The organism is Pseudomonas sp. zjy_15, from assembly GCF_043101865.1.
GTDB classification, from domain to species: domain Bacteria; phylum Pseudomonadota; class Gammaproteobacteria; order Pseudomonadales; family Pseudomonadaceae; genus Aquipseudomonas; species Aquipseudomonas putida_Y.
This window is the reverse complement of sequence record NZ_JBICII010000034.1, coordinates 168,543-226,213: the sequence shown is the minus strand read 5'-3', so window position 1 is coordinate 226,213 and position 57,671 is coordinate 168,543. Positions and strand designations below refer to the sequence as shown.

Genomic DNA, 57,671 nt, shown 5'->3' with positions numbered 1-57,671 from the left:
GGACAGTACTGGATACCGGGGTGATTACCACCGACGGTACACAAAAGCTTTACACCTTGACTGGCAACTGGAGCCAGGCGGTGACCGAGCGCAGTACCTTGAGCAACGAAACCACCTACAACCGTGCCCGTTACGACATCAGTACGCTGACGGGCTACGACGAACTGGCGAACGTCTTTACCTGGACTTACGCCTGGAGCGAGCGGGCTGATCTGTATAGCCGTTTTGGTGCCCGGCGCTATGAGCCCGAAGAGGACCTTACCGCGACCGCTTCCAACAGCTACACCCCGGCAGTCGGCATCAAATACCAGCTTGCCGAGGGCTTTAGCGCCGACGCCCATGTTGGCGTCAACCAAGTGTCAGGTGACGATGGCGGCCGACGCGGGGAGGGTGGGGTTGCGTTGCTGTACACCGGCCCGCGTGCCGTTGCCAGCCTCAGCGCCGAGCGCAGCACGGTGGCAAGCGCCGAAGGCGGTTTCGCTGAGCTGGACCAGGTGCGTGGTGTGTGGAGCTATGCGCTGACCGAGTTGTCCCGGGTGGGCGCGGACGCCGCGTGGCAAGACAGCAAGGGGCAGTCGCCCAACACGCTGCAGACTTACAGCGTATGGGCCAGCCGCCAGTTTTCGCCTTACTGGGACCTGCGCCTGTCGCTGATGTACAAGGAGCGGCAGCAGGACCATGTACCGGATGCAACCGCTACGATCGTTGGTTTGACGTTGACGTACAGGTACCCCGACATCTGAACTTCAGGCAGGTGGCCCTATGAAGTCTGACTACGAGCTCTCCCTCAGAGATTACATCGCCATTATCAAGGACAGAGCCCTGGTGTTAGGGGTGAGTGCCGCAGTCATTCTCGCCGCGACCGTGGCCGTCGCGTTGATGGTGCCGCCGATCTACCAGTCGACCGGCACCATTCTGGTTGAGTCACAGCAGATTTCGCCCGAGCTGGTGTCGACCAACAACACCAGTTTTGCCGATGAACGCATCGAGGTGATCCGTCAACGGGTGATGACCCGCGAAAACCTGTTGCGCATCATTGGCAAGTACGACCTGTTCGCCGACAAGCGCTTCAGCGAAAGCGACAAGATCGACCAGATGCGCAACGCGATCGTGGTCGAAACCCTTACCACCTACGTGCGCGGTCGTGGTGAAGCGACCGTGGCGTTCAATGTGTCGTTCGAGCACAAGCAGGCACAAGTGGCCAAGGAAGTCGCCGACGAACTGGTGACGCTGTTCCTCAACGAAAACCTCAAGCAGCGCACCGAGCGGGCCAATGAAACCACCGAGTTCCTCACCCAGGAAGCCAACAAGCTGGGCGCCGAGCTGGCCAGCCTGGAGAACCAGCTGGCCGATTTCAAGCAGGCCCACGCCAATGCCTTGCCCGAGCACCAGACCCTGCGCATGAACATGTTGTCGCGTGCGGAGCTGGAGTTCCGTGAGGTCGACCGTGACTACAAGGCTGCCCAGGAAGAGCTGCGCTACCTGGAACTGGAGCTGTCTGCGGCCAATGCGGGCCTTGCCACCAAGGTTGCCGAAGGCACCCGGTCAACCCGTGCTGACCCGCCCGAGGACCTGCCAAGCCTGAAAGCCGAATACGCGCGGCTGATGACCCGCTACAAGGACGCCCACCCGGATGTGGTGGCGGTCAAACGCAAGATCCAGGCGCTCGAAGCCAGCGGTGGCCGCACTGCTGCAGCTTCTACGGTCAGCCTCGACGTGGCCCGTGTCCGCGCCAAAATGAGCGCCGCCCAGGTACGTATTGCCTCGCTGGCAGAGCAAAAGCGCGAGCTGACCCGGAAAATGGAAGGCTACGAAGCGGAGATCCTCGAGGCACCGCAGGTCGAGCGCGGCCTGGTGACTTTGATGCGTGACCACGACAACGCACGCAAGAAATACGAAGAGATTCGTGCCAAGGAAATGGGCGCAAAGATTACCGAAAGCCTCGAGCAGGAAAACAAGGCTGAACGCTTCGTACTGCTCGAGCCCCCCCTGTTGCCTGAGAAGCCGATCAAGCCTAACCGCAAGAAGATCGCTGCGCTGGGCCTGGTGTTGGCACCGGCCGGTGGCAGTGCGCTGGTGATGCTGCTGGAGATGCTCAATCAGCGTGTGCGCGGCGTTGGTGCCCTGGAAAGCCTGCTGGGCAAGCGGGTGCTGATGGCACTGCCCTATATCGATACCCGGGCCGACGTGGCCCGACGCAGGCGCTGGCGCAATCGCCTGATCCTGGCGGCACTGGCGCTGGCAGCTATCATGATAGGGCTGGTGCACGTGTTCTACATGCCACTGGATGTGCTGTTGTACAAAGTCATGTCTCGGTTTGTATAGGGAAAGCAGTGATGGACAGGATCAAGCCGGCTGTTGGCAACAATATTCATCAGGTTACCCCGGGTACCCCCCAGGCACTGTCTCCCGCCCCCGGTACGGCGCTGGCAGAAGTGCCGGGGCAGTTCGATTACGTGAACACCAAAGTGGTACCACTGCGTCCAGACCACCTGGAGCGTAACCGCATCGTCGCGTACAACAAGAACTCCAACATGAACGGGCCGATCGACCTGTTGCGTACGCAGGTGCTCAGGGCCATGGACGAGAACGGCTGGCGTACCTTGGCCATCACCTCGCCAACGCCGGAAGCGGGCAAGACAATGTTGGCGATCAACCTGGCCATGAGCATTGCCCACCACACCACCAAGACTGCGTTACTGGTGGACTTCGACCTGCGCCGGCCCAAGGTCGGCAGCTACCTGGGCCTGCCCATGGAGCAGGCACTGAACGAGCTTCTGGCGGACAAGGCCGAGTTGCAGGACTGCCTGGTCAACCCCACCTTGCCGCGCTTTGTGGTGCTGCCGACGCGGGTACCCGTGCCCCTGTCGACCGAGATGCTGTCCTCGCCCAAGGTAAACAACCTGATTGGCGAGTTGCGCAACCGCTACGAGTCGCGCATCTGCATTTTCGATTTGCCACCGCTGCTCAGCTCGGACGATGCGATCACCGTCATGCCCAAGTTCGACTGTGTGTTGCTGGTGGTGGCCAACGGGATGAACAACAAGAAGGAAATCGAGGATTGCCTGCATCACCTGGCCACGGTGAACCTGATCGGGACAGTGTTGAACAAGGCTGACGAACAGCCGCGTACCTATTACTGAGCCTTCTGGCCGTCCGCCTGTAGGTGCGGCCTTGTGCTGCGCCTACAGGGAACGAGCCCACTCAGCGCTCCCAGGGATACTGCAACTCCCACTGCCACGCATGCCGCACAATCTCCTCCAGCGAAGCGAACGCCGGGCGCCAGCCCAGCACGTGCATGGCTTTGCTCGCATCCGCCACCAGCCGTGGCGGGTCGCCGGCGCGGCGCGGTGCGTCAAGGGCATTGATCTGCCGCCCGGTCACTGCCCGGGCCGTATCGATCACCTCCTGCACCGAAAAGCCCAGGCCATTGCCCAGGTTGAACGCGGCACGCTCGCCACCGGCCCGTAAATAATCCACCGCCAGTGCATGGGCCGCCGCCAGGTCTGCAACATGCACGTAGTCGCGAATGCAGGTGCCATCCGGTGTGTCGTAGTCACGACCGAACACTGTCACCGCCTCGCGCCGGCCAGATGCAGCCTGCAGGATCAAGGGGATCAGATGGGTTTCCGGGTCGTGACGTTCCCCGAGCTGACCTTCCGGGTCAGCGCCCGCTGCATTGAAATAGCGTAGGCATACCGACTTCAAACCATAGGCCCGGTCGAAGTCCTCAAGAATCTGCTCGACCATCCATTTGCTCAATCCGTACGGGTTGATCGGCACCTTGGTGTGCGCTTCATCGATCGGCACGTACTGCGGGTTGCCGTAAACGGCGGCGCTCGAAGAAAACACCAGGTGCCTGATGCCGGCATTGACCATGGCCTGCAGCAGGGCAAGGGTGGCTGCGACGTTGTTCTGGTAGTACTTGCCGGGCGCGCTGACCGACTCGCCCACTTGAATGAACGAGGCGAAGTGAAACACAGCATCGAAGCGGCACACGCCAAACAGCACGTCCAGTGCGGCTTCGTCGGCGATGTCGAGCCTGGCCCACTGGATACCGGGGCCAGGTGAGACCAGGTCCGCGACCAGTACTTCATGGCCGGCGGCGAGCAGGTGCTTGACCATGTGCGAACCAATGTAGCCCGCACCACCCACAACCAGATATTTCATCCCCACCTCCTGGAATCTGCTGTTTACAGACGCAGTGAACACTCCCTGACACGTGCAGGTGGGATGATCATCTACAGGTGACCTGAGCGTAGATGGCCCTATGCTCTATTTCAAGAATAGCCAGTTGGACATGTAGGTGCCGTCGAAGGTAATGGTGTATTGCCCCTCCTTGTAGGCCACCGGCAGCGGTTTCAACTGCACCTGTGCATCGCGGGCGAACAGTTTCAGGCCGGCGGGTGCCTTGATGTTCAGGCTGCCTTCAAGGGGCTCCACATTGAACGGCGTCTTGTCATCGGCCTTGGGCATCGCACGGGTGCCCAGAGACAGCAGAAGCTCGCGCGACTGACCCAGTGGCTTGCCGTCCAGGCTCTGGACCACCACGCTGGCGTAAGGCGTTTTCGTATGTATCTGAATGGCACCCAGGTTGATCGGGCGGCCGCCCAGCCAGCCGCTGGCGGCCTGGGTCAATGGCGTGTCGATGGTGTAGATGCCTTGTTGCCAGTTGCGCCTGAGTTCGCCAGTGTCGGTCACCGACTCGGTGGCATCGGCGGCCAGCAGCGCTTGCCCCGGGTCGTGCAGCACCTGCGCGTCTGCCGGGATGGGTGCGGGTTTCAGCCAAGGCAATTCCGGCGTGTGTGGCAGGGCGATCTGCAACTGGCCCTTTTCCATGGCCGTGCGCAGCAGCGGTGAGTTACGCGGGGTGATCTCCTGGTTGTACAGGGTGGCAGGTGTCGGTGCGAACACGTAGCGAGTGGTGGCTGGTTTTACGTCCGCACGGCGATAGAGCAGGGCAGCGGCGGGCAGGGTGGCGATCATCGCCGGGTCGTTGTACGCGTGCCAGTTGTCCGCCGTGCGCCAACCCGGGTTGAACGCCTGTTGGCTGTAGGCGTATTGCAGCATGGCGTCCCAGCCTTGGTGGCTGGCGGTGCCGGCGATGTAAATCGGCAGCGAGTGACGGTCAGGCAGCGGGAAGGGCTCGGCGTTCCACTCGGTGACGGTCAGCGGTTTGCCGACGATCTGGGCGGCAGCAATCCAGTCGATCATGCCGTCGCTGGTCAGTGGGTTCTTCTCCAGTTGGCCTGTGTCGCCGTAGCTGTGGGCGTCGATGACATCGCCAACGCTCAGTGCCGGCAGTGCGCTAAGCCCATTGCCGCCCCAGGTGCTGGTGGTAGCAATGGGGACTTTCACGCCCACGCTGCGCAAGTGGGCGATCATGTCGGCATTGAAGCGTTGTTCCAGTTCGTTGAGCAACAGCTTCGACGGCCCATGCTCCCAGGCCCGCCAGGTCAGGTCGGCGGGCAGGTCAAACTGTTTGGCAAAGGCCTTGGCCGCCGTCATGTAGCGCGCGCTGTGGCGCGGTACATCCTTGTTCGGCATCAGGGCGTTGCCGTAATGCTGGGTCAGGTCATTCTCGTTGGTGATCAGCACGGCGGCGATGGCCGGGTCGTCCTTGTAGGCCAGGCCCGTGTATTCGTTCACATGGGTCAGGTACTGCTCGGCGAAGCGTTTCATCGCTTGCCGCATGCTGTCGTTCACGTAGGCGTAGCCCTTCAGGTCGACGCGGCCGTCCTTTTCAGGCAGCTCCCTGATGTCTTCAATATTGTCGTTGGCGGTAAACCCACGCTGCACATGCATGTCCAGCCAGATGTAGATGCCTTCGTCCTTGAGTGACTTGATCCACAGGTCGAGCTTGCGCAGCGATTCGGCGCTGAGTTGCTGGGTATCGCGCACCAAGGTGCCGTCGCCAAATACGTTGGGGCTGACCCAGGGCGAGTCGTGGTGATGCAGGCGCACCAGGTTGAAACCCAGTGCCGAAAGGCGTTTGGCTTGTTGGCGGATTTCGTCGTCGGGGCTTTTGAACAGCGAGTAGGCCGACAGGTTGGTGCCCCAGAAGCGTATCGGGGTGTTGTCGGCGAACATCAACTGGTCGCCGACCGCCTTGACGAAGCCACGCTTGCCGGCGGGTTTTTCTGCTGCGTTGAGGAACGACAGGTCCACCGGCGAGGTGCGCCAGTCCAGCTGGTCATCAGGCCAGTTGGCAGGGTCTGCCAGGCCGAAGCGCTCGCTGGGGGTAGGGCCGAGTTCGATGTCGCCAGTCACGTTGAGCACGGCCTTGAGCTGTTGGCGGCCGGCGCTGATCGGGTCCTTGTAGAGGAATGCGCGCAGCTCGGACGGGTTGCCGCGCTCGAAATAGACCTTGGCCAGTGGCGGGTCGAAACGCATTTCGATGCGTCGCCCCTGGTCGGCCTTGCCCCACGTCCAGCCGCGGTTGTCGGGCAGCAACTGCGGGGCTCCCATGTCGCCGGCGATTTGCGCCGGGTCGAACTGGAACACCATGCCGCCTCCCATGACACCGCTCTGGCGGCTGTGGGCGTCGAGGTCGAAGGCCCAGCTCAGGGTTTGCGCTTGTTCCTTACGGATGTCAGCCTGCAGGTCGAAGTCCAGTTCCTTGTTCTTGCCCTGCAGCGTGTAGTGGTAAGGGCCATTGACCTTGAAGTCGGTATGGAAACCGGTCCAGCTCCAGTTGGCAGCCCAGAAATCGAATTTGGCCTTCATGACCGGGCCACCGCCGTGTGTCACGGTAGGCAAGCCATTTTGCTCATCGACACTGACCTGCCAGTCTGAAGCCCAGCTGGCCAGCGGCAGCAGGGCCAGGCCGGCTATGGCCGAAAGGTGCACATAATGACGCAGGGACAGCCTGTTCATGCACTTTACCTGAGTTGTAGGTCGGGTTCTGCCAGTTCCATGACCTGGCTGTTGTGCAGCCGGCGAACCATCTGGATGTAGGCCACGCCCAGGCCAGCAATAGACCAGTACACCACCGGGATGAAGGTGATGCTGCTGACCGTGAAGATGATGACCAGAATGCCGATCAGCGTTGCCAGCAACACCCGGCCGAGCTGTCGTCGCTCGTCGTCCTTGTCGGCGAAGCTGAGCATGGCTCTACGGATACCCAGCAGCACCACGGCAAAGAACGCCACGAACAGGCCTAGCCCGATCAGGCCGACCCGCAGCGCGAGGTTGATGTAGGTGTTGACAATGTCGATGATGCCATCGCCCTGGATCATCGCCTGCATTTCGGGTGTGTTGCGGAAGTCGAAGGAGCCGAACAACGGATTGCGCTGGATGACGATCCAGGAGTTGTCCATCAGCCGTTCGCGGTAGGTGATGTTCTCTTTCTCGAGGTTGCCGATGAACGGCAGCAGGTCCAGCACCTTGTCGCCACCGGGCACCACGGTCAGCAAGGGCAACGCCAGCATGCCAGCCGCACCTAGTAGCGCCAGGCGCTTGAAGGCACCTTTGCCCAAGGCGATGAACACCACCACGATGACCAAGGTGCCGACCCACGGGCCGCGTGACAATGGCGCGAACAGCCCGGCGGCCAACAGCAGGGCACCCATGGCCCTGTGCAGTGGGCGTTGCACATAGCCCTGCACGAACAGGAACAGGCCGATGGCCACGCTCATCACGTAACCCAATACAATCGCCTGGCCGGTGGTGACGCTCGCCCGCAACGCACCGCCACGGCTGAGGTAGCCGGACATGCTCCAGGGTACGCCCATGGCGTCGACCAGGGCGCTGTACAGCAGCCAGTGGCGCACATACTCGGCCACGGCGATCAGTGCCATGACGAAAGAGGCGAGCACGAAGGCCAGCAGGGTGTCCTTGAAGTCGCTGATCTGGCGCAGGCCACGGCTGGCCACGTAATACGGCAGGAGTACGTCGACATACAGGTACAGCGCCTGGCGCAGCGTGTCGGTAAGGGTGGTTTCGCGCAAATAGAGCACGCTCATCAGCAGCAGGCCGGCCGCCAGCAATTTATCGGCCCAGGTGCGGCCAAAGCGCAGGGTGTCACTTTGCCGGCGCAGGTGCAGCGCGGCCGGCAGCAGCACGCAGAGGGTCAACAGGCGAATATGGTTCAGGTCGACCAGATAGTTGACCACGCCAAACCCGGGCACCTGTACCGAGGCTGGCGGTATCAGGAACAGCAGCATGTAGAACAGCGCCAAGGGGTTGTGCTCGCGGCGCCCGGCTAGCCACAGGACGACCGCGCCCACACCCAGGTACAGCCAGAAGCTGTGCGAGAAAAAAGCCAGCAGCGTCAGCAGGAACCACAGATTGCGCCGGCGCTTGTAGTCGCTGAGCGGAATCAGGTCGGTGGCAGGCCGCCGCGCCATCAGGAAGACCACGCTCGCCAAAAACAGGATGACGATCAACGCACGAAAATGTTCAGGCATTGGCTATGTACACCTTTCCCTTGGTGGGCAACGGCTAGCATCATGGCTAATTGAAACTATAGTGACTTTTAGCCAATCAGTCAGAGATTGAAGTCATGCCGTCGATTGATGTGTCAGCCGCCGCGAGCCTGCGCAAGCGGGCCCTGAGAGCCGGGTCGTGGAACCTGGTCTCGCAGGTGGCTTCACAGGTGATGCGCCTGGGCGGCAATCTGATCATGGCCCGCTTGCTGCTGCCGGAAATGTTCGGGGTGATGGTCATTGCCACCACTGTTTCGATACTGCTGCATTTGCTTTCCGATGTCGGCCTGCGCCAGAACATCATCCAGAGCCACCGTGGTGACGATCCGGATTTTCTCAATACCGCCTGGACCGTGCAGATCATCCGCGGTTTCCTGCTGTTTGCCCTTACCCTGCTGCTGGCCCTGGGGGCTTGGTTGGCGCAACTGGCCGAGCTGTGGCCGGCCGACTCCACCTATGCCGCTCCCGTACTGCCGATGGTGCTGGCAGTAACCGGCTTGTCGGCGGCCATCTGGGGTTTCCAGTCCACCAAGATAGATGTGGCGGTACGAACTTTCCAACAAAAGCGCGTGGTGCTCGTCGACCTTGGCTCGCAGGTGGCCGGCCTGGTGGTCATGCTGGTGCTGGGCTTGCTGACCCATTCGATCTGGGCGCTGGTGTTATCAGGCCTGGTTTCGGCGGTGGTCTGGACCGTGCTGGGGCATACCGCCCTGGAGGGGCCCACCAACCACCTGCGCTGGGACCGTTCGGCGCTGACCGAACTGATCGTGTTTGGCCGCTGGATCCTGTTGTCGTCGATGGTCGGCGTGCTGGCGATGTACGGCGACCGCATGTGGTTTGGTGCCAGCATGTCGGCGGCGCAGCTGGGTGTGTATTCGATCGCCGTGCTGATCCTGGGTGCGGTGCAGACCGCGCTCATGAAAATTGTCGGCGCGGTGGCGCTGCCTGCTTTCAGCGAAGCGGCCCGGGCCGACGACAAGCAGCGCCTGAAAGCGCTGTATTTCCGCTTTCGGCTGCTGGTCGACCTGCTGGTGCTGTTCATTTGTGGTGGGTTCCTGACCGCCAGCCCATTGCTGATTGGCTGGATGTATGACGATCGCTACCGCGAAGCAGGGCCGATGCTGGCGATTCTTTCGCTATCGTTCATCGTATTGCGCTATACCTTGGCTCATCAGGTGTGGATTGCCTTGGGCCTGACCAAGTACCAGGCCATGGACAACATCATCCGCCTGGTCTCGTTGTGGGGACTGTTGCCGCTGCTGCTGGCGATTGGCGGGGTGGAGTGGGCTATCTGGGGGGTTGCCCTGCATGCTGTGCCAACGCTGGTGCTGGTTGTGTACGTGAACTGCAAACTGGATATCTTCAGCCTCAAACGTGAGCTGGTGGTACTGCCGATGTTGCTGGTCGGGGCGCTGTGCGGGGCACTGCTGACGGCCTTTTTCAACTGGCTGTAGCGCAGTTTGCCGGGTGTAACTTTCATGGCTACAGGTCACGGGATCATGGGGAAGCTCACTTTTTGTACTGCGCAGTTGGGTCGTAGAGGCTTTCTCCAGAGCTGTGTCTTGCTCGGCGTGGGGGGCGCAGTGTTCGGCGCCTCGGCGGCCGTTGCTGGCAAGACCGTCGAAAAGCCCGGGTTCGTGGTAATCAACGGCTGGGTATTACCGTCCCGTTACTTCCGGAACGCGTCAGCATGATCAAGGACTTTCAGCAGCAGAAGGCGCTGCGCGACCACTACGATTTCGGCATCATCGGGGCCGGCCCGGCGGGTATAACCCTGGGCTTGCGCCTGGCAGCCGCCGGCTGGAGCGTAATGATCGCCGAAGGCGGGGGCCGCGAATATGCGGCGTACTCGCAAGACTTGTACGCGTGCTCATCCACCGGCCTGGAGCTGTATGCCGAGGAATCCCGCCTGCGTTACCTGGGAGGCACCTCCAATCACTGGGCTGGCCGGTGCCGGCCATTCACGCCTTCGGATTTTGCCGTTGCCCCGCCAGGCGACTTGCCGGGTTGGCCAATTCCCTACTCGGAGATCGAAGGCTTTCTGCCGGCAGCGATGGAGATTGTCGACCTGGTGCCTGGCGCGGAATTTCGCGCGATGAATACCGGCCTCGATGGCGGTGACTTCGAGGCGGACTGCTTTCTGCTCAGCACACCGACCCGTTTTGCGCAAAAGTACGCTACAGCACTGGAACAGACCCCAGGTCTGGACGTATTCATCCACTGTAATTGCGTTGACCTGGAGTTCGACAAGGCTTCCGGCCACTTGGCTGCGGTGGTTTTGTCCGACTATGAGCGCAATCGTCAACGCCTGGTGGCAAGCAACTTCATTCTGGCCGCAGGCGCCATCGAGAATGCTCGGCAACTGTTGAACAGCGAGACCCTGGTGGCCGCAGGCGTGGTGAGCAAGGAAGGGCTGGTCGGCGGGTGTTTCATGGAACACCTGAACATCGAAATGGGCACTTTCATCCTCAAGTCCGGGCAGAGCCCGGAACCGCGCCAGTACTACACCACCGATGCTTTCGTCGACGAGTACAAGGCCGGTAAAGGCAATGTCACCGCCTCCTTGCTGGCTGATGTGCGAACCTATGGCCGCACTGCCGAGGTCAAGTATTTTCTCGAGAGCCTGGCCTGCGACATGGGGTTTGCCAGCAAGGTCGCCTTCGTCGCCAAGTTCAGCTGCCCCGGTGACGGCGTGATCGGCACCATGATCGAGCAGTTCCCCAATCTGCACAGCCGCATCTCGCTGCTGGACGAGAAGGATGCGCTGGGCGTGGCCAAGGTCAATGTCAATTGGGTGCTTAGCGCCGAAGACCGGCACACCATCAAGTGCATTGGCAGCGAACTGGCCAAGCAGTTCGCCGACATGGACCTGGGTTTCGTCAAGCTCAACGATTTCGTCTACGACACCTCGATACCGCTGAGAATGGCACCCCATGCCCATCACATGGGCACCACGCGTATGGCCGCCTCGCCGCAGTTCGGTGTGGTCGATGCCAACTGCAAGGTGTTCGGTACCGAAAACCTGTATGTCGCCGGCAGCAGCATTTTTGCCAAGGGCGGCGCTTCCAACCCGACCATGCCGCTGTTGCAATTTGCCTTGCGGCTGGCCGATCACCTCGATAACAAGATGAAAGCGGCCGGCAGCGCCGCAGCGTGATGCAGGTTGTACACGGGTGAGAGCGATGCGGTCAGCACCTAGAAGAACGAGACCGGAACGCCTCAGGACACTCCAGATTGTTCAGATCGCGAGGCCAGGCAGTATGAAGGGATGGATACGCAAGGCAGTGGCGCATTACGCCCATGCAACCGGGCGAGGTGGCAAGTTCTACAGGAGGTTCTGCAACCCCTCTGGTCTTGAATGGGGGGCCTATCTGGCCCGATGGGGCAACTTTCATTCGGTCGGCAGCAATTTCTACGTCAATACAGGCTGCAAGTTTCTCGACCCGTCGCTGGTACGTATCGGTAACAGCGTGGGCTTGTCCGACTGCACGTTGATCGGTCACGACGGGGTGGTATTGCTGATCGAGCATCGCTTTGGCAAGCACCTGGATTCGGTCGGCTTCATCGACATCAAGGACAACTGCTTCATCGGCCATGGTGCGATCGTGATGCCTCGCGTGACCATCGGGCCTGAATCCATCGTGGCCGCAGGGGCGGTGGTGACCAAGGACGTGCCGCCAGGCACTGTCTATGGTGGTAACCCGGCTGTGTTCATCTGTACCACCGAGCAGCTGATCCAACGGGTCGAGGCACGTTGCGAAGCCTACCCATGGATCGATCTGGTGAAGGAGCGCAACGGTGCCTACGACCCGGAAGTGGAACCGCTGCTGATGGCGCAAAGACGTCAGTATTTCTTCGGGGACAGCTGAAATGGCTAGCAAACCTGTGGATGTCATGGTGGTCAACTTCAATACCGCTGGACTGCTGCAGCCGATGTTCGATGCGCTGCGCCGGGCCGACAGCGAGCGGCTGGCCAGTTACCTGGTGGTGGACAATGCCTCGCGCGATGATTCGGTGCAGCGCATGGCCCAGGTGTGCCCCGAGGCACTGCTGCTGAGCAACAAGCAGAACGTGGGTTTCGGCCGGGCCAACAACCAGTTGTTGGCGCACCTCAAGGGCAAGTACGCCTTGCTGCTCAATACCGATGCCTTCGTTGCCACCGACTCGCTGCAGAAAACGCTCGACTACATGGACGCCCACCCGGAGTGCGGCGTACTGGGGGTGCGCCTGGAGGGGCGCGATGGCGACCTGCAGCCCAGTTGTCGCTACTTCCCCACACCGCTCAATGTGTTCGTCGGGCGCACCGGGCTGGGGCGGTTCTTCCCAGGGCTGAAGATGGTCGACGACATGAACTGGGACCACGCTTCGGTGCGCGAATGTGACTGGTTGCCCGGCTGCTTCTACCTGGTGCGCCGCGAAGTGCTCGACAAGGTGGGGTTGTTCGACCCGCGCTACTTCCTTTATTACGAAGAGGTGGACCACTGCAAGCGGGTGAAGGAGGCGGGCTGGAAAGTGGTGTACTACCCGCATACCACGGTGGTGCACATCGGTGGCGAAAGTTCCAAGTCGGTGGCGGAGCTGGAAGCCGCCAGCCGGCAGATCTCGTCCTACCAGATCGAAAGCGAGCTGCTGTACTTCCGCAAGCATCATGGGGTGGCGGGGCTGGCCCTGCACATGCTGCTGGTCACGCTGGGCGACCTGGTGCTGGCACTCAAGGCGCTGTTGAAACGACGCGGCTGGGGCGCCATCCAAGCCTGCTGGCGTCATTGCCGGGCAACCTGGTCATTGCTGTTCAAGACCCGGTACGCCAGCCAACCGACAAGGTAGGTGGAGCCATGTTCGAGAATATTCGCGCCGACCTGCGTGCCCATGGCGGGGACTGGGGCGCCCAGGGCTTCTGGGTATTGCTGGTGTACCGCTTTGGCCGCTGGCGTTATACGCTGCGCCCGGCACTGCTGCGCAAACTGTGCTCGCTCATCTACAAGGTGCTGTTCAAGTTCGTCCAGATCATCACCGGTATCGAACTGCCTTGCGAGGTGGTGATCGGGCGCAACTTCGTCATCGATCATTTTGGCGGCATCGTTGTCAGCGGCTATGCCCGCTTCGGCGATGACTGCCGTATCCGCAACGGCGTGGTGGTGGGCCTGAAGAATGTCGACGAGCCGATTGCCCCGGTGTTCGGCAATAACGTCGACATTGGTACCGGGGCCAAGGTGCTGGGCAGTATTCGCATCGGCAACAACGTGATCATCGGCGCCAATGCCGTCGTGCTGGTAGATGTGCCTGACAATTCACTGGCAGTGGGGGTGCCGGCCATCATCAAGGCCCGGCAACCGGCCGCCACGGCATCGGTCGAGTGAGGCCTATGGCAACGGTGATCGGCGTGGTGGTGATCGGCCGCAATGAGGGCCAGCGTCTCGAGCGCTGCCTTGTTTCGCTGGCGCAGGGGGCGGACAAGGTCATGTACGTCGACTCGGGGTCCACCGATGGTTCGCTGCAATTGGCCGCCAACCTTGGCGTGGCAGTGCTGGCGCTGGACATGAGTATCCCGTTCACTGCCGCACGCGCCCGCAATGAAGGTTTTGCCGCCTTGCAGCGCCTGTTGCCATCGATGCAACTGGTACAGTTCGTCGATGGCGACTGCGAGGTGAATGCCACCTGGCTGGCCACTGCGCAGGCTTTTCTTGAGCAGCACCCCACAGTGGCAGTGGTGTGTGGTCGCCGGCGTGAGCGCTTCCCGCAGCGCTCGGTGTACAACTTGTTGTGCGACCTGGAATGGGATACCCCGGTCGGTGAGGCCAAGGCCTGTGGCGGCGATGCGCTGATGCGGGCAGACGCCTTTGCTGCCGTGGGTGGCTTCCGTCCTGACCTGATCGCCGGAGAAGAGCCGGAACTGTGCGTGCGTTTGCGGGCCAACGGCTGGAAAGTCTGGCGACTGGCTGCCGAGATGACGCTGCACGATGCCGACATGACCCGTTTCAGCCAGTGGTGGCGGCGTAGCCTGCGCGCTGGGCATGCCTATGCCGAGGGCGCCTACTTGCATGGCCAGCCACCCGAGCGGCACTGGCTGCGCGAGTCACGTCGGGCCTGGTTGTGGGGCCTGGGCATACCTTTGGTGATCGCGCTGGCCTGCCTGCTGCTGGGCGGCTGGGGCCTGCTCTTGCTGTTGATCTACCCACTGCAGGCCGTGCGCCTGGCCCGCCGCGGCGGCAAGTCGACGCGCGAGAACTGGCTGCAGGCTGTGTTCCTGGTGTTGGGCAAGTTTCCGGAAATGCTCGGCCAGCTGAAGTTCCTGCGCCACCGTCTTGCGGCTGGCAAATCGGCTTTGATCGAGTACAAGTGAGAGAAACCCATGAAGCTCGGCACCCTCGTGAAAAGCGTGTTTATCTTGCAACCGGGATACTCGTTGCGGGCGTTGCACAACAAGTACAAGTTGGCGCGGCAGATCGCCAGGCAGTGGCCTGAGCTGAACGGGTTCATGCAGCGCATGACGGCGGCGCTGGGCCCGCATGGTCTGCAGCGTCTGGGTGTGGATTGTATCGGTGTCGTGCAATGGCCTTACATCAGCCGATGCTGGGAGGCGCCACAGCGTCTGGATGTGGTGGCTTCACACTTTGAACGGGTGGCGGGGCAATTCCCGGCGTTGCTATTGCTGGGCCGCGACGAAAACCTGAGGCTGTGTGACCTGTCCAGCCATTCGCCGGGCTGCTGCCTGGTACTGGACCGGCCAATCTGGTTCAAGCGCGAAGGCGAACTGGTGCTTAACTTGTTCCAGGCCGACCTGCGTGTGGCATCCCTGGCCTTCACCCTGGGCCGCAGCCAGGGTGAGACAAGTCTGTTCATCGGTGCGGTGCAGGGCATTCACAAAGGCGTCGACAGCGAAACCTCGCTGGCCATCTACCGTGACCTGACCAAGGACTTCGAAGGGCTGCGGCCACGCAGCCTGTTGCTCGAAGCGTTGAAATGCCTGTGCAGGACCCTGGGTGTGACGCAGCTGTATGCCGTCAGCGACGCCTGCCGGCACCATCGCCATCCCTATTTTGGCAGCGACAAGGGCCAGGACCTGGCGGCCAACTACGACGTGATCTGGCAAGAACACGGTGCCACAGCGTCTGACCGTGAGGATTTTTTCAGCCTGCCATTAGCGCCGGCGCAACGGGCGGAAACTGACATCCCGGCCAAGAAACGGGCGATGTACCGCCGCCGCCAGGCATTGCTCGACGATGTTTTCACCCGTTTGCAGGCAGCATTGCCAAGCAGCAATCACAACCTTGGACTACAAGGAAAACAGGGGGATGCATTTGCTGTGAGTGCATCGGCAGTAGACGGACCGCCCGTAGTCGACAGCCTGAAGTGAAGGTTGCCAGGGAAGGTTGGTCATCAAGCGGGTTTGGATCTGGATTCGTATGCGCATTGCTTACTTCATCAATCAGTACCCGAAAGTCAGCCACAGTTTCATCCGTCGCGAAATTCTGGCGCTGGAGCGCCAAGGGGTCGAGGTGCAACGTATAGCCCTGCGTGGGTGGGACGCCGAAGTGCAGGATGCCGAGGACACAACCGAACGGGGCAAGACCCGCTACGTATTGCAAGGTGGGCTCAAGGGGTTGTTGGCACCGACGTGGCGGGTACTGCGTACGCAGCCGCGGCGGTTTTTCCAGGCGCTGTGGCTGGCCATGCGCCTCGGCTTGCGGGCCGACCGTGCCTGGCCCTACCACCTGGTCTACCTGGCCGAGGCCTGCCAGGTGCTGCAGTGGTTGCAGGCAGGGGAGGCGACACATGTGCACGCGCATTTCGGCACCAACTCTACTGAAGTGGTCATGCTGGCCAACGCCCTGGGCGGGCCGGCATACAGCTTTACCGTGCACGGCCCTGAAGAATTCGACAAACCACAGTTCCTGCACTTGGGTGAGAAAGTACGGCGCGCCGCCTTTGTCGCGGCGGTGAGCTCGTACGGGCGCAGCCAGCTGTACCGTTGGGTGGCGCACGAGCAGTGGGGCAAGGTGAAGGTGGTGCATTGCGGCCTGGAGCGTGGGTTTCATGAGGTGGCGCCGGTCAATGTGCCGCCGGCACCAAGGCTGGTGTGTGTCGGGCGCCTGTGCGAACAGAAGGGCCAGCTGCTGTTGCTGGAAGCGGCGCGCTGTCTCGCTGCCCAGTCGATCGCCTTCGAGCTGGTGCTGGCGGGTGACGGTGAAATGCGCGAGCAGATCGAGGCCTTGATTGCCCGGCACGGCTTGCAGCAGCAAGTGCGTATCACCGGTTGGATCAGCAGTGCGCAGGTACGCGAGGAAATCCTGGCCGCCCGTGCGCTGGTGCTACCCAGCTTCGCCGAGGGCTTGCCCGTGGTCATCATGGAGGCCATGGCCTTGCGCCGGCCCGTGCTGACCACCTATGTAGCGGGTATCCCCGAGCTGGTGCGGCCTGGCGAAAACGGCTGGTTGTTCCCTGCCGGTGCCGTGGACGAGCTGGCAACAGCCATGGCCGACTGCCTGGCGCAACCGGCCGAGGTACTGCAGCGCATGGGCGAGGTGGCCTACCAGCGTGTAGTGCAACGGCATGACATCGACACCGAGGCGGCCAGGCTGGCCGGCTATTTCAAGGCATACGCATGATAAGTGTATTGGGTTGGTTACTGGGCCTGTTGGCGATCATCGTCCTGGTGCCGGTGTTGGTCCTGGTGTTGCAAGTGTTGCTGGCTTGCCTGCCGGCGCGGTCGAGGCCCGAGGGCATTGGCGAGCGCCCGCGAGTGGCGGTGTTGGTGCCCGCCCACGATGAGGCGTTGGTCATTCGTGCGATGCTGGCCAGCGTTACGCCGCAGCTGCTGGACGGCGACCGCTTGCTGGTCGTGGCAGACAACTGTTCGGATGACACGGCCCGGTTGGCACGCGCGTCCGGCGCCGAAGTGGTAGAGCGCCGCGATACGCGCTTGCGCGGCAAAGGTTACGCATTGGATTTCGGCGTGCGCCACCTGGCTCAGCGGCCGCCCGAGGTGGTCATCGTGGTGGATGCCGACTGTCAGGTGGGCGAGGGGGCGATCGACTGCCTGGCGCGCCGCTGCCTCGAACTTGGGCGCCCGGTACAGTCGCTGTACCTGATGCGTGCACCGGCAGGTGCCGGGTTGAGAGTGCAGGTTGCCGAGTTTGCCTGGCGGGTCAAGAACCTGGTGCGGCCACGCGGCTGGGCGCGCCTGGGCCTGCCATGCCAGTTGATGGGCGCGGGCATGGCGTTCGGCTGGCACGATCTGAGCCTGATCAACCTGGCCAATGGTCATCTGGTCGAGGATGTGAAGCTGGGCCTGGACCTTTGCCAGCAGGGTAAGCCCCCTGCTTTCTGCCCCGAGGCACTGGTCACGAGCCAGTTCCCGCTCAGTCAGCAAGGCCTCAACAGCCAACGCACCCGCTGGGAGCATGGCCATCTGGGCTTGATGCTCGCCGACGCACCCAAACGGGCGAAGGCTGCAATCACCCAGCGTAACGCTAGCCTGGCGGCCTTGACCCTGGACCTGCTGGTACCGCCCCTGGCGTTGCTGGTGCTGGCCTTGCTCGGGCTTAACCTGGTGACCTGGCTGGCGTACCTGCTGTTCGGCCTGGCGCTGCCCGCGTGGCTCGCCTTGGCCGGTTTGGCCTTGCTGGCCTTTGCCGTGGTGTTGGCCTGGGCGCGCTTCTGTCGTGAAGTGATACCGTTTTCGGTGTTGTTGTACGCGCCGTTCTACGCGGCCAGGAAAATTCCCTTGTACCTGAGCTTCCTGATCAAGCGCCAGGTTGAATGGGTGCGTTCAAAACGGGATGACGACTGATGGCTCAGTGGCAGAATCGCTGGAAGCGAGTGATCGACCAACTGGACGTGATCGCTGATGACGCCGCCGTGCAGCATCTGCTCGACCGCCTGGCCACGCCGGACACGGGCACCGTGCTGGGTTTCGTCAACGCCCATGCGATGAACCTGGTGGTGCGCGATGGTGGCTACAGCCAGGCACTGTCGGCCGCAGATGTGCTGCTGCGCGATGGCGCCGGCATGGCGATCCTGTATCGCGGCCTGGGCCTGGAGCCCGGGCTCAACATGAATGGCACTGACTTCATTCCCAGGCTCATGGCTGCTTACCGAGGGCGCAAGGTCGCCTTCTGGGGCACCCGGCAACCCTACCTGGACCAGGCTGCGCAGCGCTGTAAAGCCGAGTTCGGCATCGTGCCAGTGTCGGTTCACGATGGCTTTGCCAGCGTTGAAACCTATCTGCAGTTGGCCCGCAAGCAGCAGCCCGAGCTGATCGTGCTGGGCATGGGCATGCCCAAGCAGGAGGCGGTGGCAGCGGAGTTGGCAGCCACTGGTGGGGCATGCCTGATCGTGTGCGGTGGGGCGATCCTGGATTTTCTCGGCGGCAAGGTCAGCCGTGCCCCCGAATGGCTGCGGCGTTTGGGGGGCGAGTGGCTGTACCGCCTGCTGCGCGAGCCCAAGCGCCTGTTCATGCGTTATGTGGTGGGCAATCCGCTATTCCTGTTGCGCACCCTGTTGTACCGGAGGGCGGCGGTTTCGGCCAGACGGGCCCTGTGAATCGGTCAAAATTCGCACAAGCCATGATTCCGGATACGCCACTAGCGGGTGGCTGCTACAGTGATATCAATGGCTTGAAGGCTCCACGAACCTGCTGCACTGGCTTTGCATAAGTCTGTTTTCAAGACTTGCTGTTTGATGGAAGGCACTTGCTACGCTCATTTTGATGAGGTCTGAAATGGTTTTCGAACCCAGAAGCAGTCGTTCCTTACTCCAGAGAAGAAGCAGTGTCAGTAACGCCATCCAGGCCGGCCTCGATGGTATTGCCGTCACCGGTATTGCCTGGTACCTGATCTACGACCAGTTCGGCTATATCACATCCGATTACGTGATCATGCTGCTGTTGCTGATTGGCGCACTGGCAGTCATTTATGATCATTACGCGATCTACCGCACCAATGTCGGGCTTTCGATCAAGGCGTTCCGCCTGTTCAAGGCCTGGTCGGCAACGTTTTGCTTCCTGGTCGTCATGGCGTTCCTGACCAAACAGAGCGAAACCTATTCACGGCTATTGGTGGTGCAACTGTTCGTCATTGGTTATTTTGCCCAGTTATTCTTGCATTTTGCCGTGCGCGAACTGCAAAAGCGCTTTAGCGCGCATGCGCGCCTGGACAATGCGCTGATCATCGGCAACGGTGACCTGGCCAACTTCCTGTATCAGAAAATCAGCAACAACCCGTGGTTCGGCGAGCGGGTGCTGGGGTGCGTGCTACTCGACAAAGGCGACGGGCAGGGGCTGGAGAGTGCCGAGGGCAAGCAGCGCCTGCCGGTGCTGGGGCATATTGGCGACCTCGACGAACTGGTGGCCCAGCACGGCATTCGTACGGTGTATCTGGTGACGCCACTGGGTGGCTCCGAGGTCATCAACGACGTGTATTTCAAGTTGCTCGACAAGTGCATTGCGGTGAACTGGGTGCCGGATATCTTCTCGTTGCGCCTGATCAACCACAGCGTGCGGGAAATTGCCGGCATTCCGGTGCTGACCTTGTCGGAGACACCCTTGACGGGCATGAGCCTGTTCTTGAAAAACCTTGAGGACCGGGTGCTGGCCGCGTTGATTTTGCTGTTTGCATCACCCGTGCTGCTGGCTGTTGCGCTGGCCATCAAGATCGATAGCCGCGGGCCGGTGTTCTTCCGCCAGGAACGTACCGGCTGGACAGGCGAATCGTTCCGTATCTGGAAGTTTCGCAGCATGCATGTTCACCAACCGGAAGAAGGGGTGGTCAAGCAGGCGCAGAAGAATGACCCACGGTTGACCCGGGTCGGTGCCTTCATCCGGCGTACAAGCCTTGATGAACTGCCACAATTGTTCAATGTACTGACCGGGGAAATGTCCCTGGTAGGGCCGCGGCCACACGCCTTGCAACATGACACCCTGTATTCGCAGGATATCGTCGACTACTTTGCCCGCCACAATATCAAGCCAGGCATGACGGGTTTGGCGCAGGTGCGCGGGTTCAGGGGGGAGACCAAGGATATCGAGCAAATGATCCAGCGGGTCGACTCGGACATCGAGTACATCAACAACTGGTCGTTGTGGCTGGACTTTGTGATTCTGGTGCGCACGCTTAATGCCTTTACGGGTAAGCAGGCTTATTGAGCAACGCACGCCCGCATCGACTGTGTACCGCCAGTTAGTCCTTGTTCAACGGATGCAACTCCCTGAACCCCCGCGCTTCTTCCACCAGCCAGTCATGCACTGCCCGCGCACCCGGCTGGTTCAAGCCGCCTGGCGGGTAATGCACCACATAACGCTTGTGGTTGGCGATCGGTACACCAAACGGCACGATCAGTGCCCCGCGTTCCAGTTCATCATTGAGCAGCGTGCGCCGGGCAATCGCCACGCCGATCCCGGCAATCGCCGCCTCGATGGTCAGGTGGTTGCGGTTGAAGGTGTGCCCGCGCCGTACATCCAGGCCGGCGGCGCCGATGCCTTCCAGGTAGAACTCCCACTCAGCATATTCCGAACTGCCACGCCAGGCGGTGATGTCATGCAGCAGCGGGTAGTGCGCCAGGTCAGCCGGGCCGTGCAGCGGCGGGCGCCCGCGCAGCAGGGCAGGCGAGCACACCGGGAAGATCTGCTCGTCCAGCAGCGGCGTCGAGAGCATGCCTGGGTAACTGCCATCGTTCAGGTCGATGGCCAGGTCGAAGTCGCCCGGCGTCAGCGCCTGGGCACTGTCCTCAGCCACCAGGCGCAACTCGATGTCCGGGTAACGTTGTTGAAAACGCGGCAAGCGCGGCGTGAGCCATTTGGCCAGGAACGACGGGATCGAACGCACACGCAACGTGCCGCGGATTTCTCCCGCGTCCAGCCGCAGCAGTTCGGCCTCGATATTGCCGTAGGCCTCGGCCACCGTCTGGGCCAGGCGTTGCCCCTCGGCGCTCAGCTCCACGCCGCGCGCCCGGCGCAGGAACAGCCGGTAGCCCAGGCGCTCTTCCAGTTGGCGCATCTGCTGGCTGACCGCGCCCGGGGTGATGTGCAGCTCTTCGGCACAGCGGGTGAAGGACAAGTGCCGGGCTGCGCAGGCAAATACATGCAGCCAGACGAACATCTGACCATTGAGTTGTCGTCGCATCGTTTAGTACCGCTAAAGGCTTGCTTAGGAGGTTTCGTTGGTCATCCGTGAGCCATCGCGTCAGTATCGCGCAAAATCGCAACAACGCTCAATTTCTCCAGACAACTCTATCTTGGATGCATATCAGGGTAGGGGCAGGCATTAGCATGGCTATCAGTGTTTTCGACCTTTTCAAAATTGGCATCGGGCCTTCCAGCTCCCACACCGTCGGCCCGATGCGCGCGGCGGCCACCTTTGCCCAGGCCTTGCGTGAGCAGGGGCTGCTGGCCCGGGTAACGCGCGTGGAAGTGCGGCTGTATGGCTCGCTGTCGGCGACCGGGGTTGGCCATGCCACCGACCGCGCGTGCCTGCTAGGCTTGATGGGCCAGTGGCCGGACCGTATCGACCCGGCCACCATCGAGTCGCGCATTGGCCAGGTGCTGCAGGAAGACTGCCTGATGCTCGACGGTAGCCATCCGCTGGCCTTCGACTATGGCCGTGACATGCTGCTGCTCGACGAGAGCCTGCCTTATCACCCCAATGCCATGAGCCTGGAAGCCATGGACGGGCAGCACAGCCTGTTGAGCCAGACCTATTTTTCGGTAGGCGGCGGCTTCATCGTCGAGCAAGCCGAGATCGATGCGCCGGCAAGCGAAGCGAATGCCGTGATGCTGCCTTATGAGTTTGACAGTGGTGCTCAACTGCTGGCGTTGTGCAAGGCCCACAACCTGAGCGTGGCGCAACTGATGATGGCCAACGAATGCGCCTGGCGCCCGGAGGCCGAGGTGCGCGAAGGCTTGTTGCGCATCTGGGCGGCCATGCGTGAGTGCGTGGCGAACGGCCTGCGCAACGAGGGCGTCCTGCCAGGCGGCTTGCACGTCAAGCGCCGCGCTGCGCGGTTGCACCGCAGCCTGCAGGAGTTGGGCAAGCCCAACGTGATCGGCTCAACCCTCAGCGCCATGGAGTGGGTGAACCTGTTCGCCTTGGCGGTCAATGAGGAGAACGCCGCGGGCGGGCGCATGGTTACCGCGCCCACCAACGGTGCCGCTGGCATTATCCCGGCTGTGCTGCATTACTACATGAAGTTCAACCCGACCGTTTGCGATGCCGATGTCGTCGATTTCCTGCTGGCGGCTGCGGCGGTCGGTATTTTGTGCAAGAAAAATGCGTCGATCTCGGGGGCAGAGGTAGGCTGCCAGGGCGAGGTGGGTTCGGCCTGTTCGATGGCTGCCGCCGGCTTGGCCCAGGTGCTGGGGGCGACGCCGCCGCAGCTGGAAAACGCGGCCGAGATTGCCCTGGAGCACAACCTCGGGCTCACTTGCGACCCCGTGGGTGGCCTGGTGCAGGTGCCCTGTATCGAGCGCAATGCAATTGCTGCAGTAAAAGCGATCAATGCCGTGCAGATGGCGCTGCGGGGGGATGGCGAGCACTTCATCTCGCTAGATCGGGTGATCCGCACCATGCGTGATACCGGGGCGGACATGCATGCCAACTACAAGGAAACCTCGCGCGGCGGTTTGGCGGTCGCTTTTGTCGAGTGCTGAGTTTCAACGCGGTCAACTGGAGCGGCCTTGTGTCTCGATGGGCCGCTCCTGAACCAGATTGCGTTGACCGGTTGGGTCAGAACTGAATCAGCGGCCTTTCTGCTTCGCTGCCAGGAAGCTCGCACGCATGTCCTTGGCCCAGCCATCCAGCACCGGCTTGACGTCGTTCAAGGTCAGCTTCTGGGTATCGTTTTCCAGCTCCTGGCCCGCGCCCTTGCGTACCACCTGGGCCAGCACCTTCTGGCTGGCGCCGTCCAGGAACGCTGCCTCCACACCGACATCCACGTCCTGGTCGCGGCCACCCATGGCGGTATTCACTCCCGCCGCGATAAGCGCGATAGGGATCACCTCGTAAGGCCTGAGGCCCTCGTTACTGGTGGACACTGCCGTGATCGCCGGGCGTATCACGATCACGCCCGGGCCAGGCCCCTTGGCCAGAGGCATCACGCTGCTCATTTCCCTGCGCAGGGCCTCGTTGAAGTAGCGGGTGATTTCCTGCAGCGTCTGCTGCGAGATAACCGCTGTTGGCTGCGGTTTGGGGTAGAACTGGCTTGGCTCGACGAACACCTGGCTGTACTGGTTGATATTGACCTTGGGGTCGATCCAGCGCATCACCGGGTCACCCGACGGGCTCTTGGCCTCTTGCAGCCGGCTGTAATCCTTGAGGAAGCCGGAGTAATCCTTGGGGTCCACGCGGTTGCTGGAGCAGGCGGCCACGGCAAGCAGCGCGGCGCACAACAGGGTAATGCGAGGCAATGATTTCATGATGAAAAGGCATCCATGAGAGGTCGGCCTCAACAACGCTAGCAGGTGCGAGGCAGTTGGCCAGTGGACGGGGCAATCCTCTTTGAAAAGTACAGAATGCGTGACCGGGACGCGCTCGCCCTGAGTGGCGCTGCAAACGTTGTTGCCCACTCAACCCAGGGCCTCACGCAATCGGTACCACAACATGCCCAGCGCCAGCAGGGGGGAGCGCAGGGCCTTGCCGCCGGGGAAGGTCAGGTGCGGCACGGCGCTGAACACATCCAGGCCGTGGCTATGGCCGAGGGCGATGCTTTCGGCCAGCAGTTTCGCCGTCCAGTGCGTCACGTTCAGCCCGTGCCCGGAATAGCCTTGGGCGTAATACACGTTGGGGTGCTGGCCAAGGCGCCCGACCTGGGGGAACCGGTTGGCGGTGATGCCGATCATGCCACCCCACTGGTAGTCGATGCGCACGTTGGCCAGTTGCGGGAACACCTTCAATACCTTCGGCCGCATGTACGCGCCGATGTCTTTAGGGTCGCGCCCGGAATAGTGGCAGGCGCCACCGAACAGCAGGCGGCGGTCTGCAGTGAGACGGTAGTAGTCCAGGCCGACCTTCTGGTCGCACAGCGCCATGTTCTGCGGGATCAGGCTGCTGGCCAGCGCTTCGGGCAAGGGTTCGGTGGCCACCACATAGCTGCCGGCCGGGAGCACCTTGCCACTCAGGCGCGGTTCCAGTTCATCGAGGTGAGCGTTGCAGCCCAGCACCAGGCTGCTTGCGCGCACCTTGCCGCGCGCCGTGTACAGCGTCAGCCTGGGCCCGTGCTCAATGCGCAGGACCGGGCTTTGCTCGAAAATGCGCACGCCCAGGCTGTGGGCCGCGCGGGCTTCGCCCTGTACCAGATCCAGCGGGTGCAGGTGGCCCGAGCCCATGTCTACCAGGCCGCCAGCGTACTGGTCGCTGGCGACGATCTCGTTCAACTGCCCGGCGCCGACCAGGCGTGTTTCATGGCGATAGCCCAGGGCGGCCAGGTCGTCCTGTTCATCCTTGAAAGCGGCGAACTGCGCATCGGTGTTGGCCAGTTCGCAGAAGCCCCAGCGCAGATCGCAGGCAATACCGTAGCGGGCGATGCGGTTGGCCACCAGTTCCACTGAGTCTATGCCGGCCTGTTTCAGGTAGCGCACACCGTCCTGCCCGACATGCCGGGCAAAGCCGCTGACATCATGGCCGATACCGCGAATCAGTTGGCCGCCATTGCGCCCACTGGCGCCCCAGCCGATGCGCCGGGCTTCCAGCAGCACCACCGAGAGGCCGCGCTCGGCCAGCTCCAGGGCGGTATTGACCCCAGTCAGCCCGCCGCCGATCACGCATACGTCGGCCGTCAGTTCACTGTCCAGGCTGGGGTAGGGTGCCGCGTCGCGCGCTGTGGCGGCGTAGTACGAGGCGGTGTGTTGGGTATTGAAAGACATGAGCGTTCTCGACTCAGCGGTTGGACTTGATCTTGCTCCAGGAGCGGGTCATGACGCGCATGATTTTCGGGCTCGGGGTGCTGGAGATGTACAGCTTGTCCAGCACCTCCTGGGGTGGATAGATCTCGGGATTGTTCACCAGCGATGCATCCATGTAGGCCTTGGCGTCCGGGTTGGCATTGGCATAGCCGACCGTGGCGCTGACCTTGGCGATCACTTTGGGGTCGAGCAGGTAGTTGATGAACGCCAGGGCCTGCTCGGGGTTGTTGGCGTCCTTGGGGATGGCCAGCAGGTCGAACCACAGGTTGCTGCCTTCCTTGGGAATGCTGTAGGCGACCTTCACGCCGTTCTTCGCTTCTACGGCGCGGTTGGCAGCCTGGAACACGTCGCCGGAATAGCCGAACGCTACGCAGACATTACCGTTCGCCAGGTCCGAGACGTACTTGGACGAGTGGAAGTAGGTGATGTAGGGGCGCAGTTCGAGTAGCCGGGCCTCGGCCTTGGCGTAATCGCCCGGTTTTTCGCTGCGCGGGTCCAGGCCCAGGTAGTTGAGCACGGCCGGGAACAGTTCGTCGGGCGAGTCCATGAATGCCACGCCGCACTGCTTGAGCTTTTTCAGGTTCTCGGGCTCGAACAGCACCGCCCACGAGTCGATATGGTCCACACCCAGTGCCGCCTTGACCTTGTCGACGTTGTAGCCGATGCCATTGGTGCCCCACAGGTAAGGCACGGCGTACTGGTTGCCGGGGTCGTTCTGTTCAAGTTGCTTGAGCAGTTTGGGGTCCAGGTGCTGCCAGTTCGGCAACTTGCTGCGGTCCAACGGCAGGAAGGCCCCGGCCTGGGCCTGGCGGGCGAGGAAGTGGTTGGACGGTACCACCACGTCATAACCTGTGCGCCCGGCCAACAGCTTGCCTTCGAGGGTTTCGTTGGAGTCGAACACGTCATAGACCACCTTGATTCCGCTGCTGGCCTGGAAATCGGCCAAGGTGGTGTCACCGATGTAGTCGGTCCAGTTGTACACACTGACCGTGGGCGTGGCCTGGGTGGTGGTGGCGAACAGCAGGGTGAATGCAGCGGGGATCAGGGCTTGCAGATGACGCATGGGAACACCTCGTTGGTCTTGTTCTTCGAGTTCGGAGCAGGCTTGCCTGTGCATGGGGTGCAAAGCACCCCCGCAGTGGATCAGACACTCAGCATCAGGAATTCACGCTCCCACGAGCTGATGACGCGCTTGTAGTTCTCGTGTTCGGCGCGCTTGACCGCCACGTAGCCCTGGACGAATTGCTTGCCCAGGTACTGCTGCACGGTTTCGCAGTCTTCCATGTGCTGCAGCGCATCTTCGATGGTGATCGGCAGGCGCAGGTTGCGTCGTTCATAGGCACGGCCCTGCACTGCTGCGCTAGGGTCGATCTGCTCGACCATGCCCAGGTAGCCGCACAGCAGGCTGGCAGCGATGGCCAGGTACGGGTTGGCATCGGCGCCCGGCAGGCGGTTTTCCACCCGCATCGCCTCCGGGCTGGACGTAGGCACGCGCAAGCCGGCGGTGCGGTTTTCTACACCCCACTCGACGTTGACCGGTGCCGAAGTATCCGGCAGGAAGCGGCGGAACGAGTTGACGTTGGGCGCGAACATCGGCAGCAGCTTGGGGATGTACTTCTGCAAGCCGCCGATGTGATGCAGGAACAGCGGGCTCATGCTGCCGTCTTCGTTGGCGAAAATCGGTTTGCCCGTGGCGATGTCGACCACGCTCTGGTGCAGGTGCATGGCACTGCCGGGTTCGTCGGTGATCGGCTTGGCCATGAACGTGGCGGCCACGTTGTGCTTGAGCGCTGCCTCGCGCATGGTGCGCTTGAACACGGTGATCTGGTCGGCCAGGTCCAGCGCATCGCCGTGGCGGAAGTTGATTTCCATCTGCGCCGGGCCGTCTTCGTGGATCAGCGTATCCAGGTCCAGGCCCTGGATCTCGCACCAGTCGTAGACGTCTTCGAACAGTGGGTCGAATTCGTTGGCGGCATCGATCGAGAACGATTGACGGCCACTTTCAGCACGGCCGGAACGCCCCAGTGGCACCTGCAGTGGCAAGTCCGGGTCTTCGCAGCGCTTGGTCAGGTAGAACTCCATCTCGGGTGCGACGATTGGCTGCCAGCCCTTGTCGGCGTACAGCTTGAGCACCTTCTTCAGCACGTTGCGTGGCGAAAGCTCGATGGGGTTGCCTTGCTTGTCGAAGGTGTCGTGGATCACGATCGCGGTTGGCTCGATCGCCCACGGGATCTGGTAAACGGCAGTGGGGTCAGGGCGGCAGACCATGTCGATGTCGGCGGCGTCGAGCAGGTTGTAATAGATGTCATCATCGACGTAGTCGCCGGTGACCGTCTGCAGCAGCACGCTTTCTGGCAGGCGCATGCCTCGCTCATGGAGGAACTTGGCGGTGGGCGCGATCTTGCCGCGGGCGATGCCGGTCAAGTCGCTGATCACGCATTCGACTTCGGTGATCCGGTGTTCTTTCAGCCAGGTGGACAGCTGATCGAAGGGGGCGTTCATACAGACCTCTTGGTTGGGTTTTGGTGTGGGAGCGTGGACGCTTGCGAAAACCGTTCAACAGTTGCGAAGGCGTTACGCTTCCCAGGTGACGCGCTGGAGACTATCTTGGGCGCAGCCCCCCGGGGCGATCTATCCACTTTCTTCAGTATCGAATGCACCAAAAGAGTGCATACAGGATGATGTGTGACAACCGCCAATGCGTTGAAGGTCCAGGCTTTCCATACCACTGACGTCACCGAGCAAGTGCGCGCCACCCCTGGCTGGCAGCAGCAGTACCGGCAGATGTCACCCGGGTTCTTCAGCGGTGAGCTGCGTTGTCTGGGGCTGGATGGCGTGGAGGTGTACGAAGAGCGCCTGAACACCCGGGTGGAGCAGTTTTTTCGCGCGCCAAGCGGCGCGTTGGCGTTTTGCTTCGACCGCAGCGAGAACAGCCTGTACCTGCTGAACGAACAAAGCCGCAATATCTGGATCACGCCGGAGAACTACCACGAGGTGGCGGTCGTGTTCGACCAGGCCTTCCTGGCCCGTCATGGGCTGGACCCGCAGCGCCTGGAGGGGTTGTTCATGGTGCCATTGGGCAGCGGCCAGAATGCCTTGTTCGGCAGTTGGCTGAGCGCCACCCTGACGCGCCTGGCCGAGGCCGGTAGCCCGCTGCAGGGGCCGGCCCTGGCAGAGCAACTGCTGGAGGACTGCCTGTTCATACTCGACAACGCCTGCCAGCGCTTGCAGGGTGTGGCCCTGGGGCGACGTGACGAGGAGCGGGCGATCATGCGCCGGGTCAGCGAATGGGCGGCCGACTGCCCGGAAGAAACGCTGAACCTGGTGGAGTTGGCGGAGGTTGCCGGGGTTTCATTGCGTCAGTTGCAACAGGCGTTCAAAGCGTTCACCGGCATGCCGCCTGCGCACTGGTTACGGCTGCGCCGTTTGAACGGCGCGCGGCGCGATCTTTTGCGGGGAGGAGGGGTGACCGTCGCCGAGGTGGCGATGCGTTGGTCGTTCTGGCATTTGGGAAGGTTTTCAGAGAGTTATCGGCAGTTGTTCAAGGAGTTTCCGAGCGAGACGTTGCGGCGGGGCAGAGGTTGAAGGGGGCACGCCAAAACTGAACCCAGCATCCCGTGCCGAAAGTTGCTATGGTGCCGCCCTGATTTCACCCGAGGTGCCGATGTTCTACCTGCCTTTGCCCAGCGACCAGGCTGACCGCCTCGCCAGCGCGGCTGTAACCGAGTTCTTCACCACCGCCAGTGTGCTCGATGCCGCTGCCGTGCTGTTCGTGCAAAACCTGCCACGCCAACCTGCCACCGCTTCGGCCGACGCGCAGGAACGTCGTTTCGCCGAAATCGTGCGCATCGCCAACCAAGTCGAAGGTGTCGCCCCCGGGCGTTTCCAGGGCCAGGTAGCGCAGCACTTCGATCGCGAAGCGTTCGCCATGGGCCTGGGCATGCTGGGCGAAAATGGCATTGCACTGCTGTCGGCCGAAGTGGAATACCAGGCGGACGAGTTGCTGGATGACGAAGGCCAGTGGAACTTCCAGTTCGCCGACCGCTACCGCCAACGGGCCACGCCGCTGCACCCGGTGTACCTGCCGTCGCTGGCCAGTGACTTGATGCTCAGCGACCAGCAGAACCGCCTGCTGCGTGAATTCCTCAGTGGCATCGACGAGTCTGTGGCTGTGCAAGGTTTCGCCGGCACCGGCAAGACCTTCCTGATTCACCAGTTCGCCCGGCTGCTGGACCCCCAGCGCACATTGCTGCTGGCCTTGACCGAAGGGCAGTTGCGCGCGCTGCAGGCGCGGGTCAAGGACGCTGCCGCCTATACCGCGCTGACCTTCGGCCAATTGGCTGACGAGCTGCTCAACCGCGACCTCACCAGCAACGGCTGGCGACTGCGCGACCCATACCGCACCAAGCTGTCCTGGCGCCCCCAGGAAGCGCAAGTGGTGCGCTGGCTGGCCATCCCAGATATCGGCCCGCTCGCAGCGCGTGACGTGGTTGCCTTGTGTATCCGCGCCGTGCGCACGTTCTGCCACAGTGCCGATACCCAGCTTCAGCTGCACCACTTGCCCTGGGCCGGGCCGGGCACTTCGCCGCTGGATCAGGAGGTGCTGCTGGAGAAGGCACGCCTGTACTGGCAAGAGCTGATTCGTCCGTCGGCGCGGGACATTCAGCTGCCGGTGCGTGACTACCACCGGGTCAAGCTGCTGTCGCTGACCGAGCATGTGATCGACAGCCGTTACACCCATGTCATCGTCGACGAGGCCCACGAACTGTCGGCACCGATGCTGGCGGTACTCGATCGCAGTCCACAGTCGATCATTACCCTGGGTGACGAACTGCAAAACCTCAATGGCCTCAGCCCGCACCATGGCAGCTTCATCCGGCAACGCTGCATCGACCATTCACTTCGCGCCGGGCCGGCAATGGACAATGTGCTCAACCCGTTGATCCAGGCGCACCCGGCCACGATCCAGGCGGCCTTCAGTGGCAACGCCGAGCACTACACCCGGGTCAGTTTCTTCGATACGGTGGTGGTGCCGGAACAGCCCACGGCGCTTATCGTCGATGATGAATGGGGGCTGTTTGGCTGGTTCCAGCGCCTGACGCATCAGGGTGTGCCGTTCTTGTTGCTGAAAAGCGCTCGCAAGGACTTTGAACTGTTCGTCGAGGACTGCATCGAGCTGTACCGCTACGGCACGCGGCCGCGCCACCCGATGCTGTTCCGCTATGCCAGCTGGCAGGCGCTGGAGCAGGACAAGGGCGATGACAAAGCGTTCGTCGCCGTGGCCAACATGCTGCGCAAGGGCTACACGCCGGAGCACTTTGCCAAGGCCAAGAGCCGTTACCGCTGGGACAAGGCGCCGAAGTTGTTCCTGGGGCGTGTACGGGATGTGAAGAACATGGAGTTTGCCCGGGTGATGGTGTCGCCGGAGCTGATGGTGGCGCCACAGGTGGCGGGTAACCGCAATGAACGGGCGCGTATGCTGGCGGGGTTGTATACCGCCTGTTCGCGGGCGCGGCATGAACTGATCGTGCCGGGGGGGATGCTGGACTGGGTCAAGGACCAGGTTCGGGATTGACACAGATGGGGCTGCAAAGCAGCCCCAGGGTCATGAATCAGTTACGGTCCAGCCACACCGTCTGGGCATTGGTGAACTCGCGCACCCCAAAGTGCGACAGCTCACGGCCGAAACCGCTCTTCTTCACGCCACCAAACGCAACACGGGGGTCGGAAGCGCAGTAGCCGTTGATGAACACGCCACCGGTATCCAGTGCGGCGGTCATGCGTTCGGCCAGCGCATAGTCGGCTGTGTAGATGGTCGAGGCCAGGCCGAACTCGCTGTCGTTGGCCAGTTCCACGGCATGGTCGGCATCGCGTGCCGTGATGATCGCCGCTACCGGGCCGAACAGCTCCTGCTTGAACGCGGTCATGTCCGGGGTGACATTGGCGAACACGGTCGGCGCGTAGAAGTTGGCCACGCCTTCGACCTTGTTGCCGCCCAGCAGCAACGTGGCGCCTTCGGCCAACGTCGCCTGAACCTGGCCGTCCAACTCGTCGCGCAGGTCGTAGCGGGCCATCGGGCCGATATAGGTGTCGTCCTCCAGCGGGCTGCCGATTTTCAGCTGGCGCGTGGCTTCAACGAACTTGTGGGTGAACGCGTCGACGATGCTGGCTTCCACGATCAGGCGCTTGGCGGCGGCACACACCTGGCCGGTGTTCTGGTAGCGGCCTATCACCGCAGCCTGAACGGCGGCATCCAGGTCGGCGTCAGCCAGCACGATGAACGGGTCGGAGCCACCCAGTTCCAACACGCACTTCTTCAGTGCGGCACCGGCCTGTGCACCAATCGCCATGCCGGCACGCACGCTGCCGGTCAGGGTCACGGCGGCGATGCGCGGATCGTTGATGGCGCGGGTAACGCCATCCGGGGTCACGTTCAGTACTTCGAACACGCCTTCCGGCAGGCCGGCATCCTTGAACAGCTCACCCATCAGGTAGGCGCTGCCCATCACGTTCGGTGCGTGCTTGAGCACGTAGGTGTTACCCGCCAGAATCGCCGGCACGGCGCCGCGCAGCACCTGCCAGACCGGGAAGTTCCACGGCATCACGGCCAGGATCGGGCCTAGCGGGCGGTATTCGATACGGGCTTTTTCGACCTGGGTCGGCTCGGCGGCGAGCATGGCCGGGCCGTGCTCGGCGTACCAGCGGCAAAGGCCCACGCACTTGCTGACTTCGCCGCGAGCCTGGGCGATCGGCTTGCCAATTTCGCGGCTGATCATGTGCGCGAAGGCTTCGGCCTTGGTTTCGAGGGTGCCGGCCAGGGCCAGCAGGTACTCGCTGCGCTGACCCAGCGACACCTGGCGCCACTGGCGGTAGCCAACCTTGGCACGTTGCAGCGCCGCTTCCAGTGCGGCGTCGCTGTCGAACGGGTAGGCGCCGATCTGCTCGCCGCTGTACGGGTCGAGGGAGATGGCGTGGGTCAGGCTGCTGATCGCGCTCATGGCGGGACACTCTCGTTGTTGTTAATCAGTGAGGCCAGACTAGTGGGCTATGGCTTTAATGAAAACTGAATAATAATGAGCGAAACATTCACGTTTGGAGAATGGCTGTGGACCTGGTGCAACTGGAGATCTTCAAGGCCGTGGCAGAGCAGGGCAGCATCAGCGCCGCCGCGCAGCACATCCATCGGGTGCCGTCGAACCTGACCACGCGCATCAAGCAACTGGAGGAGGACTTGGGGGTAGAGCTGTTCATTCGTGAGAAGAGCCGCCTGCGCCTGTCGCCTGCGGGTTGGAACTTCCTCGAATATACCCGGCGCATCCTCGACCTGGTCCATGAGGCGCGGCTGACCGTGGCGGGTGAAGACCCGCAGGGCACCTTTGCCCTAGGATCACTGGAAAGCACGGCGGCGGTGCGCATCCCCGCGTTGCTGGCGGCCTATAACCAGCGCTACCCCAAGGTTGACCTTGACCTGTCCACCGGGCCCTCCGGGACCATGCTCGAAGGCGTGCTGTCTGGCCGCCTGGTGGCCGCGTTCGTCGACGGCCCGGTGCTGCACCCGACGCTGGAGGGCATACCGGTGTTCGAGGAAGAGATGATGGTCATTGCGCCACTCAACCATACACCGGTGACCCGCGCCCAGGACGTGAACGGTGAAAGCATCTATGCCTTCCGCGCCAACTGTTCGTACCGCCATCACTTCGAAAACTGGTTCGTACAGGACCAGGCGGTACCGGGCAAGATCCACGAAATGGAGTCCTATCACGGCATGTTGGCCTGCGTCAGTGCGGGCGCCGGTCTGGCCATGCTGCCGCGCAGCATGCTCGACAATATGCCCGGGTGCAGCACCGTCAGCGCCTGGCCAATGTCAGAGGACTTCCGCTACCTGAAAACCTGGCTGGTATGGCGACGGGGTACGGTCTCGCGCAGTTTGAGCATGTTCGTGAAGTTGCTTGAAGAAGGACGCGCAAGCTGATGTTTTTTCTCGATAACAGTCGATATCCAGAATGCTCAGGGCCAGCCCGTGCTCAGCGTCAGCGATGCCGGGCCACTGCTGTATGTGCAGCTGCCTCCCGGCAAAGCACAGCGTTTCCAAGTGATTTAGCCAATAGTGGCAATACACTTCCAACTTTCTGATTATCTGGACAATAATCAGAAAAGTATTACTTCGTATGACCGGTTTGGATGCACCGGTCAGCGCATAACATCGAGGGGCCCAAGCCCCCGCTTGCCGTGTAGACCATCAGGAGAGTCGTTGATGAAAACCCGTCTAGCAGCTTCGCTGGCCGTTGCAGTGCTGGCCTTTGCCGGAGCCGATCTGGTCCAGGCTGCGCAGATATCAGGCGCCGTGGGCGCCACTGGCCAAGGTGACATGACCTACCGTATCGGCATGTCGTTCGACTGGGACAAGAAATGGCTGCAAAGCAGTGCCGGTCATGTGAGCGGTTACTGGGATGCGGCCTACACCTATTGGGAAGGTGGCGATGCCAGTGGTGCGCATTCGCTGTCGTTCAGCCCGGTGTTCACGTATGAGTTCAGCGGCTTTACCTACACGCCTTACATCGAGGCAGGTATTGGCCTGGCAGCGTTTTCAAAGACCGACGTGGGCGACCAGCGACTGGGGTCGTCGGTCAACTTCGAAGACCGTATCGGCTTTGGCCTGAAGTTGCCGGGAGAACAGAAGGTAGGCATCCGTGCCATGCACTACTCCAACGCCGGGATAAAGCAGCCAAACGACGGCATCGAGTCGTACTCGCTGTTCTATAGCAGAGCTTTCTGACATTACGGGGCCGCTGCGCGGCCCCGGCAATTCAGAACGTATAGGAAACGCCGGCCTGCACCGTGCGCGGTGCGCCGGGGTATACGTAGCTGTTGAACGCCCCCTCGTCATACCCCTTGTTGAACACGTTCTTCACGTCCAGATTCAACCGCACGTGTTCGTTAACCTTGTAGAACGTCAGCAGGTCAACCACGGTGTACTGGTCCATGTTGTAGGTGACCGCCTCGGTCTGGCCATTGCGGTCATCCACATACTTCAACCCAAGCCCTAGCCCCAAACCTTTGGCAAAACCGTCCTGGAACTCATAAGTGTTGAGCAGGCTGAAGCTGTTGCGCGGGATGTTGGCCAGTCGCGTACCCGTCGGCAGGCGGTTGTCCTTGGTAACTTCGGCATCGACATAGGCGTAGCCACCGATTACCCGCCACTCAGGCGTGATATTGCCGGCGATGTTGATATCCAGCCCGCGGCTGCGTACTTCCCCGGCGGCCAAGCTGTAGTTGGTATTCACCGGGTCGCGCGTCAGGACGTTCTCCTTGACGATGTGGTAGATCGCTGCGTCGACACTCAACTGGCGATCAAGTGACTCCCATTTCACACCCAGCTCGTAGGATTTGCCCTTCTCCGGGTCGAAACCACCGCCACTGGCCGGCGTGCCCGTATTGGGTTTGAACGAACGTGCGGTGTTGGCGTAGACCGCCAGGGTATCGGTCAGGTCGTAGATCAAGCCAAGGCGGGGTGTAACGCCGTTTTCGCCCTTGCTGAAATCGCCGGCATTGTTCAGCTTGTTGTCATAGTCATGCTCGAAACGCTCGAAGCGCACACCCGCCAGCGCCTTCAATCGCTCGGTCAGCGCTACCTGGTCCTGAATGAAGAACGCCCACGTCTGCAGGTTTTCCTTGTCCCAGGTGGTGGTGCGGTCCAGTGCCGGGCGCGGCTGGCCCAGTACCGGGTTGTAGATGTCGATCGGGTAGGCTGCCGAGGAACGCTGGATGATCGAGTTGTAGTCGTAGTTCTCGTATTCGACCCCGGTCAACAAGGTATGGCTGAAATTGCCGGTGTCAAAATGACCGGTCAGGTTCAGCTGCCAGTCGCGGTCGGTCCACTCCAGCTTGCGGTAGTTGAAGTTGCGCTGCAGCGTGCGTCCATCTGCCGGTGCGCCGTCGGCTTCGACAGCGTTGCCTTTGAGCGAGCCATCGAGGAACTGGAACCCGCCAGCCAGCGTCCAGTTGTCATTGAGCAGGTGCTCGAAACGCAGCTGCGCCATGTTGTTGTCGTTGTGCAGCAGGTTGTCGCTGCCTTTTTCCCAGATATAGGTATCGCGCGAGGCGCTGCCGGTCTGGGTGGGGTAGCGGGTCAGGCCGCGATCGAGGGGGTGGTTGTTGCGCATGAAATCGCCTTCGAAGGTGATCTTCGTGGCGTCATTGACCTGCCAGCTGATGACCGGGGCGACATCGTAGCGTTCGCTTTCGACATCGTCGCGGAAGCTGTCGCCACCTTCACCCAGTATGTTCAGACGGTAGGCCAGCGAGCCGTCCTGGCTCAGCGGCCCGGTGGCATCAAGGGTGGCACGGTGCATGCCCTGGTCGTCGAACTGGCTGCCAAGGGTGACCTTGGACTCGGGCAACGGCTGCTTGCTGACCACGTTGAACGTACCGCCAGGGTCGCCACGGCCGTACAGGCTGCTGGCCGGGCCACGGATGACCTCCAGGCGCTCGACGGTGTTGGCATCCGGGGCATTGGGGTAGCCGCGGTTGATCGGAAAGCCGTTGCGGTAGAACTCACCGGTCGTGAAGCCACGCACGGTGAAGGTTGTGAGGCCCTGGCCACCGAAGTTGTTGGCGCGGCCGACACCACCGGCGTAGTCCAGGCCATCCTGCAGGCGCGTGGCGCCCGTGTCTACCAGCACATCCTTGGGTACCACGCTGACCGATTGCGGGGTTTCGTGCAGCGCCGTGTCGGTGCGGGTGGCACTGGCCGAGCGGGTGGCCTTGTAGCCTTCGACCGGGCCGTCGGCGCGTTCGCTGTCGGCAGTACTGGTGATGCTCAGGGCCTGGAGTTCGATCTGGTTAGGGTCGCTGAGCGGTTCAGGCTCGGCAAAGGCCAGCGGGGAGACAGCATGAAGCACACAAAGCGAAACGAACGTGCGGCGCATCGACGGTACGGTCCTTGAATAGGGCGCTAAGAGGCTGGGTCGGGAGATGCCGCGAACATACTACGAATCATTATCAAATGCATTAGTTTTGAGTGGCACTGGTGTACCAGAAACCAAGGGGGAAGAAGTTACGGTCACAGTAGTGCCTGCAGGAGCAACCTTGTGCTGCGAAGGGACCGATAGGTCAGGAGCTGCTCTGTGGGTGGAATTGCCTCTTCGCAGTACAAGGTCGTCCTAGCCTGGCCCCTGGTCAGGCTGATGAAGCTCAGCGAATCGCCTTGATCGCCAACACATTGCACAGCGGGTGTTCCAGCACATGCGCCGTTGTCCCGCCCAGGAATGTCTGCATGGCGTCATGCCGATGGCTGCCCATGACTATCACGTCCACCCGGTTGTGGCCGACGAACTGGGCAATTGCCCTGGTCGCAGCCCCTTCGAGGAAGTGCCGGCGCTCCAGCGGAATCTGGTGATGGTCGCCCAGGCGGTTGAACGCCGCCCGCTGCGCGGTACGCACGCTGCCATCGAAGCCGGGCATGGTGACCGCACCGGCACCGAAGTCGGCGATGTGGGTCTTGGCCGCATCGCACACATGCAGCAGGTGCAGCTCGGCGTTGCACTGCAGGGCCAGGTCATGGGCGCAGTGGATGACTTGCTCGTCCAGGTGTTCACCAGCGCCGTGGCTGTTCAGGTCCACCGCGGCAGCGATCTGCCGTGGCAGGGGCAGGCGAATGTCGCTGACCAGATGCACGGCGACCGGGCTGTCCTTGAGCAATTGCCAGTCCAGCGGCGTGACCAGCAGGCGTTTGAGTACGGGTTCGTGCTGTACGTCCTTGACCAGCAGATCGCAGCCCAGCCGTTCGACCCGCTCTAGTACGCTGCCCAGCGGGTCGCGGGTCAACAACAGCTCGGTGGACACGTCCAGGCCGGCATCGCTCAGCTGTTCGGCCTCATCCGCCAGCCATTGGCGGTTGTCGCTGAGCAGCCGCTCACGCTCACGGCCATCGCTCATCAAGCCAAAGGTGTCGACGTCGTCGACGAACACATTGATATCCAGCAGGGCACCGCTGGATTCCGCCAACGCCGCAGCGCGTTGCAGCGCAGGCGTATGACGCATTTGCGGGCCGAGCATGACGAACAGACGTTTGAACTGGCTCATCGCACACCTCCACGTGTGGCAGCCCCCCGGTGATCTGGTCATGTTCAGTCTAGACTGCCGCAACGTACACCGGGGCGATGTGTCGGGTATGATGCGTGCCCCATCATTGTCACGAGGCCCGCCCCATGTCCCTGAGTGCTGAACAGATCGTTGAGTATCGCGCCTTTGCCGAGCAATTGGCCGATGCTGCCGCTGCAGCGATCGCGCCGTACTTCCGCGCCAGCCTGGATGTCGAGGACAAGGGCGGGCGCCTGTACGACCCGGTGACCGTGGCCGACAAGGCCGCCGAGGATGCCATGCGTGAGTTGATCCAGGCTCGGTATCCCGAACATGGCATTCTCGGTGAAGAGGCTGGCGTTGCAGTGGGCAGCAGCCCGCTGACCTGGGTGCTGGACCCGATCGACGGCACCCGGGCGTTCATTACGGGCCTGCCACTGTGGGGCACCCTGATTGCCCTGAATGACGGCACCCGCCCGGTGCTGGGCGTGATGAACCAGCCGTTCACCGGCGAACGTTTCGTGGGTACCCCGGCAGGCGCCTGGCGCAGTGGCACGCCGCTGAAGACGCGTGCCTGCACCGACCTGGCTGCCGCCACGCTGATGTGCACCACGCCGGACATGTTCGACACCGCCGAGCGCAAGGCGGCATTCGAAGCGGTCGCCGGCAAGGCGCGGTTGATGCGTTATGGCGGTGATTGCTATGCCTACTGCATGCTGGCGTCGGGTTTTGTTGACGTGATTGTCGAAGCGAGCCTTCAGCCGTATGACGTACAGGCGCTGATGCCGATCATCGAAGGGGCGGGTGGCGTCATCACGGCGTGGGATGGCAGTTCGGCGCAGGATGGCGGCTGCGTGGTGGCCTGTGGGGACCCTGCGCTGCATGCGCAGGTGGTGGAGATGTTGCGCCACGCCATGTGATCCGGGTTCGTCGCGCCTAGCCTCTTCGCGGGCGAGTCCCTTCTTGTGGGAGCGGGTTCACCCGCGAAGAGGCCGCCACAGGTTTCCATTCTCTCCAGCCACCGCACTTTTTCCCATTTTCGGGCTCTATGCTTGGCCAGGCCGCGCTGACTCCCGGCGCAGCCGCCGAATATCGACCCGGTGCCGATGGTTGCAAGCTACCCGAATTTCCTCCCCCGCCTGCTACTGACAGGTGCCCTGGCATGCCTGTGCGCCTGCACGCAGCAGCAGGGCCGTGACATGGTCAACCAGCTCGGCAACGGCAAACCCAGCGAGCTGTTCCAGACCAGCGTCGACCGCCTGGCCACGCTGTCGATGCGCGACAACCTGCAAAGCCTGTACCTGCTGATGAACAAGCTGTACCTGCGCAACCCCAGCCAGTGGAAAGTGTCTGGCTACCTTGACGCCGCCACCGCCGAGCGACAGATCCGCATCGCCATCGAACAGCGCCGGCCGCTGCCGCAACTGGGCAACCGCCGTGACCTTGCAGCCTTGAGCTACGCCCTGAGCCCCGAGTTTCGCGGGGACCGCGTCGGAGCCTTCATCTACGCCATTGGCAGCATGCTGATCACCGCGCACGGTGGGCGTACCGAGTTCTACATGACCGATACCATCGACCCGCTGTTCGTCAACAACGCCGCGCGCAATATCGAGAAGGCAACATGGATGCTCAGCCAGCGGCAAGATGCCAATGGGGTGTTGCTGCTGTTCTCGAACGAGATCTCGGAGGAGGGCACCAACCTGAGTTTTGCCGTGGAGTTCGGCAAGATCGTCGCGCGGCTGGACTTGCTGGCCGAGTTGCTGGATGAGCGTTATCGGCGCATAGGCTTGAATTACGCGCAGAGCCTGTTGCTGATGAACTTCCTGCCGGTGCAGTGAATGACGGTCGTTGCAGGAGCGCTTTGGACGGACGCCATGTGCAGGCCACGCGAGTACCTAAAGTACTGTTCGATAAACGAACACGCATGGCGCCGGACCTGTCCGCTATCCGCCCAGCCAATCCCATCGTTGCATTGCCCAACCCCCGCCTTTTTGCTGTAGTGTCCCCTATCCGCCGGCTGTCGCCTGCCCCTGCGACGCGCTGCCAGCCCGATAGAATGACCGTGATGACCGCAACCACAGCCGACAAGGCGGTAGGGCGCGGCGACCAGAACAATAACGATACCGAGTGCCTTGCCTATGGAAAGCCGCCTGCTGAGCGAGCGCAGTAGCGTGTTTCACCACGCCGACCCTTATGCTGTGTCCGATTATGTGAACCAGCATGTAGGCCAGCATTGCATCGGTCTGTCCCGCACCACCCACCCCCAGGCCAGCCTCAGCCATCGCAAGTTCGCCGAGCTCGACCTGTGCCGTATCAGCTATGGCGGCAGTGTTCGCGTGACGTCGCCCGCGCTGGAAACCATCTACCACCTGCAAGTCTTGCTCAATGGCAACTGCCTGTGGCGCGGGCACAAGCGCGAGCAGCACCTGGTGCCGGGCGAGCTGCTGCTGATCAACCCGGACGACCCGGTTGACCTCACCTATTCAGAAGACTGCGAGAAGTTCATCCTCAAGGTGCCAACCCGGCTGCTGGATTCGATCTGCGATGAACAGCGCTGGCAGCGGCCTGATGGGGGCGTGCGGTTCTTGCGCAATCATTACCGGCTGGATGAGCTGGATGGCTTCGTGAACCTGCTGGCCATGGTTTGTCATGAGGCGGAAGTCAGCGATTCGCTGCCCAGGGTGCAAGGCCATTACAGCCAGATTGTCGCCAGCAAGCTGCTGACCCTGATGAGCACCAATATCCGCCGCGAGAGCCTCAGCTCAGCGGGTGCAAGCCTGGAGCGGATCATCGACTACATCGACCGCAACCTTAAGTCCGAGCTGACAGCGGAGACGCTGGCGGAGCAGGCATGCATGAGCCTGCGCTCGTTGTATGCGTTGTTCGATCGGCACCTGCAGACCACACCCAAGCAGTACGTGCGACAACGCAAGCTGGAACAGGTGCGTGCCTGCCTGGGCGATGTCAGTTGCTCGGTACGCAGCGTGACCGAACTGGCCATGGATTATGGCTTTCTGCACCTCGGGCGTTTTTCCGAGGTGTATCGGCAGCAGTTTGGCGAATTGCCGTCCGAAACCTTGCGCAACCGGCGATGAACCGTACTGGTCTCTCGCGGGTACGCCCGCGAAGAGACGCTTGAACCTGTTACCTCAACCTGCACAAAACGGATAGCACCCCGCACAAACCGGATATTGCGACCCAATCCCAGCCTCTAACCTGACCAGGTCTAAACAATAACAAGGGAGACCCTGGCCATGTCCCTGGGATTCGACTACCTCGATGCCATGCTCGAGGACGACCGTGAAAAGGGCATCTACCGCTGCAAGCGGGAGATGTTCACCGACCCACGCCTGTTCGACCTGGAGATGAAGCACATCTTCGAGGGCAACTGGATCTACCTGGCCCACGAAAGCCAGATCCCCGAGAAGAATGACTTCCTCACCCTGACCATGGGGCGCCAGCCGATTTTCATCGCGCGCAACAAGGACGGTGAGCTCAATGCCTTCCTCAACGCCTGCAGCCACCGCGGTGCCATGCTGTGCCGGCACAAGCGCGGCAACCGTTCCAGCTATACCTGCCCGTTCCACGGCTGGACGTTCAACAACAGCGGCAAACTGCTGAAGGTGAAAGACCCCAGCAACGCCGGCTACCCCGACAGCTTCAACTGCGACGGCTCCCACGACCTGACCAAGGTGGCACGCTTCGAGTCGTACCGGGGCTTCTTGTTCGGCAGCCTGAACGCCGATGTGAAGCCGCTGGTCGAGCACTTGGGCGAGTCGGCGAAGATCATCGACATGATCGTCGATCAGTCGCCTGAAGGCCTGGAAGTGCTGCGCGGTGCCAGCTCGTACATCTACGAAGGCAACTGGAAACTCACCGCCGAAAACGGTGCTGACGGCTACCACGTAAGCTCCGTGCACTGGAACTACGCTGCCACCCAGAACCAGCGCAAGCAGCGCGAGGCGGGTGACGAGATCAAGACCATGAGCGCTGGTGCCTGGGCCAAACAGGGCGGCGGTTTCTATTCCTTCGACCACGGCCACCTGCTGCTGTGGACACGCTGGGCCAACCCCGAAGACCGCCCGGCCTACGAGCGCCGCGAGCAGCTGGCGGCCGATTTCGGCCAGGCGCGCGCCGACTGGATGATCGAAAATTCGCGCAACCTGTGCCTGTACCCCAACGTGTACCTGATGGACCAGTTCAGCTCGCAGATCCGCGTCGCCCGGCCGATTTCGGTGAACAAGACCGAAATCACCATCTACTGCATCGCGCCGAAAGGCGAGAGCGCCGATGCCCGTGCCAAGCGTATTCGCCAGTACGAAGACTTCTTCAACGTCAGCGGCATGGCCACCCCGGACGACCTGGAAGAATTCCGCTCGTGCCAGACCGGCTATGGTGGTGGCACCGGCTGGAACGACATGTCTCGCGGCGCCAAACACTGGGTCGAAGGCGCCGATGAGGCGGCCAGGGAGATTGAACTCGAACCCCTGCTGTCTGGCGTGCGTACCGAAGACGAAGGCCTGTTCGTGCTGCAGCACAAGTACTGGCAAGACACCATGATTCAGGCCCTCAAGGACGAACAGCAGCTGATCCCCGTGGAGGCCGTGCAATGAGCCTGTATGAAACCGTGCGCGACTTTCTCTACCGCGAAGCGCGCTATCTGGACGATGCCCAGTGGGACCAGTGGCTGGAACTGTACGCCAGCGATGCCAGCTTCTGGATGCCGAGCTGGGACGATGACGATACCCTCACCGAAGACCCACAAAGCGAAATCTCGCTGATCTGGTACGGCAACCGTGGCGGCCTGGAAGACCGCGTGTTCCGCATCAAGACCGAGCGCTCCAGTGCGACCGTGCCCGACACCCGCACTTCGCACAACATCAGCAACATCGAGATCGTCGAGCAGGGCGAGGGCAGCTGCCAGGTGCGCTTCAACTGGCACACCCTGAGCTTCCGCTACAAGACCACAGACAGTTACTTCGGCACCAGCTTCTACACCCTCGACCTGCGTGGCGAGCAGCCACTGATCAAGGCCAAGAAGGTGGTGCTGAAGAACGACTACGTCCGCCAGGTCATCGACATCTACCACATCTGATACTGGGTTTTGCGAGCATTGCCCGGTGCGTCTTGTGACGCGCCGTGGCCTGGCTCGCCCGCGAGGTGCAACATGAGCTACCAGATCGCACTGAATTTCGAAGACGGGGTTACCCGTTTCATTGAAGCCACCGGTCAGGAAACCGTGGCCGACGCCGCTTACCGCCAGGGTATGAACATCCCTCTGGACTGCCGCGACGGTGCTTGCGGTACCTGCAAGTGCAAGGCTGAGTCCGGTCGTTATGACCTTGGCGACAACTTCATCGAAGACGCCTTGAGCGAAGATGAAATCGCCGAAGGCTACGTGCTGACGTGCCAGATGCGCGCCGAAAGCGACTGCGTCATCCGCATCCCGGCTTCGTCGCAGCTGTGCAAGACCGAGCAGGCCACTTTCGAGGCCGCCATCAGCGATGTGCGCCAACTCTCGGTCAGCACCATTGCCCTGTCGATCAAGGGTGAGGCCCTGAGCCGTCTGGCCTTCCTGCCGGGGCAGTACGTCAACCTCAAGGTGCCAGGCAGCGAGCAGAGCCGGGCCTACTCGTTCAGCTCGCTGCAGAAGGACGGTGAAGTCAGCTTCCTGATCCGCAACGTACCGGGTGGGCTGATGAGCAGCTTCCTGACCAACCTTGCCAAAGCCGGCGACAGCCTGAGCCTGGCCGGGCCGTTGGGCAGCTTCTACCTGCGGCCGATCCAGCGCCCGCTGTTGCTGCTCGCGGGTGGTACCGGGCTGGCACCGTTCACCGCGATGCTGGAGAAGATCGCCGAGCAAGGCAGTGAACACCCGCTGCACCTGATCTATGGCGTGACCAACGACTTCGACCTGGTCGAACTCGATCGCCTGCAAGCGCTGGCGGCACGTATCCCCAACTTCACCTACAGCGCCTGCGTCGCCAACCCGGACAGCCAGTACCCGCAGAAGGGCTATGTCACCCAGCACATCGAGCCACGCCACCTCAATGACGGCAATGTGGACGTATACCTGTGCGGGCCGCCACCCATGGTGGAAGCGGTCAGCCAGTACGTGCGCGAACAAGGCATTACCCCGGCCAACTTCTACTACGAGAAGTTTGCGGCTGCGGCCTGACAGCCCCTCTGATTCAAAGCAATACGCCGACCCTGTGGGAGCGGGCGAGCCCGCGAAGCAGGTTGCGCGGTGGATGGCACGGGCTTCGCCCGTGTTCGCGGGCAAGCCCGCTCCCACAGTGATCGCGCAGCCTTTCAGGCTTTGAGCAAGACAGTTGCAGCCACAGGGTCTCTCGCGAACTGGAGATTTGCATATGAACAACAGATTCCAAGGCAAGGTCGCCCTGGTCACCGGCGCTGCACAAGGCATCGGCCGTGGCGTGTGCTGGCGGCTGAAGGCCGAAGGTGCGCAAGTGGTGGCCGTAGACCGTTCCGAACTGGTCCACGAGCTGGCGGGTGAAGGCATGCTTACCCTCACCGCCGACCTGGAGCAACACACCGACTGCGCCCGGGTCATGGCCAGCGCGGTGGAAGCCTTTGGGCGCCTCGACATTCTGGTCAACAACGTAGGTGGGACCATTTGGGCCAAGCCCTTCGAGCACTACGATGTCGAGCAGATCGAGGCCGAAGTACGCCGTTCGCTGTTCCCGACACTGTGGTGCTGCCATGCCGCGCTGCCCTACATGCTTGAACGTGGCAGCGGCGTCATCGTCAACGTTTCTTCCATCGCCACCCGTGGCGTCAACCGTGTGCCCTATGGCGCGGCCAAAGGCGGCGTCAATGCGCTCACCGCCTGCCTGGCCTTCGAAACGGCTGGCCGTGGGATCCGTGTCAACGCCACCGCGCCCGGCGGCACCGAAGCGCCGCCCCGGCGCGTACCCCGCAACAGTGCAGAGCAAACCGAGCAGGAAAAGCACTGGTACCAGCAGATCGTCGACCAGACCCTCGACAGCAGCCTGATGCACCGCTACGGCAGCATCGACGAGCAGGTGGGGGCCATTCTGTTCCTCGCGTCCGACGAAGCCTCGTACATCACCGGCGTGACCCTCCCGGTAGGGGGCGGCGATCTCGGCTGAACTGCAACTTCAAGGCAAAAGCTTTCCTTCACAACAAAAACAAGAGCGACAGATGCCATGCGAACCCTTGACGTACACCCGATCATCGACAATGCGCGCTTTTCCCCGTTTCACTGGATGGTCATGGCCTGGTGCGGCCTGCTGCTGATTTTCGACGGCTATGACCTGTTCATCTACGGTGTGGTACTGCCGGTCATCATGAAAGAGTGGGGCCTGACCCCGTTGCAGGCCGGTGCACTGGGCAGCTATGCGCTGTTCGGCATGATGTTCGGCGCCCTGGCCTTCGGCAGCCTGGCCGACCGCATCGGGCGCAAGAAGGGCATTGCCATCTGTTTCGCCTTGTTTTCGGGGGCGACCATCCTCAATGGCTTTGCCAGCAGCCCGAGCGAGTTTGGCATCTACCGCTTCATCGCCGGCCTGGGCTGTGGCGGCCTGATGCCCAACGCCGTGGCACTGATGAACGAATACGCGCCCAAGCGCCTGCGCAGCACGCTGGTGGCGATCATGTTCAGTGGCTATTCGCTGGGCGGCATGCTGTCGGCAGGTGTCGGCATCTTCATGCTGCCGCGTTTTGGCTGGGAGTCGATGTTCTTCGCCGCAGCGGTGCCACTGCTGCTGTTACCGGTGATTCTCTACTACCTGCCTGAATCCATCGGCTTCCTGGTGCGCCAAGGCCGTGTCGAGGAAGCACGCACGCTGCTCAAACGGCTGGACCCGGACTGCGATGTCCAGGCCGATGACATGCTTCAGGCAACCGACCGCAAAGGCAGCGGCGCTTCGGTGCTGGAACTGTTCCGCAATGGCCTGGCGATTCGCACCCTGGCGCTCTGGGTTGCGTTCTTCTGCTGCCTGCTGATGGTCTACGCACTGAGTTCCTGGCTGCCAAAACTGATGGCCAACGCCGGCTACAGCCTGGGCTCAAGCCTGTCGTTCCTGCTGGCACTGAACTTTGGCGGCATGGCCGGGGCGATCCTCGGCGGCTGGCTGGGTGACCGCTACAACCTGGTCAAGGTGAAGGTGGCGTTCTTCATTGCCGCCGCACTGTCGATCAGCCTGCTGGGGTTGAACAGCCCGATGCCGGTGCTGTACCTGCTGATCTTCATCGCCGGCGCCACCACCATTGGTACGCAGATTCTGCTGTATGCCGGCGCTGCCCAGATGTACGGCCTGTCGGTGCGCTCTACCGGCCTGGGCTGGGCCTCGGGCGTCGGCCGTAATGGCGCCATCGTCGGCCCGCTGCTGGGTGGTGCGCTGATGGGCATCAACCTGCCACTGCAACTCAATTTCATCGCCTTTGCCATCCCTGGCGCCATCGCTGCGCTGGCCATGGCCGTGCACCTGGCCAGTGGTCGGCGCCACGCCCAGGCCCTGGCGGCGCAGGCCTGAACCGAACAGAACAAGACGAGGTAACCCCCATGACCGTGAACATTTCCCATACTGCCGAGGTACAGCAGTTCTTCGAGCAGGCCGCAGGTTTTGGTAATGCGGCCGGCAACCCCCGCCTCAAACGCATCGTGCAGCGCCTGCTACAGGATACCGCGCGACTGATCGAAGACCTGGACATCAGCGAAGACGAGTTCTGGCACGCCGTCGATTACCTCAACCGCCTGGGCGGTCGCGGCGAAGCCGGGCTGCTGGTGGCGGGGCTGGGCATCGAGCACTTCCTCGACCTGCTGCAGGATGCCAAGGACCAGGCGGCAGGACGCGTTGGCGGTACCCCACGCACCATCGAAGGCCCGTTGTACGTGGCTGGCGCACCGATTGCCCAAGGTGAAGTGCGCATGGACGACGGCAGCGAGGAGGGCGTCGCCACGGTGATGTTCCTGGAAGGCCAGGTGCTGGACCCGCACGGACACCCGCTGCCGGGTGCCACGGTCGACCTGTGGCATGCCAATACCCGTGGTACCTATTCGTTCTTCGACCAAAGCCAGTCGGCGTACAACCTGCGTCGGCGCATCGTTACCGATGCCCAGGGGCGGTACCGCGCGCGCTCCATCGTGCCATCGGGCTATGGCTGCGACCCGCAGGGGCCAACCCAGGAATGCCTGGACCTGCTGGGCCGTCATGGCCAGCGCCCGGCGCACGTGCACTTCTTCATCTCGGCGCCAGGGTACCGGCACCTGACCACGCAGATAAACCTGTCGGGGGACAAGTACCTTTGGGATGACTTTGCCTATGCCACACGGGATGGGCTGGTCGGGGAGGTGGTGTTCGTCGAAGGGCCGGATGGTCGGCATGCCGAGTTGAAGTTCGACTTCCAGTTGCAGCAGGCCCAGGGCGGTACCGATGAGCAGCGCAGCGGGCGGCCGCGGGCTTTGCAGGAGGCCTGATCCACCGCGTGGGCTGTTTCGCGGGCATGCCCGCTCCCACAGGTGAAGCCTGTGCAGTCGTTGTTGGAGCGGGCATGCCCGCGAAGCAGACAACCCCCAAACAAGAGCCCGCCACAAAGGCCGGCCGCTGCCTTGCGAGACGCTTCATGAAAACGCTGATCAAGGACTGTTCTGTGTCGGCCATTGTCGCCGGCTGCATTGCCACGACGATCTCCTACGCCGGCCCGTTGGTGATCATTTTCCACGCCGCCGAAGCGGCCGGCCTGTCGCACCAGCAGTTGTCGTCCTGGGTCTGGGCCGTGTCCATGGGCAGTGCGGTGCTCGGTGCGCTGCTCAGCCTGCGCTACCGCGTGCCGGTAGTGATCGCCTGGTCGATCCCGGGGTCGGCCCTGTTGGTCACCGCCTTGCCGCAACTGGGCCTGGAACAGGCTGTGGGTGCCTACCTGGTGGCCAACCTGGTCCTGCTGCTGATCGGCATCAGCGGGGCCTTCGACCGCATCATCGCGCGCCTGCCGGGCTCTATCGCTGCCGGTATGCAGGCCGGGATCCTGTTCAGCTTTGGCAGCGAAGTGTTCCGCGCCTTGCCGGTGCAACCGCTGCTGGTACTGGCGATGTTCGTCACCTACGTGCTGATGCGCCGGGTGCAGCCGCGCTATGCAGTGGCTGCGGTGCTGGGCGTGGGCATGCTGGTGACCGTGGCCAGCGGTACGTTGCGCAGCGAGGCACTGGTGCTGGAACTGGCCTCACCCCAGTGGATCACCCCCCAGTTCAGCCTGCCGGCAGTGTTCAGCCTGGCGTTGCCGATGGTGCTGGTGGCGCTGACCGGGCAGTTCATGCCGGGTATGGCAGTACTGCGCAACGCTGGCTACGTCACGCCGGCCAGCCCGCTGATCAGCGCCAGTGCCCTGGCTGGGGCGCTACTGGCGCCGTTCGGTTGCCACGGGCTGAACCTGGCGGCGGTTACCGCCAGCCTGTGCACCGGCCAGGAAGCCCATGAAAACCCGCAACGGCGTTATGTGGCAGCGGTGGCTGGCAGTGTGTTGTACCTGCTACTGGGCATTGCCGGGGCCACCTTGATGTCGCTGTTCGCCGCCTTTCCCGCCGTACTGATCGCTGCCCTGGCCGGTTTGGCCCTGTATGGCGCCATCAGCGAAGCCTTGGTCCGCAGCCTGGCAGAGCCGGCCGAGCGCGATGCCGGGCTGTTCACCTTCCTGGTCACCGCTTCGGGGGTGGCTTTCCTGGGCCTGTCGGCAGCGTTCTGGGGGCTGCTGTTCGGCCTGCTGGCCCACGCGCTGCTGAGGCTGCGCCAACCAAGTGCCCGGGAGGTGCTGCGCCGTACACCATGAACTGTCGTGTTTCCAACGCTTTACCCATAAAAACAAGATCAAGAGAGCTTCGAAATGAACCACACCCCTTGCGTTGCCCTGGGCCTGACATTGCTCAGCCAGCCACTGCTGGCTGCCGAAGGCGGCTTCTTCGAGGATTCGAAGGCCAGCCTGAGTGCCCGTAACTACTACTTCAGCCGCGATTTTTCCGACATTGTGGGGGCCAACAAACAGTCCAAGGCCGAGGAGTGGGCCCAGGGTTTCATCCTCGACTTCAAAAGTGGCTACACCCCGGGCCCGGTCGGCTTTGGCGTAGACGCCCTGGGCTTGCTGGGGATCAAGCTGGACAGCAGTCCAGACCGCGCCAATACCGGCCTGTTGCCGGTGCATGGCGACGGCCGTGCTGCCGATGAGTACAGCCGCCTGGCGCCGACCTTCAAGGCCCGGATATCAAAAACCGAACTGCGTGCAGGTGAACTGCAACCGAACCTGCCGGTGCTGACCTTCAGTGATATTCGCCTGTTGCCACCCACCTATCAGGGCGTGAGTTTGAGTTCGTCGGAAATCGACGGGCTGACCGTGCAGGCCGGGCACTTGAAAAGCACCCATCTGCGCAACGAAGGCGGCGACGGCAAGATGAACGCGATGCTCGGCCATGTGCCGATGCGGCAGGCCGAAAGCGGCGCGTTCAACTATGTGGGTGGGGACTATGCGTTCAATGCCAACCAGAGCAGCCTCAGCCTTTGGTACGGCCAGCTGGAGGACATCTACCAACAGGGCTTTGTTGGCCTGAAACACAGCAAACCGGTCGGGGACTGGGTACTCAGCGCCAACCTGGGTTATTTCACCGCGCGCGAGGAAGGCGATGCGCTGCTGGGCAACATCGACAACCAGGCGTTCTTCTCGCTGTTCACTGCCCGGCATGGCGGGCACAGCTTCCATGCCGGCTACCAGGGCATTTATGGCGATAGCCCGTTCCCACGGGTATTCGCCAACATCTCGCCGCTGGGCAACGAAGTGCCGACCTATGAGTTTGCCTACACCGACGAACGCTCGTACCAGGTGCGTTACGACTACAACTTCGCCGCCATGGGCGTGCCGGGCCTGACAGCGACCGTGCGCTACATAACCGGTAACAATGTCGATACCGGGCTGGGTTACGAAGGGCGTGATCGCGAGCGTGATCTGGATATCGGCTATGCGGTGCAGAGCGGGGCACTGAAAGGCTTGGGGATACGGGTGAGAAACGCCATGGCGCGCTCCAACTACCGCAGTGATATCGACGAGAACCGCCTGACGCTGGTGTACACCTGGCAGCTGTTCTAAGCCATCCAGGAGAATTGCGCACCGGGGGTGTATGAGGGTAGCTTGCGGAAACGACTCTTTCAGGAATCCCCCCTTGGACTCCATCACCCAAGCCGTACTCGGCGCGGCGCTGCAAGGGACCGTGCTCGGGCGCATCCAGGGCCGCCGCTCGCTGCTGTATGGTGCAGCACTGGGCACGTTGCCGGACCTGGATGTGATCATTCGCTACGCCGACCCGGTGTCGCAGATGACCTACCACCGTGGTTTTTCCCACTCGCTGTTCGTGCTAACGGGGCTGGCCTTGCTGCTGGCCTGGCTGGTCAACAAATGCTGGCCTGGCAAGGGCTATACCTTGCCACGGCTGTTCCTCGCATTCTGGCTGGTACTGGTTACCCACCCGCTGCTGGACGCCTTTACGGTCTACGGCACGCAGCTGTTCTGGCCACTGCAAGGCACCCCGCAAAGCTGGGCGGCGGTGTTCATCATCGACCCGGTCTATACCGTGCCACTGCTGCTGGCGGTCATCTACGGCATCGCCAAGGGCGTGACTGCCAGGGCTAAACGCCTATTGACCCTGGCGCTGGTATTCAGTACCGCTTACCTGGGGTTTGGCCTTGCCGGGCGCATGGCGGCCGAGCAGCGCTTCGAGGCGGCGCTGCACCAGCGCGGTATCGCTACCAACGAGGTCCGCGCCGTGCCGATCGCGTTCAACAGCCTGGTCTGGCGGGTGCTGGCCAAGACTGCGGAAGGGGATTACTACGAAGGCATCAGCAGTGCATTCGACCGGCAAGCGCCCGAGATGCAACGCTTGTCACGTAACCTGCAGCTTGCCCAAGCGCTGAGCGATGATCCCCTGCACCAGCGGTTGCGCTGGTTCACCGATGACTGGCTGCGATACGACCAGATCGGTGATGCGCTGGTGGTCACCGACCTGCGTATGGGTATTCCAGGCAACTACACCTTCCGTTTCAACATGGCCCACCGTGACAACCAGGGGCGCTGGATTGTCGATGTGCCTTCGATGTTCCAGGGCGCTGGCCCAGGTTCGATGTTCAGTGGTGCAGACCTGGCGTTGATCTGGCGGCGCATTATCGAACAGCAACCACCCTTGCCTCTGGCAGTGTGGACCGAACGCTACCTGGGCGTCAGCCCCGTAGAGCGCGAGCACTAGCGCTTGCGCTCGGCCGGGCTGGATCTGGTCAAATGGACGGCGATGTTGACCATGGTCGTCGATCACTTGCGTTTTCTGTGGCCCGAGGCCGATAGCCTGTTCGTGTTGGGGCGGCTGGCGTTTCCGCTGTTCTGCCTGGCGATTGCAGTGAATGTGGAACGAGCCCGTGCGGGGGCGTTGTATACCCGTGGCAACCTGCGCTACCTGGCGCTGATGCTGATGTTCGCGGTGCTGTCCGAGCCTGCGTATCGTTGGCTGGACAGTGGCTCGCAGACATTCAGCGTGATGCCGACCTTGTTATTGGGGTTGGTGGTTGCCTGGGGTGTGCATCACCCCTTGATATCGGCACGCGTGCTCGGCATCGCCGGCCTGCTGGCGGGTTGGTTGTTGCGTGAGCAGCTGATGTATGGGTTGCCGGGGGTGTTGCTGCCGGGCGCCTGGTTGATGGCGCGCAGGCAAGGTGGGGTTGCCGGGTTGTTGCCTTGCCTGTTGGCTGCGGGCGGCAATCTGACCAATAGCTGGTTGCGCGAGCACCTGTTGGCGCCGTTCACGGTGCTGACACTGACTGCTGCAATTCTGGCGATTCCGCTCGGGGTGCTGTTGTTACGGCATGATGAATGGCGGGTGCCCGTAGTGGGGCGCTGGGGTTACCTGTTCTATCCGCTGCATTTGCTGGTCATCAAGGTCCTGTCATGAGCCAGGCATCGGGCCGCGGTGATCAAGGGGGGCGGGAGCCCGGCGTCGGGCCCCCATTGCCCGCGAAGAGGCCAGTACAGCAAGACGCTCAGCTGCGTGCCAACCGCCCACTCACATAATGCGCGACATCATTGAACCCTGGGGTCGACGCATGCCCCGGCGTCACCAGTGAGTCAATGAACGCCTCGTCCTCTGCGGTGATCTTCACCGCCAGCGCACCGCCATAGGTCTCCCACTGTTCCTCGGTGCGAGGCCCTACGATAGCGGAACTCACCAGCTGGTTGTTCAATACCCAGGCAATGGCAAACTCGACGATCCCCACACCTTTGGCCTCGACATAGGCCTGGATCTGCCGGGCAATCGCCAGCGATTCCTGGCGCCACTCCACCTCCATGATGCGCTTGTCCTGGCGCCCGGCACGGCTGCCAGCGTCCGGCACCGCCCCGGGCGCGTACTTGCCACTGAGCACGCCTCGCGCCAGCGGGCTGAACGGCACCACGCCCAGACCGTGCGCGGCCGCAGCAGTGAGTTGCTCTGGCTCGGCCTGGCGGTTGACGATGTTGTACAGTGGCTGGCTGACTACCGGCTTGGGTACGCCAAGGCGCTCGGCAATATGACAGACCTCGGCAATGCGCCAGCCACGGAAATTGGACACCCCCCAGTAGCGGATCTTGCCTTGGCGCAACAAGTCGCCAATGGCCTGCACGGTCTCTTCCAGCGGTACCTTGTGGTCTTCGCGGTGCAGGTAGTAGATGTCCAGGTAGTCCATGCCCATGCGGGTCAGCGTGGCATCCACGGCATTGAAGATGTGCTTGCGCGACAACCCGCTGCGGTTGGGCAGGCCGTCGGCCGGGCCGAAGCCGACCTTGCTGGCGACCACCCAGTCATGGCGATGGCGCGCCACGGCTTCACCGACGATTTCTTCCGAGCGCCCGGCGTTGTACACGTCGGCGGTGTCGATGAAGTTGATGCCTTGGTCCCAGGCCTTGTCGATGATGCGCAGGGCATCATCGGTACTGGTCTGCTCGCCGAACATCATGCTGCCCAGGGTAAGGGCGGAAACCTGCAGGCCACTGTGGCCGAGGGGGCGGTAGATCATGCGCGTGGGTCCTTGTGCAGTCGGCTGACCTGCCTGTTTTACACACAACCGGGAAGCATTGAAAGGCACCGCTCAGCCAATGAGCGCCAAAGCCTCCTGCAGGCTTAACGGGCGCTTCAGGCGTTGCGACAGTGTCGCCATGGCATCGGAATAACCTTTGGCGATAACGGCCTCGACGCGCTCATCCACACACTGCAGGGCAACGAAATCGCCTTTTTCCGGCTCCCCGACGAATTCGATCCGGTTCCAGTCCCTGGCATGACCCAGCACTTCATAGGTACGGCCGTGCTGGTAGGTCCAGAAGAAGGGTACATCGGCATAACGGCGCTGTTCGCCAAGCATGTTCGCGGCGGCGATAACCCCGTGTTGCTGGGCCAGGCGCCAGTGTTCGATGCGCACCGGGCGCCCCGTGAGCGGGAACGTGGCAATGTCACCTGCGGCCCACAAACCGTCAGCTGCGCGCATTTCTGCGTCGACCCTCACCGATTTGTCTTCGCCAAGCGGCACACCTTGAAGGAACGCGGTGGCGGGTTTTACCCCGGTGCCGAGCAGGACCAAGGGGGTCTGCAGCCGTTCACCATTGGCCAGTTTCACCGCTTCGGCCTTGTCCTGGCCTTCGATCCGCTCGACCTCGGTAGGGCCGTGGAAGGTGATCCCTTTTCGTTCATGCAGCGCGCGAATGCAGCGCCCGATCCGCTCACCCAACTGTCGGGCCAGAGGGACTTCGTGGCGTGTGACCACGTGCACCTGCAAGCCATATTTGCGCAATGCCGAGGCTGCCTCCAGGCCGATGAAGCCGTCACCGACGATGACCACCGGCTGGCCAGGCTCGGCTGCATCGAGCAACTGTGCAGCATCTTCCAGTGAGCGGAGGGTGAACACCCCGGGCAAGTCGGCACCGGGAATGTCTGGGCGCAGTGCTTTACCGCCGGTTGCCAGCAGGCAGGCGTGGTAATCGATCTGCTGACCATCGGCGAGGGTGACCTGGCGCTTCTGGCTGTTCAGGGTGCGCACCTTGCCGCACTTGCGTTCCAGCTGGCCCTTGCGCAGGGCGTCGGCTTCGAGCAGCGGGGGGACCTCATCGGGCGGCATCTGCCCGGCAATCACGAATTTGCTCAGTGCTGTGCGGTCGTAGGCCGGCTGGCGTTCCTGATCGATCCATACCAACCGGCCAGCGAAGCCATGAGCCAACAGGGTGGCGACGGCGGCGCTGCCGGCGGCACCGGCGCCGACTACCACGAAACAGCGGGCATCGCTGTGCCTGGGCGGTTCGGTTACCGGCAGGGGCTGGTCATCGACCCAGATTTCATCGCCCTTGATCCATGCCTTGTAGCGGCGCAGGTCGGCCAGCGCAGGTGGCTCACAGACCACCCCGTCGTCAACCGCGAAGGCAGCTTTGTGCCAAGGACAGACCAGCAGGCCACTGCAAACCACGCCTTCATCAAGGGGGGCGCCTGCGTGGGGGCAGTTGCCCTGGTAGGCATGTACCTGATCGCCTTGGCGGATGAGGATGAGTTCTTCGTTGCCGGCCTGCACGCGCAGGGGGCGGTGTTCGTCGAGCTGAGCCAAGCGTGCCACGGCGTATTGGGTCATCGAGGTTTCTCCAAAGGGGCCTTTGGAACCATTTGACGCCTGGGGCGCGGAGGGGATGCGTTGAGCTGACGATCGGTGGAGGGTTTGAATTTCGTATGGCTTGGGTGGGCCTCTTCGCGGGCTTGCCCGCCCACAGGCTTGAAACTTGTGGGAGTGGGCAAGCCCGCGAATGCCTCAACTCGCCCGCGCAGTGCTCAGCGAACCCGCTCGCGTTACACGCAAGGCCACCAGGCTACCCACTACGATCAACGCCGCGAGCGAATACAGTGCGGCATCGGTTGAGCCGGTCTGGTCCTTGATGAACCCGACCAGGTACGGGCTGAGGAACCCTGCCATCTGGCCTACCGAATTGATGATCGCCAGACCTGCCACGGCAGCTCCGGCACTGAGCAGCGCGGTGGGCATTGGCCAGAACATCGGCAGGCCGGTAAGCGCGCCCATGGTGGCGATCGACAAGCCAAGAATGGCAATGCTCGGGGTACCGGCGAAGTTCACCGCAATCAGCAGGCCGACGGCGCCCATCAGCATTGGCACCACAAGGTGCCAGCGGCGCTCGCTGTGCAGGTCGGCCGAGCGCCCGCAAAGGATCATGAACACACCCGCCAGCAAGTACGGGATGGCGCTGAGCCAGCCGATCAGCAGCGGGTTGTCGAAGCCCATGCTCTTGATGATCGAGGGTAGCCAGAAGTTGATCGCGTACACACCGCTCTGGATGCAGAAGTAGACGAAGCCGAAGGTCCAGATCAGCGGGTTGGTCAATACGGCCAGCACGCTGTCGCTGGTGGTGTTCGGTTTGCTTGCGGCATCGGCCTGCAGGTCGGCAGCGATCAGTTGACGTTCAGCCGGGCTCAGCCAGGCGGCTTTCTGGTAGCCGTCACTGAGCAGGAACACCGCCAGTACGCCCAAGGCCACGGTTGGCAGGCCCTGGATCAGGAACATCCACTGCCAGCCGGCCAGGCCGTGCTGGCCGGCGGCAAAATGTTCGAGGATCCAGCCGGAGAACGGCCCGCCAAGCAGACCCGATACCGGGATCGCCGACATGAAAAGGGCCATGATGCGGCCGCGCCGGGCCGCCGGGAACCAGCGCGAGAGGTACAGCACCACACCCGGGAAGAAGCCGGCTTCGGCAGCGCCGGTGAGCAGGCGCAGGGTGTAGAACTCGGTAGGGGAGGTGACGAACAGCAGGCAGGTGGACAGGCTGCCCCAGGCGATCATCATCAGGGCGATCCAGCGCCGTGGGCCGAAGCGATTGAGGGCCAGGTTGCTTGGCAGGCCGCACAGTACGTAGCCGATGAAGAAGATGCCGGCGCCAAGGCCGTACACCGTTTCGCTGAATTTCAGAGCGTCGAGCATTTGCAGCTTGGCAAAGCCGACGTTGACGCGGTCCAGATAGTTGAACAGGTAGCAGATGAAAATGAACGGAATCAGCCGCAGGGTGATACGCCGGTACAGCGCGTTACGGGTGGTGTCCGTGCCTTGGTCAGGGGCGGGGCTGTGTGCCATGATCGGGTTCTCTGTTGTTATGGTTTTCGCCGCGTCGCCTGTTTCGGCGCTCGCCCTGACGAGTCTCGGGGACTGCGGCTAGCCTGTCTTTGTGCTTTTGCACAGCGCTTGGCCCAGGCTGCTGTGCCCGAGCCCAAAAGCCAAACACCTAAAGGACCACGCAATGTTCGAACTCGACCATGACCTGGCACAGGATATCGTTGACCGGGCAATGGCCATCTTGCCTTGCAACGTCAATGTCATGGACAGCCAGGGGTTGATCCTGGGCAGTGGTGAACCGGAGCGCATCAACACCCGTCACGAGGGGGCGCAGCTGGTTTTGGCCAATGGCCGGATCGTGGAGCTGGATACCGACGCGGCCAAGTGCCTGAAGGGCGTGCAGCCTGGGGTGAACCTGCCATTGATGCTTGATGGGCGACTGATGGGTGTGTTGGGCCTGACCGGTGACCCGCAGCAGGTGCGCACCTATGGCGAGCTGGTACGCATGACCGCCGAAATGCTGCTGGCCCAACGCAATTTACAGGCTGACCAGCAATGGCGAAGGCAGCGCTGTGACGACCTGCTGGCGCTGTTGCTCGGCGGCAGCGGTAACGCCCCGCGCTTGCTGGACGAAGCCCGTCAGTTGGGTTTGAAACCTCAGCTGCCGCGGATTCCGTGCCTGTTTGAAATTACCTCGGGGGCACCTGCCGAGGCGCTGGCCGCATGGTTGATGAGCCGTTATCCGGATAGCTGGTGTGTCAGCCCGGCCCGCCAGTCGTTGCTGTGGTGCCGCCCGGCCGGCGTGGCACTGGATGAACTGCGCCTGCTGGAACGCCTGCAACGCCACGGCTGGGACATTGAGCGACTGGCCCTGGGTAGTGCAGCGCAGAGTCTGGAGCAGTTACGCCGTGGTTACCGCCGGGTGCGTGACTTGCTGGCCTATGGCCGCGAGGTATTGCCCACCGAACGATTGCTCAGCCTGCAGCGCTACCGGCTGCCGGCGCTGCTGTGGCGCCACCGTAACGACGACGCGCTGGACGAGTTGATGGAGCCGTTGCAGCGCATCCGCGCCAAGGACAGCAGTGGTCAGTTACTCGTCACTCTGCGCGCCTGGTGTGCCCATGACGGCCAGAGCCAGTCCTGTGCCGATGCCCTGGGCATCCACCGCAACAGCCTGCGCTATCGACTGGAGCGGATAGCCGAGCTGGGAGAGGTCGACCCGTTGCGCCTGGAAGGGATGCTTAGCTTGTACTTGGGGTTGCAGCTGTTGCCAGCTGACTGAAGGGTTCACTTGCCGGCGATTGGGCGAGAACAGGCAAAAAGGCATCTGCCCAAACAACCCGGCCAGCGATTTGTGCATTTGACCGAGGTCACCTTGGCTGCCACCTGTCAGCATGCTGCTCATCAGGACAGGAGAAACCCCATGAAGATCGTCATTGCCCCCGACTCGTTCAAGGACAGCCTCGACGCTGCCGGTGTCGCCCGCGCCATCGCTGCAGGCCTGAACGAAGCGTGGCCGGAGGCTGAACTGGTCGAGTGCCCGATGGCCGACGGTGGCGAAGGCACCATGGAAGCGATCCTGGCCGCCAGCCACGGTGAACTGCGCCGCCAGGCCGTGCGCGGGCCATTAGGGCAAAGCGTCGAGGCCAGCTGGGGCTGGTTGCCGCAAGATCGCACCGCAATCATTGAAATGGCCCAGGCCAGTGGCCTGCAACGGGTGCCAACCGGCCAGCGCGATGCTTGCCGCAGCAGCACCTGGGGTACCGGTGAACTGATTGCCGCAGCCCTCGCCGCCGGAGCCCTGCGTGTGGTGCTGGCGATTGGCGGCAGCGCCACCAACGATGCCGGCAGTGGTATGTTGCGAGCGCTTGGGCTACGCCTGCTGGATGCTGACGGGCAAGCACTGGAAGAGGGCGGCCTGGCCTTGTCCAAGCTGGCCCGTATCGACGCCAGCGGCCTCGACCCGCGCCTGGCCGAGGTGCAGTTTGAAGTCGCGGCGGATGTCGACAACCCATTGTGTGGCGCCAACGGCGCATCGGCCATCTTCGGCCCGCAAAAAGGTGCCAACCCGCAGCAAGTGGAGGCGCTGGACCACGCGCTGAAGCACTTTGCCGACCATTGTGCGCTGCTGTTGGG

48 protein-coding genes (2 of these 48 cut by a window edge) are annotated in these 57,671 nt (G+C 62.4%); 34 read left to right on the top strand and 14 right to left on the bottom strand.

The genetic code is table 11. The annotated features are described in order from the left end of the window. The 3 genes in view from ACF8EF_RS07040 to ACF8EF_RS07030 are tightly spaced (at most 19 nt apart) and all read left to right on the top strand, a layout consistent with a single transcriptional unit that may run on beyond the window. Positions 1–743, top strand: the 3' portion of a protein-coding gene (locus tag ACF8EF_RS07040; protein ID WP_176684301.1) for a hypothetical protein. The gene continues 373 nt to the left of window position 1, outside the view; 743 of the gene's 1,116 nt are visible here — the last part of the coding sequence; the start codon falls outside the window, past its left edge; it ends in the stop codon at positions 741–743. A gap of 19 nt (positions 744–762) precedes the next feature. Beyond that, on the top strand, positions 763–2,325 hold the full coding sequence (locus tag ACF8EF_RS07035) for a GumC family protein (RefSeq protein ID WP_392461269.1): 1,563 nt from the start codon (positions 763–765) through the stop codon (positions 2,323–2,325). 11 nt (positions 2,326–2,336) lie between these two features. Further along, positions 2,337–3,143, top strand: coding sequence for a CpsD/CapB family tyrosine-protein kinase (locus tag ACF8EF_RS07030; protein ID WP_176684299.1), 807 nt, complete (start codon positions 2,337–2,339; stop codon positions 3,141–3,143). Between the two features lie 61 nt (positions 3,144–3,204). Here ACF8EF_RS07030 and galE read toward each other — a convergent pair whose 3' ends face one another. The 3 genes from galE to ACF8EF_RS07015 all read right to left on the bottom strand — a co-directional run bounded on the left by galE (position 3,205) and on the right by ACF8EF_RS07015 (position 8,408). Then, on the bottom strand, positions 3,205–4,170 hold the full coding sequence (gene galE, locus ACF8EF_RS07025) for a UDP-glucose 4-epimerase GalE (RefSeq protein WP_176684298.1): 966 nt from the start codon (positions 4,168–4,170) through the stop codon (positions 3,205–3,207). Positions 4,171–4,275: 105 nt separating this feature from the next. Then, positions 4,276–6,876: a glycosyl hydrolase family 5 gene (locus ACF8EF_RS07020; RefSeq protein WP_392461270.1), complete on the bottom strand. Its 2,601-nt coding sequence runs from the start codon at positions 6,874–6,876 to the stop codon at positions 4,276–4,278. 5 nt (positions 6,877–6,881) lie between these two features. Further along, complete coding sequence (locus ACF8EF_RS07015; RefSeq protein WP_176684296.1) at positions 6,882–8,408, bottom strand: O-antigen ligase; 1,527 nt, start codon at positions 8,406–8,408, stop codon at positions 6,882–6,884. Between the two features lie 95 nt (positions 8,409–8,503). On the opposite strand from ACF8EF_RS07015, the gene ACF8EF_RS07010 reads away from it, so the two are divergent. The 11 genes from ACF8EF_RS07010 to ACF8EF_RS06960 all read left to right on the top strand — a co-directional run bounded on the left by ACF8EF_RS07010 (position 8,504) and on the right by ACF8EF_RS06960 (position 20,571). Then, a complete protein-coding gene (locus tag ACF8EF_RS07010; RefSeq protein WP_176684295.1) occupies positions 8,504–9,880 on the top strand; it encodes an oligosaccharide flippase family protein in 1,377 nt (458 codons plus the stop codon). Between the two features lie 236 nt (positions 9,881–10,116). Then, positions 10,117–11,583: a GMC oxidoreductase gene (locus ACF8EF_RS07005; RefSeq protein ID WP_176684294.1), complete on the top strand. Its 1,467-nt coding sequence runs from the start codon at positions 10,117–10,119 to the stop codon at positions 11,581–11,583. A gap of 103 nt (positions 11,584–11,686) precedes the next feature. Then, positions 11,687–12,295, top strand: coding sequence for an acyltransferase (locus ACF8EF_RS07000; RefSeq protein WP_176684293.1), 609 nt, complete (start codon positions 11,687–11,689; stop codon positions 12,293–12,295). A gap of 1 nt (position 12,296) precedes the next feature. Further along, positions 12,297–13,253 carry a glycosyltransferase family 2 protein gene (locus ACF8EF_RS06995; RefSeq protein ID WP_176684292.1) on the top strand — a complete coding sequence of 319 codons (957 nt, stop codon included), beginning with the start codon at positions 12,297–12,299 and terminating at the stop codon, positions 13,251–13,253. A gap of 8 nt (positions 13,254–13,261) precedes the next feature. After that, entirely contained in the window at positions 13,262–13,786 is a 525-nt protein-coding gene (locus ACF8EF_RS06990) for a serine O-acetyltransferase (protein WP_054888344.1), read from the top strand. 5 nt (positions 13,787–13,791) lie between these two features. After that, positions 13,792–14,769: a glycosyltransferase family 2 protein gene (locus ACF8EF_RS06985; protein WP_176684291.1), complete on the top strand. Its 978-nt coding sequence runs from the start codon at positions 13,792–13,794 to the stop codon at positions 14,767–14,769. A gap of 9 nt (positions 14,770–14,778) precedes the next feature. Continuing rightward, positions 14,779–15,783, top strand: a complete 1,005-nt coding sequence (locus tag ACF8EF_RS06980) for a VirK/YbjX family protein (protein ID WP_339443219.1) — start codon at positions 14,779–14,781, stop codon at positions 15,781–15,783. A 49-nt stretch (positions 15,784–15,832) separates the two neighbouring features. Then, positions 15,833–17,035 carry a glycosyltransferase gene (locus tag ACF8EF_RS06975; protein WP_392461271.1) on the top strand — a complete coding sequence of 401 codons (1,203 nt, stop codon included), beginning with the start codon at positions 15,833–15,835 and terminating at the stop codon, positions 17,033–17,035. Continuing rightward, positions 17,032–18,219 carry a glycosyltransferase family 2 protein gene (locus ACF8EF_RS06970; protein WP_176684288.1) on the top strand — a complete coding sequence of 396 codons (1,188 nt, stop codon included), beginning with the start codon at positions 17,032–17,034 and terminating at the stop codon, positions 18,217–18,219. Before ACF8EF_RS06975 ends, ACF8EF_RS06970 begins: the two co-directional genes overlap by 4 nt. Further along, a complete protein-coding gene (locus ACF8EF_RS06965; RefSeq protein ID WP_392461272.1) occupies positions 18,219–18,971 on the top strand; it encodes a WecB/TagA/CpsF family glycosyltransferase in 753 nt (250 codons plus the stop codon). Before ACF8EF_RS06970 ends, ACF8EF_RS06965 begins: the two co-directional genes overlap by 1 nt. Before the next feature lie 178 nt (positions 18,972–19,149). Beyond that, complete coding sequence (locus ACF8EF_RS06960; protein WP_339443221.1) at positions 19,150–20,571, top strand: undecaprenyl-phosphate glucose phosphotransferase; 1,422 nt, start codon at positions 19,150–19,152, stop codon at positions 20,569–20,571. Positions 20,572–20,605: 34 nt separating this feature from the next. Here the strand turns inward: ACF8EF_RS06960 and ACF8EF_RS06955 are convergent, their stop codons facing one another. Next, the gene (locus ACF8EF_RS06955) at positions 20,606–21,547 is read right to left on the bottom strand and encodes a LysR substrate-binding domain-containing protein (protein WP_176684285.1); all 942 of its coding nucleotides are present in this window, start codon (positions 21,545–21,547) and stop codon (positions 20,606–20,608) included. Between the two features lie 146 nt (positions 21,548–21,693). Between ACF8EF_RS06955 and ACF8EF_RS06950 the strand changes: the two genes are divergently transcribed. After that, positions 21,694–23,070 carry an L-serine ammonia-lyase gene (locus ACF8EF_RS06950; protein WP_339443222.1) on the top strand — a complete coding sequence of 459 codons (1,377 nt, stop codon included), beginning with the start codon at positions 21,694–21,696 and terminating at the stop codon, positions 23,068–23,070. Between the two features lie 87 nt (positions 23,071–23,157). Here the strand turns inward: ACF8EF_RS06950 and ACF8EF_RS06945 are convergent, their stop codons facing one another. From ACF8EF_RS06945 to ACF8EF_RS06930, 4 genes are all read right to left on the bottom strand, one after another. Continuing rightward, the gene (locus ACF8EF_RS06945; RefSeq protein WP_176684283.1) at positions 23,158–23,835 is read right to left on the bottom strand and encodes a DUF3313 domain-containing protein; all 678 of its coding nucleotides are present in this window, start codon (positions 23,833–23,835) and stop codon (positions 23,158–23,160) included. A gap of 150 nt (positions 23,836–23,985) precedes the next feature. Next, entirely contained in the window at positions 23,986–25,281 is a 1,296-nt protein-coding gene (locus ACF8EF_RS06940; protein ID WP_176684282.1) for an FAD-binding oxidoreductase, read from the bottom strand. Positions 25,282–25,294: 13 nt separating this feature from the next. Beyond that, entirely contained in the window at positions 25,295–26,383 is a 1,089-nt protein-coding gene (locus ACF8EF_RS06935; protein ID WP_209966209.1) for a polyamine ABC transporter substrate-binding protein, read from the bottom strand. Positions 26,384–26,463: 80 nt separating this feature from the next. Next, positions 26,464–27,822 (bottom strand): glutamine synthetase family protein, encoded by a 1,359-nt coding sequence (locus ACF8EF_RS06930; protein ID WP_021785086.1) that lies wholly within the window; start codon positions 27,820–27,822, stop codon positions 26,464–26,466. A 183-nt stretch (positions 27,823–28,005) separates the two neighbouring features. On the opposite strand from ACF8EF_RS06930, the gene ACF8EF_RS06925 reads away from it, so the two are divergent. Both ACF8EF_RS06925 and ACF8EF_RS06920 read left to right on the top strand, forming a co-directional pair. Then, complete coding sequence (locus ACF8EF_RS06925) at positions 28,006–28,905, top strand: helix-turn-helix domain-containing protein (protein ID WP_176684280.1); 900 nt, start codon at positions 28,006–28,008, stop codon at positions 28,903–28,905. A gap of 79 nt (positions 28,906–28,984) precedes the next feature. Beyond that, positions 28,985–30,895, top strand: a complete 1,911-nt coding sequence (locus tag ACF8EF_RS06920; protein ID WP_176684279.1) for an AAA family ATPase — start codon at positions 28,985–28,987, stop codon at positions 30,893–30,895. Positions 30,896–30,932: 37 nt separating this feature from the next. On the opposite strand, the gene ACF8EF_RS06915 is transcribed toward ACF8EF_RS06920, so the two are convergent. Continuing rightward, positions 30,933–32,318 carry an aldehyde dehydrogenase family protein gene (locus ACF8EF_RS06915; RefSeq protein ID WP_392461273.1) on the bottom strand — a complete coding sequence of 462 codons (1,386 nt, stop codon included), beginning with the start codon at positions 32,316–32,318 and terminating at the stop codon, positions 30,933–30,935. A 107-nt stretch (positions 32,319–32,425) separates the two neighbouring features. On the opposite strand from ACF8EF_RS06915, the gene ACF8EF_RS06910 reads away from it, so the two are divergent. Both ACF8EF_RS06910 and ACF8EF_RS06905 read left to right on the top strand, forming a co-directional pair. After that, positions 32,426–33,292 (top strand): LysR family transcriptional regulator, encoded by an 867-nt coding sequence (locus ACF8EF_RS06910; RefSeq protein ID WP_004374302.1) that lies wholly within the window; start codon positions 32,426–32,428, stop codon positions 33,290–33,292. Between the two features lie 282 nt (positions 33,293–33,574). After that, positions 33,575–34,096, top strand: a complete 522-nt coding sequence (locus tag ACF8EF_RS06905) for an acyloxyacyl hydrolase (protein ID WP_176684277.1) — start codon at positions 33,575–33,577, stop codon at positions 34,094–34,096. A 31-nt stretch (positions 34,097–34,127) separates the two neighbouring features. On the opposite strand, the gene ACF8EF_RS06900 is transcribed toward ACF8EF_RS06905, so the two are convergent. Further along, positions 34,128–36,248, bottom strand: a complete 2,121-nt coding sequence (locus ACF8EF_RS06900; protein ID WP_392461274.1) for a TonB-dependent siderophore receptor — start codon at positions 36,246–36,248, stop codon at positions 34,128–34,130. A 265-nt stretch (positions 36,249–36,513) separates the two neighbouring features. Continuing rightward, entirely contained in the window at positions 36,514–37,404 is an 891-nt protein-coding gene (locus ACF8EF_RS06895) for a universal stress protein (RefSeq protein ID WP_176684275.1), read from the bottom strand. Positions 37,405–37,529: 125 nt separating this feature from the next. On the opposite strand from ACF8EF_RS06895, the gene hisN reads away from it, so the two are divergent. The 13 genes from hisN to ACF8EF_RS06830 all read left to right on the top strand — a co-directional run bounded on the left by hisN (position 37,530) and on the right by ACF8EF_RS06830 (position 51,361). Then, entirely contained in the window at positions 37,530–38,321 is a 792-nt protein-coding gene (hisN, locus tag ACF8EF_RS06890; protein ID WP_176684274.1) for a histidinol-phosphatase, read from the top strand. A 186-nt stretch (positions 38,322–38,507) separates the two neighbouring features. Next, positions 38,508–39,239: a hypothetical protein gene (locus tag ACF8EF_RS06885; protein WP_176684273.1), complete on the top strand. Its 732-nt coding sequence runs from the start codon at positions 38,508–38,510 to the stop codon at positions 39,237–39,239. Positions 39,240–39,539: 300 nt separating this feature from the next. After that, on the top strand, positions 39,540–40,496 hold the full coding sequence (locus tag ACF8EF_RS06880; RefSeq protein ID WP_392461275.1) for an AraC family transcriptional regulator: 957 nt from the start codon (positions 39,540–39,542) through the stop codon (positions 40,494–40,496). Between the two features lie 159 nt (positions 40,497–40,655). Continuing rightward, positions 40,656–42,014, top strand: coding sequence for a benzoate 1,2-dioxygenase large subunit (benA, locus tag ACF8EF_RS06875; RefSeq protein WP_209966197.1), 1,359 nt, complete (start codon positions 40,656–40,658; stop codon positions 42,012–42,014). Further along, the gene (gene benB / locus ACF8EF_RS06870) at positions 42,011–42,496 is read left to right on the top strand and encodes a benzoate 1,2-dioxygenase small subunit (protein ID WP_004374327.1); all 486 of its coding nucleotides are present in this window, start codon (positions 42,011–42,013) and stop codon (positions 42,494–42,496) included. Before benA ends, benB begins: the two co-directional genes overlap by 4 nt. 72 nt (positions 42,497–42,568) lie before the next feature. Further along, complete coding sequence (gene benC / locus ACF8EF_RS06865) at positions 42,569–43,579, top strand: benzoate 1,2-dioxygenase electron transfer component BenC (protein WP_209966193.1); 1,011 nt, start codon at positions 42,569–42,571, stop codon at positions 43,577–43,579. Positions 43,580–43,772: 193 nt separating this feature from the next. Then, on the top strand, positions 43,773–44,534 hold the full coding sequence (locus ACF8EF_RS06860; protein WP_392461276.1) for a 1,6-dihydroxycyclohexa-2,4-diene-1-carboxylate dehydrogenase: 762 nt from the start codon (positions 43,773–43,775) through the stop codon (positions 44,532–44,534). A 57-nt stretch (positions 44,535–44,591) separates the two neighbouring features. Next, complete coding sequence (locus ACF8EF_RS06855) at positions 44,592–45,920, top strand: MFS transporter (protein WP_392461277.1); 1,329 nt, start codon at positions 44,592–44,594, stop codon at positions 45,918–45,920. A gap of 29 nt (positions 45,921–45,949) precedes the next feature. Further along, complete coding sequence (gene catA / locus ACF8EF_RS06850; protein ID WP_392461278.1) at positions 45,950–46,864, top strand: catechol 1,2-dioxygenase; 915 nt, start codon at positions 45,950–45,952, stop codon at positions 46,862–46,864. 146 nt (positions 46,865–47,010) lie between these two features. After that, positions 47,011–48,210, top strand: coding sequence for a benzoate/H(+) symporter BenE family transporter (locus tag ACF8EF_RS06845; protein ID WP_392461279.1), 1,200 nt, complete (start codon positions 47,011–47,013; stop codon positions 48,208–48,210). Between the two features lie 54 nt (positions 48,211–48,264). After that, positions 48,265–49,515 carry an OprD family porin gene (locus tag ACF8EF_RS06840; RefSeq protein ID WP_392461280.1) on the top strand — a complete coding sequence of 417 codons (1,251 nt, stop codon included), beginning with the start codon at positions 48,265–48,267 and terminating at the stop codon, positions 49,513–49,515. 73 nt (positions 49,516–49,588) lie between these two features. After that, a complete protein-coding gene (locus ACF8EF_RS06835; protein WP_392461281.1) occupies positions 49,589–50,665 on the top strand; it encodes a metal-dependent hydrolase in 1,077 nt (358 codons plus the stop codon). 3 nt (positions 50,666–50,668) lie between these two features. Next, on the top strand, positions 50,669–51,361 hold the full coding sequence (locus tag ACF8EF_RS06830; protein WP_392461282.1) for a TraX family protein: 693 nt from the start codon (positions 50,669–50,671) through the stop codon (positions 51,359–51,361). Between the two features lie 88 nt (positions 51,362–51,449). Here ACF8EF_RS06830 and ACF8EF_RS06825 read toward each other — a convergent pair whose 3' ends face one another. The 3 genes from ACF8EF_RS06825 to ACF8EF_RS06815 all read right to left on the bottom strand — a co-directional run bounded on the left by ACF8EF_RS06825 (position 51,450) and on the right by ACF8EF_RS06815 (position 55,556). Then, a complete protein-coding gene (locus tag ACF8EF_RS06825; protein ID WP_176684263.1) occupies positions 51,450–52,460 on the bottom strand; it encodes an aldo/keto reductase in 1,011 nt (336 codons plus the stop codon). A 72-nt stretch (positions 52,461–52,532) separates the two neighbouring features. Next, on the bottom strand, positions 52,533–54,053 hold the full coding sequence (locus ACF8EF_RS06820; RefSeq protein WP_392461283.1) for an FAD-dependent oxidoreductase: 1,521 nt from the start codon (positions 54,051–54,053) through the stop codon (positions 52,533–52,535). Between the two features lie 174 nt (positions 54,054–54,227). Further along, positions 54,228–55,556 (bottom strand): MFS transporter, encoded by a 1,329-nt coding sequence (locus tag ACF8EF_RS06815; protein ID WP_392461285.1) that lies wholly within the window; start codon positions 55,554–55,556, stop codon positions 54,228–54,230. A gap of 163 nt (positions 55,557–55,719) precedes the next feature. Between ACF8EF_RS06815 and ACF8EF_RS06810 the strand changes: the two genes are divergently transcribed. Further along, positions 55,720–56,817: a sugar diacid recognition domain-containing protein gene (locus ACF8EF_RS06810; RefSeq protein ID WP_392461286.1), complete on the top strand. Its 1,098-nt coding sequence runs from the start codon at positions 55,720–55,722 to the stop codon at positions 56,815–56,817. A gap of 141 nt (positions 56,818–56,958) precedes the next feature. Further along, positions 56,959–57,671, top strand: partial view of a glycerate kinase gene (locus tag ACF8EF_RS06805; protein WP_252461330.1) — the 5' portion only. 427 nt of this gene lie beyond the right edge of the window; only the first 713 of its 1,140 coding nucleotides appear in the window; it begins with the start codon at positions 56,959–56,961; its stop codon lies off the right edge, out of view.

Coding starts and splice junctions, on each gene's coding strand:
- ACF8EF_RS06880 (WP_392461275.1), top strand. CDS start 39,540: ATGGAAAGCCGCCTGCTGAGCGAGCGCAGTAGCGTGTTTCACCACGCC.
- ACF8EF_RS06965 (WP_392461272.1), top strand. CDS start 18,219: ATGGCTCAGTGGCAGAATCGCTGGAAGCGAGTGATCGACCAACTGGAC.
- ACF8EF_RS06995 (WP_176684292.1), top strand. CDS start 12,297: ATGGCTAGCAAACCTGTGGATGTCATGGTGGTCAACTTCAATACCGCT.
- ACF8EF_RS06900 (WP_392461274.1), bottom strand. CDS start 36,248: ATGCGCCGCACGTTCGTTTCGCTTTGTGTGCTTCATGCTGTCTCCCCG.
- ACF8EF_RS06935 (WP_209966209.1), bottom strand. CDS start 26,383: ATGCGTCATCTGCAAGCCCTGATCCCCGCTGCATTCACCCTGCTGTTC.
- ACF8EF_RS06975 (WP_392461271.1), top strand. CDS start 15,833: ATGCGCATTGCTTACTTCATCAATCAGTACCCGAAAGTCAGCCACAGT.
- ACF8EF_RS06860 (WP_392461276.1), top strand. CDS start 43,773: ATGAACAACAGATTCCAAGGCAAGGTCGCCCTGGTCACCGGCGCTGCA.
- ACF8EF_RS07035 (WP_392461269.1), top strand. CDS start 763: ATGAAGTCTGACTACGAGCTCTCCCTCAGAGATTACATCGCCATTATC.
- ACF8EF_RS06960 (WP_339443221.1), top strand. CDS start 19,150: ATGGTTTTCGAACCCAGAAGCAGTCGTTCCTTACTCCAGAGAAGAAGC.
- ACF8EF_RS07005 (WP_176684294.1), top strand. CDS start 10,117: ATGATCAAGGACTTTCAGCAGCAGAAGGCGCTGCGCGACCACTACGAT.
- hisN (WP_176684274.1), top strand. CDS start 37,530: ATGTCCCTGAGTGCTGAACAGATCGTTGAGTATCGCGCCTTTGCCGAG.
- ACF8EF_RS06940 (WP_176684282.1), bottom strand. CDS start 25,281: ATGTCTTTCAATACCCAACACACCGCCTCGTACTACGCCGCCACAGCG.
- ACF8EF_RS06825 (WP_176684263.1), bottom strand. CDS start 52,460: ATGATCTACCGCCCCCTCGGCCACAGTGGCCTGCAGGTTTCCGCCCTT.
- ACF8EF_RS06990 (WP_054888344.1), top strand. CDS start 13,262: ATGTTCGAGAATATTCGCGCCGACCTGCGTGCCCATGGCGGGGACTGG.
- ACF8EF_RS07000 (WP_176684293.1), top strand. CDS start 11,687: ATGAAGGGATGGATACGCAAGGCAGTGGCGCATTACGCCCATGCAACC.
- ACF8EF_RS06955 (WP_176684285.1), bottom strand. CDS start 21,547: ATGCGACGACAACTCAATGGTCAGATGTTCGTCTGGCTGCATGTATTT.
- galE (WP_176684298.1), bottom strand. CDS start 4,170: ATGAAATATCTGGTTGTGGGTGGTGCGGGCTACATTGGTTCGCACATG.
- ACF8EF_RS07015 (WP_176684296.1), bottom strand. CDS start 8,408: ATGCCTGAACATTTTCGTGCGTTGATCGTCATCCTGTTTTTGGCGAGC.
- ACF8EF_RS06920 (WP_176684279.1), top strand. CDS start 28,985: ATGTTCTACCTGCCTTTGCCCAGCGACCAGGCTGACCGCCTCGCCAGC.
- ACF8EF_RS06895 (WP_176684275.1), bottom strand. CDS start 37,404: ATGAGCCAGTTCAAACGTCTGTTCGTCATGCTCGGCCCGCAAATGCGT.
- ACF8EF_RS06950 (WP_339443222.1), top strand. CDS start 21,694: ATGGCTATCAGTGTTTTCGACCTTTTCAAAATTGGCATCGGGCCTTCC.
- ACF8EF_RS06840 (WP_392461280.1), top strand. CDS start 48,265: ATGAACCACACCCCTTGCGTTGCCCTGGGCCTGACATTGCTCAGCCAG.
- ACF8EF_RS06845 (WP_392461279.1), top strand. CDS start 47,011: ATGAAAACGCTGATCAAGGACTGTTCTGTGTCGGCCATTGTCGCCGGC.
- ACF8EF_RS06820 (WP_392461283.1), bottom strand. CDS start 54,053: ATGACCCAATACGCCGTGGCACGCTTGGCTCAGCTCGACGAACACCGC.
- ACF8EF_RS06945 (WP_176684283.1), bottom strand. CDS start 23,835: ATGAAATCATTGCCTCGCATTACCCTGTTGTGCGCCGCGCTGCTTGCC.
- ACF8EF_RS06855 (WP_392461277.1), top strand. CDS start 44,592: ATGCGAACCCTTGACGTACACCCGATCATCGACAATGCGCGCTTTTCC.
- catA (WP_392461278.1), top strand. CDS start 45,950: ATGACCGTGAACATTTCCCATACTGCCGAGGTACAGCAGTTCTTCGAG.
- benA (WP_209966197.1), top strand. CDS start 40,656: ATGTCCCTGGGATTCGACTACCTCGATGCCATGCTCGAGGACGACCGT.
- ACF8EF_RS07020 (WP_392461270.1), bottom strand. CDS start 6,876: ATGAACAGGCTGTCCCTGCGTCATTATGTGCACCTTTCGGCCATAGCC.
- ACF8EF_RS06905 (WP_176684277.1), top strand. CDS start 33,575: ATGAAAACCCGTCTAGCAGCTTCGCTGGCCGTTGCAGTGCTGGCCTTT.
- ACF8EF_RS07030 (WP_176684299.1), top strand. CDS start 2,337: ATGGACAGGATCAAGCCGGCTGTTGGCAACAATATTCATCAGGTTACC.
- benB (WP_004374327.1), top strand. CDS start 42,011: ATGAGCCTGTATGAAACCGTGCGCGACTTTCTCTACCGCGAAGCGCGC.
- ACF8EF_RS06930 (WP_021785086.1), bottom strand. CDS start 27,822: ATGAACGCCCCCTTCGATCAGCTGTCCACCTGGCTGAAAGAACACCGG.
- ACF8EF_RS06980 (WP_339443219.1), top strand. CDS start 14,779: ATGAAGCTCGGCACCCTCGTGAAAAGCGTGTTTATCTTGCAACCGGGA.
- ACF8EF_RS06970 (WP_176684288.1), top strand. CDS start 17,032: ATGATAAGTGTATTGGGTTGGTTACTGGGCCTGTTGGCGATCATCGTC.
- ACF8EF_RS06815 (WP_392461285.1), bottom strand. CDS start 55,556: ATGGCACACAGCCCCGCCCCTGACCAAGGCACGGACACCACCCGTAAC.
- ACF8EF_RS06810 (WP_392461286.1), top strand. CDS start 55,720: ATGTTCGAACTCGACCATGACCTGGCACAGGATATCGTTGACCGGGCA.
- ACF8EF_RS07010 (WP_176684295.1), top strand. CDS start 8,504: ATGCCGTCGATTGATGTGTCAGCCGCCGCGAGCCTGCGCAAGCGGGCC.
- ACF8EF_RS06915 (WP_392461273.1), bottom strand. CDS start 32,318: ATGAGCGCGATCAGCAGCCTGACCCACGCCATCTCCCTCGACCCGTAC.
- ACF8EF_RS06985 (WP_176684291.1), top strand. CDS start 13,792: ATGGCAACGGTGATCGGCGTGGTGGTGATCGGCCGCAATGAGGGCCAG.
- benC (WP_209966193.1), top strand. CDS start 42,569: ATGAGCTACCAGATCGCACTGAATTTCGAAGACGGGGTTACCCGTTTC.
- ACF8EF_RS06885 (WP_176684273.1), top strand. CDS start 38,508: ATGGTTGCAAGCTACCCGAATTTCCTCCCCCGCCTGCTACTGACAGGT.